Source organism: Promicromonospora sp. NPDC019610 (assembly GCF_044389365.1).
Lineage (GTDB): Bacteria > Actinomycetota > Actinomycetes > Actinomycetales > Cellulomonadaceae > Promicromonospora.
In genome coordinates, this window is record NZ_JBIRXX010000001.1 from 295045 (window position 1) to 352160 (window position 57116).

The 57116-nt window shown below is 72.1% G+C and carries 51 protein-coding genes, 1 pseudogene and 2 riboswitches (1 of these 54 running past the window's edge); of the genes and pseudogenes, 34 read left to right on the forward strand and 18 right to left on the reverse strand.

Annotated features, from left to right (window positions below; all coding sequences use genetic code 11):
- The 3 genes from ACH45N_RS01280 to ACH45N_RS01290 all read left to right on the forward strand — a co-directional run.
- Positions 1-1242 carry the 3' portion of a hypothetical protein gene (locus ACH45N_RS01280; RefSeq protein WP_397390397.1) on the forward strand. The gene continues 312 nt to the left of window position 1, outside the view, so only the last 1242 of its 1554 coding nucleotides appear in the window; its start codon lies beyond the left edge, outside the window; its stop codon occupies positions 1240-1242.
- 235 nt (positions 1243-1477) lie between these two features.
- Positions 1478-2638, forward strand: a complete 1161-nt coding sequence (locus ACH45N_RS01285) for a hypothetical protein (protein ID WP_397390399.1) — start codon at positions 1478-1480, stop codon at positions 2636-2638.
- 306 nt (positions 2639-2944) lie between these two features.
- Positions 2945-4273: a hypothetical protein gene (locus ACH45N_RS01290; RefSeq protein ID WP_397390401.1), complete on the forward strand. Its 1329-nt coding sequence runs from the start codon at positions 2945-2947 to the stop codon at positions 4271-4273.
- A gap of 43 nt (positions 4274-4316) precedes the next feature.
- Here the strand turns inward: ACH45N_RS01290 and ACH45N_RS01295 are convergent, their stop codons facing one another.
- From ACH45N_RS01295 to ACH45N_RS01305, 3 genes are all read right to left on the reverse strand, one after another.
- Positions 4317-5780: a hypothetical protein gene (locus ACH45N_RS01295; RefSeq protein ID WP_397390403.1), complete on the reverse strand. Its 1464-nt coding sequence runs from the start codon at positions 5778-5780 to the stop codon at positions 4317-4319.
- On the reverse strand, positions 5777-6307 hold the full coding sequence (locus ACH45N_RS01300) for a SigE family RNA polymerase sigma factor (protein WP_397390405.1): 531 nt from the start codon (positions 6305-6307) through the stop codon (positions 5777-5779). The genes ACH45N_RS01295 and ACH45N_RS01300 overlap by 4 nt, the downstream gene beginning before the upstream one ends.
- A gap of 137 nt (positions 6308-6444) precedes the next feature.
- Positions 6445-7305 (reverse strand): SDR family oxidoreductase, encoded by an 861-nt coding sequence (locus tag ACH45N_RS01305; RefSeq protein ID WP_397390407.1) that lies wholly within the window; start codon positions 7303-7305, stop codon positions 6445-6447.
- Between the two features lie 140 nt (positions 7306-7445).
- Here ACH45N_RS01305 and ACH45N_RS01310 point away from each other — a divergent pair, with 140 nt between their 5' ends.
- Positions 7446-8132: a PAS and ANTAR domain-containing protein gene (locus ACH45N_RS01310; RefSeq protein WP_397390409.1), complete on the forward strand. Its 687-nt coding sequence runs from the start codon at positions 7446-7448 to the stop codon at positions 8130-8132.
- A gap of 55 nt (positions 8133-8187) precedes the next feature.
- Here the strand turns inward: ACH45N_RS01310 and ACH45N_RS01315 are convergent, their stop codons facing one another.
- Positions 8188-8991: a hypothetical protein gene (locus ACH45N_RS01315; protein ID WP_397390411.1), complete on the reverse strand. Its 804-nt coding sequence runs from the start codon at positions 8989-8991 to the stop codon at positions 8188-8190.
- Between the two features lie 529 nt (positions 8992-9520).
- A pseudogene (locus ACH45N_RS01320) lies at positions 9521-10075 on the reverse strand (SigE family RNA polymerase sigma factor); the annotation flags it as partial.
- 115 nt (positions 10076-10190) lie between these two features.
- Between ACH45N_RS01320 and ACH45N_RS01325 the strand changes: the two are divergent.
- Complete coding sequence (locus ACH45N_RS01325; RefSeq protein WP_397390413.1) at positions 10191-11063, forward strand: endonuclease/exonuclease/phosphatase family protein; 873 nt, start codon at positions 10191-10193, stop codon at positions 11061-11063.
- 51 nt (positions 11064-11114) lie between these two features.
- Here ACH45N_RS01325 and ACH45N_RS01330 read toward each other — a convergent pair whose 3' ends face one another.
- Positions 11115-11525 carry a VOC family protein gene (locus ACH45N_RS01330; RefSeq protein ID WP_397390415.1) on the reverse strand — a complete coding sequence of 137 codons (411 nt, stop codon included), beginning with the start codon at positions 11523-11525 and terminating at the stop codon, positions 11115-11117.
- Between the two features lie 197 nt (positions 11526-11722).
- Positions 11723-12118 carry a hypothetical protein gene (locus ACH45N_RS01335; RefSeq protein WP_397390417.1) on the reverse strand — a complete coding sequence of 132 codons (396 nt, stop codon included), beginning with the start codon at positions 12116-12118 and terminating at the stop codon, positions 11723-11725.
- 187 nt (positions 12119-12305) lie between these two features.
- On the opposite strand from ACH45N_RS01335, the gene ACH45N_RS01340 reads away from it, so the two are divergent.
- From ACH45N_RS01340 to ACH45N_RS01370, 7 genes are all read left to right on the forward strand, one after another.
- Positions 12306-13211, forward strand: a complete 906-nt coding sequence (locus tag ACH45N_RS01340; protein WP_397390419.1) for a LysR family transcriptional regulator — start codon at positions 12306-12308, stop codon at positions 13209-13211.
- A 51-nt stretch (positions 13212-13262) separates the two neighbouring features.
- The gene (locus ACH45N_RS01345; RefSeq protein WP_397390421.1) at positions 13263-14636 is read left to right on the forward strand and encodes a lactate dehydrogenase; all 1374 of its coding nucleotides are present in this window, start codon (positions 13263-13265) and stop codon (positions 14634-14636) included.
- A gap of 145 nt (positions 14637-14781) precedes the next feature.
- A riboswitch (glycine riboswitch) is annotated at positions 14782-14900 on the forward strand.
- A gap of 160 nt (positions 14901-15060) precedes the next feature.
- Positions 15061-18102, forward strand: coding sequence for an aminomethyl-transferring glycine dehydrogenase (gene gcvP / locus ACH45N_RS01350; RefSeq protein ID WP_397390423.1), 3042 nt, complete (start codon positions 15061-15063; stop codon positions 18100-18102).
- Between the two features lie 87 nt (positions 18103-18189).
- Positions 18190-19359, forward strand: a complete 1170-nt coding sequence (gene gcvT / locus ACH45N_RS01355; RefSeq protein WP_397390425.1) for a glycine cleavage system aminomethyltransferase GcvT — start codon at positions 18190-18192, stop codon at positions 19357-19359.
- 20 nt (positions 19360-19379) lie between these two features.
- Positions 19380-19751 carry a glycine cleavage system protein GcvH gene (gene gcvH / locus ACH45N_RS01360; protein ID WP_377229829.1) on the forward strand — a complete coding sequence of 124 codons (372 nt, stop codon included), beginning with the start codon at positions 19380-19382 and terminating at the stop codon, positions 19749-19751.
- Positions 19752-19958: 207 nt separating this feature from the next.
- Positions 19959-20183, forward strand: coding sequence for a helix-turn-helix transcriptional regulator (locus tag ACH45N_RS01365; RefSeq protein WP_285100614.1), 225 nt, complete (start codon positions 19959-19961; stop codon positions 20181-20183).
- Between the two features lie 115 nt (positions 20184-20298).
- Positions 20299-20724: a (deoxy)nucleoside triphosphate pyrophosphohydrolase gene (locus tag ACH45N_RS01370; protein WP_397390427.1), complete on the forward strand. Its 426-nt coding sequence runs from the start codon at positions 20299-20301 to the stop codon at positions 20722-20724.
- Here ACH45N_RS01370 and ACH45N_RS01375 read toward each other — a convergent pair.
- Entirely contained in the window at positions 20721-21542 is an 822-nt protein-coding gene (locus ACH45N_RS01375; RefSeq protein WP_397390429.1) for a 2-phosphosulfolactate phosphatase, read from the reverse strand. The two genes, ACH45N_RS01370 and ACH45N_RS01375, sit on opposite strands and share 4 nt — an antisense overlap.
- A 244-nt stretch (positions 21543-21786) precedes the next feature.
- On the opposite strand from ACH45N_RS01375, the gene ACH45N_RS01380 reads away from it, so the two are divergent.
- The 10 genes from ACH45N_RS01380 to ACH45N_RS01425 all read left to right on the forward strand — a co-directional run bounded on the left by ACH45N_RS01380 (position 21787) and on the right by ACH45N_RS01425 (position 33624).
- Entirely contained in the window at positions 21787-25359 is a 3573-nt protein-coding gene (locus tag ACH45N_RS01380) for a phosphodiester glycosidase family protein (protein WP_397390431.1), read from the forward strand.
- 17 nt (positions 25360-25376) lie between these two features.
- Complete coding sequence (locus ACH45N_RS01385) at positions 25377-25595, forward strand: hypothetical protein (protein ID WP_285100618.1); 219 nt, start codon at positions 25377-25379, stop codon at positions 25593-25595.
- Between the two features lie 183 nt (positions 25596-25778).
- Entirely contained in the window at positions 25779-26318 is a 540-nt protein-coding gene (locus ACH45N_RS01390) for a hypothetical protein (protein ID WP_397390433.1), read from the forward strand.
- Positions 26284-26649: a hypothetical protein gene (locus ACH45N_RS01395; protein WP_397390435.1), complete on the forward strand. Its 366-nt coding sequence runs from the start codon at positions 26284-26286 to the stop codon at positions 26647-26649. The genes ACH45N_RS01390 and ACH45N_RS01395 overlap by 35 nt, the downstream gene beginning before the upstream one ends.
- A gap of 192 nt (positions 26650-26841) precedes the next feature.
- A complete protein-coding gene (locus ACH45N_RS01400; RefSeq protein WP_397390437.1) occupies positions 26842-27702 on the forward strand; it encodes a hypothetical protein in 861 nt (286 codons plus the stop codon).
- Between the two features lie 221 nt (positions 27703-27923).
- Positions 27924-29168, forward strand: a complete 1245-nt coding sequence (locus ACH45N_RS01405; RefSeq protein WP_397390439.1) for an extracellular solute-binding protein — start codon at positions 27924-27926, stop codon at positions 29166-29168.
- A gap of 70 nt (positions 29169-29238) precedes the next feature.
- Positions 29239-30114 (forward strand): carbohydrate ABC transporter permease, encoded by an 876-nt coding sequence (locus ACH45N_RS01410; RefSeq protein ID WP_397390441.1) that lies wholly within the window; start codon positions 29239-29241, stop codon positions 30112-30114.
- Positions 30114-31037, forward strand: coding sequence for a carbohydrate ABC transporter permease (locus tag ACH45N_RS01415; protein WP_397390443.1), 924 nt, complete (start codon positions 30114-30116; stop codon positions 31035-31037). Before ACH45N_RS01410 ends, ACH45N_RS01415 begins: the two co-directional genes overlap by 1 nt.
- Before the next feature lie 94 nt (positions 31038-31131).
- Positions 31132-31248, forward strand: a riboswitch (SAM riboswitch).
- A gap of 4 nt (positions 31249-31252) precedes the next feature.
- Positions 31253-32197, forward strand: a complete 945-nt coding sequence (locus tag ACH45N_RS01420) for a methylenetetrahydrofolate reductase (protein WP_397390445.1) — start codon at positions 31253-31255, stop codon at positions 32195-32197.
- Between the two features lie 452 nt (positions 32198-32649).
- Positions 32650-33624: an N-acetylmuramoyl-L-alanine amidase gene (locus ACH45N_RS01425; protein ID WP_397390447.1), complete on the forward strand. Its 975-nt coding sequence runs from the start codon at positions 32650-32652 to the stop codon at positions 33622-33624.
- A 53-nt stretch (positions 33625-33677) separates the two neighbouring features.
- Here the strand turns inward: ACH45N_RS01425 and ACH45N_RS01430 are convergent, their stop codons facing one another.
- The 4 genes from ACH45N_RS01430 to ACH45N_RS01445 form a co-directional block, all read right to left on the reverse strand.
- Positions 33678-34202 carry a hypothetical protein gene (locus tag ACH45N_RS01430; protein ID WP_397390449.1) on the reverse strand — a complete coding sequence of 175 codons (525 nt, stop codon included), beginning with the start codon at positions 34200-34202 and terminating at the stop codon, positions 33678-33680.
- 7 nt (positions 34203-34209) lie between these two features.
- On the reverse strand, positions 34210-34851 hold the full coding sequence (locus ACH45N_RS01435) for a 1-acyl-sn-glycerol-3-phosphate acyltransferase (protein ID WP_036958689.1): 642 nt from the start codon (positions 34849-34851) through the stop codon (positions 34210-34212).
- A gap of 152 nt (positions 34852-35003) precedes the next feature.
- Positions 35004-36878 carry a glycoside hydrolase family 2 protein gene (locus ACH45N_RS01440; RefSeq protein ID WP_397390451.1) on the reverse strand — a complete coding sequence of 625 codons (1875 nt, stop codon included), beginning with the start codon at positions 36876-36878 and terminating at the stop codon, positions 35004-35006.
- Positions 36879-37064: 186 nt separating this feature from the next.
- Positions 37065-38102: a LacI family DNA-binding transcriptional regulator gene (locus ACH45N_RS01445; protein ID WP_397390453.1), complete on the reverse strand. Its 1038-nt coding sequence runs from the start codon at positions 38100-38102 to the stop codon at positions 37065-37067.
- A 173-nt stretch (positions 38103-38275) separates the two neighbouring features.
- Between ACH45N_RS01445 and ACH45N_RS01450 the strand changes: the two genes are divergently transcribed.
- The 4 genes from ACH45N_RS01450 to ACH45N_RS01465 are packed head-to-tail and all read left to right on the forward strand — an operon-like array spanning position 38276 to position 42654.
- Positions 38276-39607: an extracellular solute-binding protein gene (locus ACH45N_RS01450; RefSeq protein WP_397390455.1), complete on the forward strand. Its 1332-nt coding sequence runs from the start codon at positions 38276-38278 to the stop codon at positions 39605-39607.
- Between the two features lie 14 nt (positions 39608-39621).
- A complete protein-coding gene (locus ACH45N_RS01455) occupies positions 39622-40590 on the forward strand; it encodes a carbohydrate ABC transporter permease (protein WP_397390457.1) in 969 nt (322 codons plus the stop codon).
- 1 nt (position 40591) lies between these two features.
- A complete protein-coding gene (locus ACH45N_RS01460; protein ID WP_397390459.1) occupies positions 40592-41503 on the forward strand; it encodes a carbohydrate ABC transporter permease in 912 nt (303 codons plus the stop codon).
- A 17-nt stretch (positions 41504-41520) separates the two neighbouring features.
- Positions 41521-42654, forward strand: coding sequence for an App1 family protein (locus ACH45N_RS01465; protein WP_397390461.1), 1134 nt, complete (start codon positions 41521-41523; stop codon positions 42652-42654).
- A 280-nt stretch (positions 42655-42934) separates the two neighbouring features.
- Here ACH45N_RS01465 and ACH45N_RS01470 read toward each other — a convergent pair whose 3' ends face one another.
- Positions 42935-44209 (reverse strand): NYN domain-containing protein, encoded by a 1275-nt coding sequence (locus ACH45N_RS01470; protein ID WP_397390463.1) that lies wholly within the window; start codon positions 44207-44209, stop codon positions 42935-42937.
- A 149-nt stretch (positions 44210-44358) separates the two neighbouring features.
- Here ACH45N_RS01470 and ACH45N_RS01475 point away from each other — a divergent pair, with 149 nt between their 5' ends.
- Both ACH45N_RS01475 and ACH45N_RS01480 read left to right on the forward strand, forming a co-directional pair.
- On the forward strand, positions 44359-44979 hold the full coding sequence (locus ACH45N_RS01475; protein WP_397390465.1) for a TetR family transcriptional regulator: 621 nt from the start codon (positions 44359-44361) through the stop codon (positions 44977-44979).
- Positions 44980-45031: 52 nt separating this feature from the next.
- The gene (locus tag ACH45N_RS01480) at positions 45032-45904 is read left to right on the forward strand and encodes an LLM class F420-dependent oxidoreductase (protein ID WP_397390467.1); all 873 of its coding nucleotides are present in this window, start codon (positions 45032-45034) and stop codon (positions 45902-45904) included.
- 3 nt (positions 45905-45907) lie between these two features.
- Here the strand turns inward: ACH45N_RS01480 and ACH45N_RS01485 are convergent, their stop codons facing one another.
- Together ACH45N_RS01485 and ACH45N_RS01490 are read right to left on the reverse strand one after the other, a co-directional pair.
- Positions 45908-46549: a DNA-3-methyladenine glycosylase I gene (locus ACH45N_RS01485; RefSeq protein ID WP_397390469.1), complete on the reverse strand. Its 642-nt coding sequence runs from the start codon at positions 46547-46549 to the stop codon at positions 45908-45910.
- A gap of 120 nt (positions 46550-46669) precedes the next feature.
- On the reverse strand, positions 46670-47518 hold the full coding sequence (locus tag ACH45N_RS01490; RefSeq protein WP_397390471.1) for a TetR/AcrR family transcriptional regulator: 849 nt from the start codon (positions 47516-47518) through the stop codon (positions 46670-46672).
- 120 nt (positions 47519-47638) lie between these two features.
- Between ACH45N_RS01490 and ACH45N_RS01495 the strand changes: the two genes are divergently transcribed.
- The 6 genes from ACH45N_RS01495 to rlmC all read left to right on the forward strand — a co-directional run bounded on the left by ACH45N_RS01495 (position 47639) and on the right by rlmC (position 53376).
- The gene (locus ACH45N_RS01495) at positions 47639-48610 is read left to right on the forward strand and encodes an ATP-binding cassette domain-containing protein (RefSeq protein ID WP_397390472.1); all 972 of its coding nucleotides are present in this window, start codon (positions 47639-47641) and stop codon (positions 48608-48610) included.
- The gene (locus tag ACH45N_RS01500) at positions 48607-49380 is read left to right on the forward strand and encodes an ABC transporter permease (RefSeq protein ID WP_397390474.1); all 774 of its coding nucleotides are present in this window, start codon (positions 48607-48609) and stop codon (positions 49378-49380) included. The genes ACH45N_RS01495 and ACH45N_RS01500 overlap by 4 nt, the downstream gene beginning before the upstream one ends.
- The gene (locus ACH45N_RS01505) at positions 49367-50092 is read left to right on the forward strand and encodes a DUF2306 domain-containing protein (protein WP_397390476.1); all 726 of its coding nucleotides are present in this window, start codon (positions 49367-49369) and stop codon (positions 50090-50092) included. The genes ACH45N_RS01500 and ACH45N_RS01505 overlap by 14 nt, the downstream gene beginning before the upstream one ends.
- 29 nt (positions 50093-50121) lie before the next feature.
- Positions 50122-50730: a DinB family protein gene (locus ACH45N_RS01510; RefSeq protein ID WP_397390478.1), complete on the forward strand. Its 609-nt coding sequence runs from the start codon at positions 50122-50124 to the stop codon at positions 50728-50730.
- A 198-nt stretch (positions 50731-50928) separates the two neighbouring features.
- On the forward strand, positions 50929-52134 hold the full coding sequence (locus ACH45N_RS01515) for a M15 family metallopeptidase (protein ID WP_397390480.1): 1206 nt from the start codon (positions 50929-50931) through the stop codon (positions 52132-52134).
- A gap of 69 nt (positions 52135-52203) precedes the next feature.
- Positions 52204-53376, forward strand: coding sequence for a 23S rRNA (uracil(747)-C(5))-methyltransferase RlmC (rlmC, locus tag ACH45N_RS01520; protein ID WP_397390482.1), 1173 nt, complete (start codon positions 52204-52206; stop codon positions 53374-53376).
- Here the strand turns inward: rlmC and ACH45N_RS01525 are convergent.
- The 3 genes from ACH45N_RS01525 to ACH45N_RS01535 form a co-directional block, all read right to left on the reverse strand.
- Positions 53343-54887 (reverse strand): sigma-70 family RNA polymerase sigma factor, encoded by a 1545-nt coding sequence (locus ACH45N_RS01525; RefSeq protein WP_397390484.1) that lies wholly within the window; start codon positions 54885-54887, stop codon positions 53343-53345. The two genes, rlmC and ACH45N_RS01525, sit on opposite strands and share 34 nt — an antisense overlap.
- A 199-nt stretch (positions 54888-55086) precedes the next feature.
- Positions 55087-56574: an RNA polymerase sigma factor gene (locus ACH45N_RS01530; protein ID WP_397390486.1), complete on the reverse strand. Its 1488-nt coding sequence runs from the start codon at positions 56572-56574 to the stop codon at positions 55087-55089.
- Positions 56575-56770: 196 nt separating this feature from the next.
- Positions 56771-56992, reverse strand: a complete 222-nt coding sequence (locus tag ACH45N_RS01535; protein ID WP_397390488.1) for a hypothetical protein — start codon at positions 56990-56992, stop codon at positions 56771-56773.
- Positions 56993-57116: the final 124 nt, after the last annotated feature.

The following is a 57116-nucleotide window of genomic DNA, read 5'->3' on the forward strand; positions in this document are numbered from 1 at the left end:
CAGTTCGTGGCGTCGGGCACGGCCAACACCTGGACCTCGAAGGTCACGCTGCCGGCCGACGCCGAGCCCGGCGTCTACGAGGTATCGGTGTCCGCGGAGATCGACGTGACCACCACGGACGGCGTGGTCAAGGTGCCGATCCGCACCGCGGACCCGGTGCTGGTGCCCTTCCGGGCCAAGCGGAACATCCCCCTGATCTGGACCTCGCCGTCGAGCGCGCCCGCGGGCTCGACGGTCTCCTTCTCCGGGGCGGCGAACATCCGAAGCCTCGGGACCGGCGACTACGAGCCGGCGACCGGCCAGGAGGTCAAGGTGTACTTCGACCCCACGGGCGACGCGCCGGAGGTCTTCATCGACACCCTGACGACCGACGACCGCGGTTACTTCACGACCCGGCAGCAGCCGGGCGCGTCCGGGAAGTGGCGGGCAGAGATGCCGATGACCGACACCGGCGCGAAGGCGGTGTGGACCCTGACCTCCGCGGAGCGGGCCCGCGACACCACGCTGCGGCAGGGCACGGTCAGCGCCACGCAGAACGGCTTCACCGCGGGCGACCACCTCATGACGCACGACGTCGTCCTGGGCCTCGCCCCCGTGCAGCGGCGTGTCGACGTCGGCAGCCTCGACTTCACCGTGGGTGGCACGTCCGGCTGGGTCAGTGCGCAGAGCCGGCGCGGCGAGGGCAGCTTCCCGGACGGGTACCGGGTGCAGCGGGAGCTGACGCACTCCGGGATCGGCACGAGCCACGTGACGTTCACCTTCAACCCGACGCTGCCGGCCGGCATCTACGACATCGGCATCCGGGACGCCATGAAGGCCTGCTCGGCGCCGGACTGGGACGGGCTCGAGGGTGGCACCAGCAACTGCACGCACGACGTGCTCGTCGAGGACCCCACGGTGACGACCATCGTGGTCAAGCGGGCGACCACGACGACGGTCGCGGCCTCGCAGACGTCGGTGCCCTCGGCCCGGAACATCACGATCAGCGGTGACGTGAAGCGGGTGCAGCTGGTCAGCGGCGGCGGCGCGGCGATCCGGCCGGCGCCGAACACGCCGGTCAAGCTGTACTTCGACCCCACGGGGTCGTCGCCCGCGGTCCTCAAGAAGGAGCTCACCACCGGCGCCGACGGGACCTACTCGGCCACGGTCAGTGCGGCCTCCTCGGGCCGGTGGATCACCAAGTACGCGGGCACGAGCCTGCTGGCCAAGTCGCAGGCGGCCGTGACGGTGACGGTGGGCTGACCCACCGGTGTCGGCCGCGAGGGCCGGAGGTCCGCCTCCGCCGGGTGGTCAGGCATGGGTTCTCACGCGGATCCATGCCTGGTCACCCGGCGGGGGCGGACTTTTGTGCACCCGGCCCGGCCGAAAGTTCACCCTGGTGATTCTCAGCCGACTCGCACCTTTTGTCGCGGTGCCTGACAGGATCAGCGTGTTCCCGGTCGCCGGGCCACACTCCCACCCCACCGCGAGGTATCCCATGGTCATCGGTGTCCGGAAGTCGTTCGGCCAGGTGCTCGGCCTGGCGCTCGTCGGGAGCCTGCTGGGCGGGCCGGCGGCGGCGGGGGCACCGACGGGCGAGGACGAGGCGAGCCCGTCCGCGTACAGCTACAACGACATCGCCCTCGCCCCGAACGTGGCACCGGCCGGCTCGCCCGTCCAGGTGCACGGCTTCGTCGGCCACGGTCAGTCCGCGCCCGCGGCCGGGGAGCTCGTGACGATCTACTTCGATCCGGCCGGGACGGCGCCGCGCGAGGCCGTCGCGACCGCGACGTCCGACGCCAACGGCTGGTTCGCCAAGACCGTGCGGCCCAGCACCTCCGGCACCTACGACATCGTCCGGCCGGGCGAGGACGAGGACACGGTCCTCGGTCCGGGCACCGCGACGTTCACGAGCCGCAAGGTCACGCAGCCCGTCCGGTCGGTCGTGGTGTCGGGGACGAAGAACGGGCACACCGCGAAGGCGCGGGTGATCGTCCAGGACGTCGTGACCCGGATCGAGCCGCAGACGGTCTATGTCGACGCGGGACTCCTGACCGCCGGACGCCCTGGGAACCTCAAGTACTCCGGGCCGTACATGACCAACCGTCGCGCGGAGGGGCGGTTCGGTGCGGGCGACGTCTACTACAGCAGCGGCGAGTTCCCGTGGCGGACGAACTACAGCGCGACCCGGGCCTACCGGCTGTCCGCCGTACATCCGGCCGGCCTGTACGACGTCCGGTTCACGGGCGAGATGGCCGTCTGGACGGACCGCTGGGACGCCGAGGAGGCACGTGTCGAGATGCCGGGGGACGTCGTCACGACCGTGCGGGTCCGGCGGGCGAGCAGTACGACCATCGCGGCGTCGTCGACCTCGTTCACCGGGCCGAAGACGATCACCCTCCGCGGTGCGGTGCGCAAGGTGCAGCTGGTGAGCGACACGAAGGCGGCGATCCGGTTGTCGCCGAACACACCGGTGAAGCTCTACTTTGACCCCGCTGGTGCGACGGGCCCGCAGTACAAGAAGACGGTGCGGACCAACTCGAAGGGCGTCTACACGACCACGTACCGCACGACGCGGTCGGGCGAGTGGATCGCGAAGTACCCGGGCACGGACCTGCAGGCGCCGTCCGAGCGGGCCGTGACGATCACGGTGAGGTAGCGGCGTCGCCGCATCACCGGGCCTCGGCCCGGGACTGGATCTCCGGGCCGAACGGCCTGGCAGGATCCCGAGCACATTCATTTGTAGGTGGAGAGGCTTTTCATGCGCGGGTCGGTACGACGAGTAGTAGGTGTCCTGTCGGCGTTGGTCCTGACGGGCGCAGGGCTGGTGGTCGGCACGGCGCCCGCGAGTGCCGATGTCGGGACGATCACCGGTTCGAACGGAGACGTCCAGGTCACCGCGCACGTCTTTGTACCTGACGGTGCCAAGAGGATGACGGTCCAGATGCAGCACAACGGCACTTCGGTGAGTCTGAGCAGCGCGAACATCCGAGTGACGGATCCGCGGGGCGAGCAGATCTACGCCCGCGAGACAGCGTTCGAGCTCAACGGCTCGGTGTGGACGGCCGTCGGCTTCGACCTTCCGCTCGGCCGAGATCTTGGTCGCTACCTGGTCTCGTTCGACGCCGTCGTCGTCGTGGAGACTGAGACCGGGCCGGTGGACGTTCGCCTCGCGGGCACGGACGTGGTCGAGTTCTTCGAGCGCATGAGTGCCCGGCTCAGTGACCTCCAGGCGAGCCCGCAGAACCTCCCCGCGGGTGAGAAGGTCCTGGTCTCGGGCATCGCCCTGCACGGGACATCCGGGTGGACGCCCTTGGTCGGCGAGCCGGTCCAGATCTGGTTCGACCCGAAGGGCACGGCCCCGCGGGTGTATCGCGGTTCGGCGACACCCGACGCCCGGGGATTCTTCGAGAAGACGCTGGTCGCGCCGTCGGACGGTACCTGGCAGGCCGTGGTCCCGACGTCCGACAGGTACGTGGCGTCGACGCCGGTGAACACCACGCAGGAGACGCGTGTCATCGACCGGACCGTCCGTTCCGGCTCCGCTGTCACGACCGTAGGGGGCTACTCGGGCGGCCTGCGGATCATCGCCACCGACGTCGTCATCGGTGTCGACCCGGTGAACGCACGGTTCGACGTCGGCATCCTCGGCTTCGGTGGGGCGCGGGGCTCGAGCCACATGTCGATCAAGAGCAGGCGTGGCGAAGGCAAGTACCCGAACGGCACGCTTCTCAGCCCGATGCTTGAGTGGCCGGAGACCCTCACGCCCGACGGTGGCTCGATCGAGACAGAGGCTCAGTCGGATCACGCTCTCGTGCGGATCAGTCCACTGATGCCCGCCGGGGTCTACGACGTTGGGGTCGACGAACAGCGCATCGCCATCTGCACGGCGGTCCCATGGATGGATCGCCTGGGCTGCAAGACGAACGCCGTCGTGGCTGACCCCACCATCACCACCATGACGGTCAAGCGTGCCAGCAGCACAACCGTCTCGGCGTCGGCCAAGACGTTCACGGGGCCGAAGACCATCACCCTGAGCGGCGCGGTGCGGAAGGTGCAGCTGGTCAGCAACACGAAGGTCGCGAACCGGCTCTCGCCCAACACCCCGGTGAAACTGTACTTCGACCCTGCGGGTTCGCGTGACCCGGTCTACAGGAAGACCGTGAAGACGAGCTCGGCCGGTACCTACTCCACGAAGGTTGGCACGAGCATCTCCGGTCGCTGGATCGCCGAGTACCCGGGGACAGCGCTCCAGGCGCCGTCCCGGCAGGCCGTGACCATCACGGTCCGATAGGGAACGTCCGACGGGCCCGCGGCCGTCGGACGTTCCCTACGCATCAGTCATAGGTGTGGAAGGCGGCGTCTTCCGGGACCGTGACGGTAGGTGCGACGGGTACTGCCCGAGCTGAGGTCCCGGCGACTTCTGGACCCGGGATCGTGATGCCGGTTTCTCGCAGATCGAGCAAGGTGCCGACGTTGATGCGCACGCCGGCCGGGCCCGTCGTGTTCCAGGCGATTCGGTCACCCGCGAGGCCGACCAACATCCGCTCCCGGAAGCCGCTCTGGCCAAGACGTACGAGATCAGGGCCGCGTCGAACGCTCGTTCCGACGTCCCTCAGCAAGTAGGCGACACGGTCGGCGACCCAGGCAACCGAACTGCCCGCTGCAGAGACACCGTCCACGCTGCTGGGGTCGAGCCGCACGTGCACTGATGCGTCCGTGGCGGGGTCAACTGTTCCGTCCACCCGGGGCAGCGCGAAAAGATCGCCAAGGTCTAGTGCGTACGTGAGCACGTCGTCGCTGACGTCGACGTAGCGGACGACGCCGGGTAGCTCCACATCCAGGACGGTTGTCGTGCTGCCATCGTCCCCGAACGAGGTGAAGGTGGTGCTCCAGCCTTCGGATCCGGACTCGATCGAGGTCGCCACGACGATTTCGTCGTCGTCGCCGCCCACGGCCGAGGCATGGTGGGCCACCGGTTCGGGTGGACCGGACCCGTCGATCGGAGCGATGTACACGGTGGTGCCTTGCCGCCAGGCGACATTCTGGTCGGTCACCGTCGGGCTTGACGTGTTCCGTCGGGGTACCTCGGTGATGGTCACGACACTTCCCCCTGCCGACGTGGCTGTCCGGAGCAGGTAGGGCGCGCTCACCAGATCCTCGGGGGTGGCCCCCTGGAACTCGAACCACGCCGAGTTCCTGCCCTGGGCCACGAGGCTGCTGATGTGGACGTTCGGGCCGGATATCCCCACCCCTGTGCCCGAGGTGCTGCCGAGCACGTGGTAGCTGAGCACGAGTTCGTCCTCCACGCCGGACTCGCTGACACGCCAGAGTGCTCCGTCCTCCGTCAGCGTCTCCGGCCTCTGGGCGGAGTCGGCGAGGACGCCGTCCGTCCGTACGTCGAAGCACGGCGAGAGCGGCCGGGCATCGTTCGGGTCGAAGGTGATCGCTGGTCGCAGGCCAAAGACAGGCTCCGCATCGGCGGTCCGCTGCACGGCCGGCTCCGGTGCCGCACATCCCGCCGACTCCGACGCTTCCGCCAGCCCGAACAGCTCCCGCAGCTCTTCGCTCCCGGGCAGCGCCACGTCGCCGAGCCCTGGCACCGACACCGGCCCGGCCAGGGCCAGAGAGAAGACGACCGCGACCGCCGTCGTGCCGACGCCCGCGGCTTGCCAGGCACGCCGCCGCCGCAAGGCGCGCCGGCTCCCGGCCACGACCTGTCCCGCGTCGAACGCATGCAGCTCGATCTCGTCGGCGCCCGCCCGGAGGCGTGCCACGACGTCCGTGTGGTCGATGCTCATCGCTCACCCTCCTCGAAGATCTCGCGCAGGTGGGTGATCCCGCGTGCGTTGGCGGACTTGACCGTGCCGACTGCGATCCCGAGCTCGCGGGCGGTCTGATGCTCGGTGAGGTCGAACAGGTGCCGCAGCACCACCACGCGGCGCTGCGTCAGCGGGAGCATGGCCAGTGCACGCAGCACCTCGTCGCGCACGGCCACACCCTCGGCCGGACCGGCGACCGACCCGGTGGGAACGACGTCGGACACCACCTCGCCCCTGGTGCGCCGCCAGCCGTCGATGCGCAGGTTGAGCAGGATGCGGCGGGCGTAGGCCCGGGGCTCACCTGCGCGGGCCCGGTGCCAGGACCGGTAGGTGCGCTCGAAGGTCGCCTGGACCAGTTCCTCGGCCCGGTGCTGGTCGCCCGACAGGAGCAGGGCGGTCTTGTAGAGGTACGGGCCGGCAGCTTCGACGAACGCCGTGAACTCCTGGTCCTTGGTGCGCGTGATGTCGACCCGGACCAGCGGGTCGTCGCTCACCTCGGCGGACATGGTCGCGCGCTCTCCCTCGTCATGTCCCCCACCACGCGGGGGACCGGACAAAAGGTTCCATGCCGCAGCAGCATTCCGAATCCGCACACTCGGGCGCCGCGTCACCGCCGCCCGGTCTCAGCCGGGCCGAATGCCGCTCAGAAGACGGGCTTGCCGCCCGTCACGCCGAGCACCGTCCCGGACACGTACGACGCCGTGGTCGGCGAGGCCAGGAAGACGAACGCCGGCGCGACCTCGGCGGGCTGCCCCGCCCGCCCCAGCGGGGTGTCGCTGCCGAACGACTCGATCTTCTCCTCGGGCTGGGTGGCCGGCTGCAGCGGCGTCCAGATCGGCCCGGGCGCCACGGCGTTCACGCGGATGCCGCGCGGCCCCAGCTCGGCGGCGAGATTCACCGTGATGTTGTTGATCGCGGCCTTGGTGGCCGCGTAGTCGAGCAGCGACGTGGACGGCTGGTAGGCCTGGATCGACGAGTTGTTGATGATCGCGCCGCCCTCGCCCATGTGCCCGAGCGCCGCCTGCGTCACCCAGAACAGGGCGTACAGGTTGGTCTTGAGCACGCGGTCGAGCTCCTCGGTCGTCACGTCCGCGACCGACTTGCGGCGCGCCATCTGGTACCCGGCGTTGTTCACCAGCACGTCGATGCCGCCCAGCTCACCGGCTGCCCGGTGCGCGACGCCGCGCGCCGTCGGCTCGTCCCGCAGGTCACCCGGGAGCAGCGCGCACTGCCGTCCCGCCTCCCGCACCCACTCCGCCGTCGCCCGCGCGTCGTGCTCCTCCTCGGGCAGGTAGGACAGCGCGACGTCGGCACCCTCGCGCGCGAACGCGATGGCGACCGCGCGTCCGATGCCCGAGTCGCCGCCGGTCACCAGGGCCTTCCGACCCAGGAGCCGCTCGCTGCCGACGTAGCTGGTCTCGCCGTGATCGGGCGTGGGCTCCATCTGGTCGGTGGCGCCCGGCGGGTTCTGCTGCTGAGGTGGGAACGCCTGTTCATGGCTCATGTAGTCCTCCGTCGTCGTGCGAGGTCCCGGCCGACGCGATCTTCTTCGACCTTTGTTCACGCTAGCCCGTGCCTCGTCAGGCCGCACATCCCGTAATCTCGGACCCACCAGGCCCGGAACATCACCCTGCAAGGAGTTTCGTGAACTCTGCACCGACTCCCGGCGAGCCCACGATCGTGGACGGCGTCGAGCAAGTGCTCGCCGCCGGCACGTCGTCCCCGGTCGGCCGGTACCGACTGGATCTGGCCACGGGTGAATGGGAATGGTCCGACGAGGTGTACGAGATGCACGGCTTCCGGCCGGGTCAGATCGTGCCGACGACGCCGCTGATGCTGTCCCACAAGCACCCCGACGACCGTGATCGCGTGGACGGCGTGCTGCGGGAGGCCGCCGAGACGGGACAGCCCTTCAGCTCGGTGCACCGGATCCTCGACGCCGCGGGGGAGACGCGGACCCTCGCGGTGACCGGCCAGGGCCGGCGCGACCCGGAGACCGGCCAGGTCACCGAGCTGTTCGGGTACTTCATCGACGTCACCGACTCGCAGCGGGAGGCGGCGGCGCGCGACGCGACCGCCTCGATCCGGGCGTCGGCCGAGCGCCGCGCCGTGATCGAGCAGGCCAAGGGCGTGCTCATGGTGGTCTACGGCGTCGACGAGGACGCGGCCTTCGACCTGCTCCGCGAGGCCTCGAACGCGGCGAACATCGCCGTGCGGGAGATCGCCGTCACGCTGGTGCACCTCTTCTCTGGCCCGGGCGTGACGGTGTTCCCCACCCGCGAGGCGATCGACGCGTTCCTGGCCGCCCCTGTCGCTCCCGGCGACCTCTGACCCCGGCGACCGCTGATCCCGTCCGCGTCGGGCCGCGCCCGGACGGGGCGTGCGGTCAGCCGCGGTCGAGCGTCGGGGTGACAGTGCCCTCGACGAGCCACTGGCGCGCGCCCCCGTCCTCGAGCCAGGCGGTCCGGTCGCCGGACAGGCTCGCCGTCACCGACCCGCCCGGGAACCGGGCGAGGTCGGGGCCGTCGTACCCGGAGGCTGACGCCGTCGCGCGGTACAGGTAGGAGAAGTTCGTCGGGTTCTCGGCCGCGGTGTCGGTGCTCGTCCACGTGATCAGGCCGCCCGTCGCACGGAGGTGGTCGACGACGCCGTCGCCGAGCCGCACGACGCTGTCGTCGTCGCCGACCCGGTCGAACACATAGAGGTTGCCCGCGCCCGGCTCGGCGCCGGCCGGCTCGACCGTCCACGCGATGACGTCGTCCGAGACGGCGATGTCGGTGACCTCCGCCGACGAGTCGTGCTCGAACTCCATGAGCAGGTCGCCCGTGAGAACCCCGCCCGACCGGTCGTGGAACAGGCTGATCGACGTCGTGCTGGTTCCCGCGGCGCCAGGGGCCAGGACGGCGGCGACTGCCTCGTCGTCGTCCGCGGCGAGCGCGGTGACCCCGGCCGCGAGCTCCCTCCGCGTGCCGTCGCCGTCCAGTCTCGTGGTGTAGAGACGGGTGTCGTCGTACGTGACCCCGGCTGTCCACAGGGCGTGGTCCTGGGTGGTGGCCAGCAGCCACAGGCGGTCCTGGGTGGTGGTCAGGGAACCTTCCAGGACGCTGATTCCGCCGCCGGCGCGGTGGAGCGTCCGGAGAAAGCTCAGACGCGGCGACGTCTCCGCCGCCGCGTACTCGCTCCAGACCACCCGGTCCCCGGTGACGGCGAGACCGGTCGGGAACGTCCTGTGGTCCTGGTACGTCGAGCGAGCCGGGCATGACCGCCTCGATCTCGACGTCGTAGCAGCTCAGTGGGCGGGCGTCGGCGGCATCGACCACGACGGGCTCGACCACCACGCCGACATCCTCGCCGGCTTCCGGGGCACGCGCCGACGTCGGCCCCGGCAGCTCCTCGGGGCATGCGAGCGGGGTACTGCCCGCAAGATCCGGCCCAAGGTCCGGTCCTGGCTCCGGTCCCGGCCCGTCGGCGCGCTCGACCCGCCCGTCGTCGAACAAGCGCGCGATCAGGTCGCCGCCCGGCAGCACGACCGGACCCACGACGGGCAGCGGCACCGGCCCGCGCGTCACGACCCCGAGCGCCAGCAGGACCGCCACGCACGCGGCCCCCACCGCCTGCCGGGCCCGGCGCCGGCGCAGGGCGGCCCGGCTGCGGTCCAGCACGGTCTGCTCGTCGAAGGCGACCGGCTCGATCGTCTCGGTCTGCGCGACGAGCAGGTCCCGCAGGCGGGCCAGGCCACGGGAGTTCGCCGCCTTGACCGTGCCCACGGCGATCCCGAGCTCTCGGGCGACCTCGGCCTCGGGCAGGTCGAGCAGGTGCCGCAGCACCACGACCCGCCGCTGGCTGACCGGGAGCTGCGCCAGCCCGCGGACCAGCTCGTCGCGCAGCACCACGTGCCCGGCATGGTCCGCCGCCGGCGCGACGGGGATCTTGTCGTCGCCCGGGAACGACTCGCGCCGGGTGTGCCGCCAGCCGTCGATGCGCAGGTTGACCAGGATCTGGCGCGCGTAGGCGCGCTGCGTGCCCGGCCTGACCTTGGCCCAGGTGCGGTAGACCCGCTCGAACGTGGACTGGACCAGCTCCTCCGCGCGGTGCGGGTCCCCGCACAGCAGGTAAGCCGTCCGGTAGAGATACGGGCCGCACTCCCGGACGAACTCGGTGAACTCCGCGTCGCGGGAGCGCACGACCGAGATCCGCACGTCACCCGCCCGGTCGTCGCCCGACGGCTCGCCCGTCCGAAGGTCGCCCACGGTCGCCCCGCTCTCCTGCGTCATACCACCCACTACGGCGGGCCTGGGTCAAAGGTTGCACGGTCGCCGCAGAAAGATCCGGTCAGGGCTCCCGCGAGCCGGGGTGGCGCCCGCCGCACGCCGAGGACAGGATCGACACGTGCGCATCGCCACGTTCAACGTCCAGCACGGCCTCGGCCCGGACGGCCGCGTCGACAACGACCGCCTCGCCCGGGCCGTGGCCGCGCTCGACGCGGACGTCGTGGGACTGCAGGAGGTCGACCAGGGGCAGGTGCGGTCCGGGGGAGTCGACCAGGCGGCGATCTGCGCGGCCGCGATGGACGCCGTCGACCACCGGTTCCGGCCCGCGCTCGCCGGCCCGTTCCGCTACCCCGGCATCCGACGCCGCGCCCGCCGGGCGGAGCGGACCGGAGTGCCTGGCTACGGCATCGCGCTGCTGTCCCGGTTCCCGGTCCTGAGCTGGCACACCGTGCTGCTGCCGCCCGCGACGCCCTGGGTCTGGGGCCGCGTCCAGCTCGGCACCGACGAGCCACGGGTGGCGGTCGCGGCCCGGGTCGACGCGCCGTCGGGCCCGGTCACCGTGGTGTGCACGCACCTGAGCGTGTACCGGTTCTCCGCCGTGAGCTGGGCGGGCGGGATGGCTCGTCGTGTCGCCGGCTACCGCCGGGGCACCCCGGGCGAGCGGCACGCGGAGCGTCAGGTGGACTACCTGCGCCGTCGGCTCGTCGGGCTCCGCCGCCCCCTGATCCTGCTGGGCGACTTCAACCTGCGGGGTTCGGTGCCCGCCGACCGCACCGGCTGGCGTCCTCTCGCGACGGGTGACACCTTCCCGCGGCACGACCCGCGGTTCCAGATCGACCACGTCCTCCTCGACGAGGGCCTGCACCCGGGGCCGGACGCCGACGTCCCGGGCGGGCATGTCGGTCCCGTGGAGGGCCGGGTCGTGGACACCGGGGTCTCGGACCACCGCGCGCTGGTCGTGGACGTGACGTTCACCCGTCCGGCGGTGTAGCGCGAGGTATCCGACCCTGCAGCGCCGCGCGTCCGCGTCGGCCCGCGCCGGTCAGCCCACGAAGACGCAGAACGGGTGGCCCATCGGGTCGCCGAAGACGTAGAGCGGCTCCTCGGGGTCGTCCGACCGGTCGTAGAGCAGTGTCGCGCCGAGCGCGAGGGCGTGGTCGCGTGCCTCGGCGAGCGCGTCGACGTCCGGCACCGTGGTGTCGAGGTGGAGCTGCTGGGGGATGCCGGACTCCGGCCAGGTCGAGCGCGGCAGGTCGTACACCTGCTGGAACGCGAGGTGTGCGCCGTCGTCGTTGCGCAGCACCAGCCAGTCGTTGCCGTTCGGGTCGGGTTCACCCTCCGGCGGTGGCTCGTCGCCGGGACGGTACGCGAGCCCGAACAGCTCCCGGTAGAACTCGGCGAGGGCGCGGGCGTCCGTGGTGTCGAGCACCACCTGTCGGATGCGCGGGGTCATGGTGACAGCGCACCACATCCCGGGCCGTCCGCAACGGGAACGGAGGTCGCCCGGCGCTGCCGCCTCGGCCGAACGTAGAGTTCGTCGCCGTCTGAGCGGGCAGAGGGCGACGAACTCTACGTTCGACGGAAACAGGCGTGCCCCGCGGGATCCGGGGGGAGACACCGGATCCCGCGGGGCGGGCTGACGCGTGTGTGTCAGGCGGCCTCGGCGAACGCGCGGTAGCTGACCGTGGACCGCTGCGCGGGCGCGTGGTCGGCGAGGTGGTCCGGGACGTGGTCGGGCACCACGTCGGCGACGGTGTTCTCGACGACCCGCAGCGCGGCTGCCTCCTTGGCGGCGCGCTTCTTGCCGCGCACCACGGTGAACACCGCGTTCACGCCGATCAGGAGGGCGGCCATGTTCGACGCGGCCGACGGCCAGATGCCATTGGCGGCGGCCACGCTGAGCAGGGTCATGGCGGCCAGCATGTTGGTGCCCTGGAACGCGAGGGAATCGGCGCTCCAGCGCCCGCGGCTGACCATGGCATAGGCCACGAGGCCGGCGATGGCGCCAACCCAGCCGAGGACGGTGACGACCAGCATGAGGGACATGAGAGAACTCCTGGGGAACTGCTCGAAACGATTCGAGAATGTGGCGGAGACCGAGAACCGGTGTCCAGGGGGAGGGGTGGCCGACGGTTCGGGAGTGCTGGGTCCGACCGCTGCCAGGGTCAATCATGAACCCGATCCGGCTTCAGCACAATCGAATGTTTGTGACTCCGGGATGTAGCATCGCTACATGGCCACTGACCCGCGAAGACTCGCTTTCCTCCTGGCCGTGCATCGTGCCGGCGGGGTGCTGGCCGCGGCCGACCTGCTGCACGTCACGCCGTCCGCCGTGTCCCAGCAGATCGCCCGGCTGGAGGCGGAGGAGGGGGTCGACGTACTGGACCGGGGGCCCCGCGGCGTGACGCTCACGCCCGCCGGCCGGGTGCTGGCCGACGCGGCCGAGCGCATCGAGGCGGAGCTCGTCCAGGCGCGGCAGGCCGTGGCCGCCCTGGAGGGTGAGCTCACGGGCCGGATCTCCGTCGGGTCCATCCAGACGGCGATCCGCACCGTCGTCGCGCCGATGCTGGTCTCGCTCGCGGAACGGCACCCGCACATCGAGGTCGACGTGCAGGAGTACGACCCGACCGACTCCGTGCGCCGGCTGCGCGCCGGCGACCTGGACGCGGTGGTGCTGGAGCGCGACGTCGCCGTCGACGCCCCGGCCCCGCGCGGCGCGCACGACGTGCCGCTGCTCGACGAACCGTGGCGCATCGTGGTCCCCACCAGCCTGCCCGAGCCCGAGCGGCTCGACGACCTCGCGACGCTCACCTGGGTGGGCCCGCAGGCCGGGTCGGCGGCCGAGCGTGCCGCGAGCCGGCTCGCCGCGCAGCTCGGCACCACGTTCGAGACGCGCCACGCCTACAACGACTTCGACACCGCGATCTCCCTCGTCGCCGCCGGCCAGGGCGTCGCGATGCTGCCGGCCCTGGCCCTCCAGCAGGAGGTGCCGGACGGCGTCGCCGTGGTCGCTCTCGCCGGGCTCGGCTCGCGGCGGCTCGTGGTGCGGCACCGGCAGAACCGGCACGAGCCCGGTCCGATCGTCCGGGCCGTCGTGGACGAGATGGTCGTGGCGGCCCGGGAGATCGACCTGGGGTAGCGCCCGCCGCCCGGTGACTCCGCGCGCTCCCGCCGACGTAGGCTCCTGCGCATGGACGTCGCCGTACTCGGGGCAACGGGGGACGTGGGCCGCCAGGTCTGCACACAGCTCATCGCGCACGGCGTGCTGTCCCCGACCTCGCGCCTCCAGCTCGTGGGCCGACCGGACGGGCGCAGCGCCAGCGCGGTTCACGGGCTGCGCACCGACCTGATGGATGCGTTCGACGAGCGCGCACCCCTGATCGACGTCGCCCTCGCGCCGACCGACCTGGTGGCGGACATCGTCGTGGTCGCGGCGGGCCTCACCGCCGCCGCTGAGGTCGGGTCCGACACCGACCGCAGAAAGCTGGCTGCCGCGAACAAGCAGGTCTTCGAGCAGCACGCAGCGGCGCTGCGCAAGCACGGTTCGGGCCGCGAGGTCGTGATCGTGGTCTCGAACCCGGTCGAGGTCGGCGTGGCGGTGTTCGCGAACGCACTCGGGCGGCACCGGGTGATCGGCATGGGCGCCTGGCTCGACACCCTGCGGTTCCAGCGGGAGATCGCGCTGTCGCTCGGTGTGCGCCGGGCGCGCGTGTCCGGGTTCGTCGCGGGTCAGCACGGGGAGCGGGCGGTCCCGTTGTGGTCGACCGTGCGGATCGCCGGGCTCGACGTCGCCGAGCGGCAGGCCGCCGTTGCCGACCTGCGCCGAGGCCGCACGCTCGACACCTTCGCGGACGAGCTGGCCGAGGCCAGGGTGCAGCTCGATGCCGTCGCGGCGCGGGACGTCGCCGAGGCGTTCGCCCTGGTCGACACCTGGCCCCCGGACGTGCGCGTCGTCGCCCGGCCCGTGATGACCCACCAGAGCGGGGCCAAGACCCCGGCCGGCACGGCCGCCGCGACGGTCGACATGATCGGCACGCTCCTGGACGGCCGCGAGATCGTGGTCGCCGGTCAGGTCGCCCTGGAGGACGAGGTGCGGATCGCCGGGTCCACCAGCCCGGGCCGCGTGCTCGGCGTCCCTGTGATCCTGGGCCCGGAGGGCTGGAGCCGCGTGGTCCTCGACCCGTTGGCCGACGACGAGGCCGCGGCGCTTGCCGCCTCCGGGCGCATGATCGACGCCATGCTTGACGGCCTCGGCATCCCTCCCGCCGGTGCCGACCCGGTGGTGGGCATGGCCGCCGTGGTGCCGGCCGCGGCCGGCGCCGACGTGCGGACGTGGGAGGTCGACGCCGAGGTGCGGGGCGCCGACGAGGTAGGTGTCGTCGCCACGCTGACCAGCGTGTTCTCCACGCGCGGTGTCACGGTCGACGCCGTGTCGACCGGCCCGGGCAGCGCGAACCACGTGCAGCTCCGGTTCCGTGCGGGCGCGCGCCTGGCGCTCTCGCTGGTCCGCACGCTGGAGCGGCTGTCGATGGTGAGGCGGGTCGCGGTGCACAGCACGACGTGATTCCCGGGTCGGGCGGCTCCGCGCCGTCCGACGGCATTCCCCGGGAAGGTGTCCGCGCCGCTACGATGTCCGCATAACTGAACATCTTCAACGGCCCTGGCTCGATCAGCTCGACCTCGTTCAGCCCGACCAGGACCGTGCCGCCAGAACCGCGGCGGGAGAGTCCGGCCCCGCGCCGTCGTCGTCCAGACGCCGCGCGACCCGGCGCCGAAGGAGCAATTTCCTCCCCGGGAATCTCTCAGGCCCCCGTACCGCCGCGGCGAGGCAACTCTGGAAAGCGAGCCGCCACCGGGCCACCGGTGCGCCGGCTCCACCGACGGTGCAAGCCGGCGCGTCCCGCCCTCCTCCCCGCTGTCCGGGAGGGAACATGACGGACCGGCAAAACTCTCAGGTCGACGCATGCCCGCGAGCGGGCACGGGTCCGATGACAGAGCGGGGAGGGACCGCAGTCGTCCCCACGCCCTCGGACAGCCAGGAGCCCGCCGTGAGCACGCCCCACCATTCCGACGTCTTCGACCCCGACGTCTTTGCCGACCGGCATCTCGGCCCGCGCGGCCGCGAGGTCCGCACCATGCTGGACCAGCTCGGCATCGACACGCTGGACACCCTCGTCGACCGGGCCGTCCCCAAGGCGATCCGGAGCCAGGCGCCGCTGAACCTGCCGGCCGCCCGCACCGAGGCGGAGGTGCTGGCCCACCTCCGCGAGCTCGCGGGCAAGAACCAGGTCAAGACCCAGATGATCGGGCAGGGCTTCTACGGCACGCACACGCCCGCCGTCATCCGCCGCAACGTGCTCGAGTCGCCCGCCTGGTACACGGCCTACACGCCGTACCAGCCGGAGATCAGCCAGGGCCGGCTCGAGGCGCTCCTCAACTTCCAGACCGCGGTCGAGGACCTCACGGGCCTCGAGATCGCGAACGCCTCCCTGCTCGACGAGGCCAGCGCCGTCGCCGAGGCCGTCGCCCTGATGTGGCGCGCCTCGCGGGCCAAGGAGGGGTACGTCGTCCTGGACGCCGACCTGTTCGGGCAGTCGCTCGCCGTGGCCAAGGGCCGCGCCGAGGCCATCGGCCTCCCGGTTGTCGTCGCCGACCTCTCGGCCGGTCTCCAGGCTGGGCTCCCCGCCGAGCTGCCCGCAGGCCAGCTCGTCGGCCTCGTGGTGCAGCAGGCCGGGGCCTCCGGCCGCGTGCTCGACGCCCGCGGCGTGATCGCCGAGGCCAAGGCCGCCGGCGCGCTCGTCACCGTGGCCACCGACCTGCTCGCCCTGACGCTCCTGGCCAGCCCCGGCGAGCTCGGCGCCGACATCTCGGTGGGTTCCGCGCAGCGCTTCGGCGTCCCGCTGTTCTACGGCGGCCCGCACGCCGCCTACATGGCGGTCAAGAAGGGTCTGGAGCGCCAGCTCCCCGGCCGCCTGGTCGGCGTCTCGATCGACGTCGACGGCGCCGCGGGCTACCGCCTCGCGCTGGCCACCCGTGAGCAGCACATCCGCCGCGAGAAGGCCACGAGCAACATCTGCACCGCCCAGGCGCTGCTGGCCATCGTGGCCAGCATGTACGCGGTCTACCACGGCCCGGAGGGCCTCAAGGCGATCGCGACCCGCGTGCACGGGCACGCCGTGTCCCTCGCCGAGGGCCTGCGCGCCGCCGGCGTCGAGGTCGAGCACGACGTCTTCTTCGACACGGTCCGCGCCGTCGTCCCGGGCAAGGCCCAGGAGATCGCCCGAGCAGCAGCCGACGCCGGCTACAACCTCTACGTCCCGGACGCGAACCACGTCCAGATCAGCACGGACGAGACCACAACAGCTCAGGACGTCGCGGCAGTAACCGCCTCCGTCCTCACCACCCTGGGTCTGGCGCCGGACGCAGAGGCGGGGAAGTCGGCGAATGCTCGCGCGGGAGTATCCCTTCCCGAAGTGGAGGGCGCCCTGGCGCCCGTGAACGCTCCCGCGCGAGCGTTCGCCGACTTCCCCGCCGGGCTGAAGCGAACCACCGACTACCTCCAGCACCCGATCTTCCACCAGCACCGCTCCGAGACCAGCATGCTCCGCTACCTGCGCAAGCTCTCCGACAAGGACCTCGCGCTGGACCGCACCATGATCCCGCTGGGCTCCTGCACCATGAAGCTCAACGCGACCGCCGAGATGGAGGCCATCTCCTGGCCCGGCTTCGCGGACATCCACCCGTACGCCCCGGTCGACCAGACGCAGGGCTACACCGAGCTCGTCACCGCGCTGGAGAGCCAGCTCGCCGAGATCACCGGCTACGCCGCCGTCTCCGTGCAGCCCAACGCCGGCAGCCAGGGCGAGTTCGCCGGCCTGCTCGCGATCAAGGGCTACCACGCGTCGCGCGGCGAGGAGCACCGTGACATCGTGCTCATCCCGGCGTCCGCGCACGGCACCAACGCGGCCTCGGCGGCGCTCGCGGGCCTGCGGGTCGTGGTGGTCACGACGGCGGACAACGGCGAGATCATGCTGGACGACCTGCGTGCCAAGCTTGACCAGCACGGCCCGCAGGTCGCCGGGATCATGATCACCTACCCGTCCACGCATGGCGTGTACGAGGAGCACGTGCGCGAGGTCTGCGACCTGGTGCACGAGGCCGGCGGCCAGGTGTACATCGACGGCGCCAACCTGAATGCCCTGGTGGGCCTGGCCCGGCCGGGCGAGTTCGGCGGCGACGTCTCGCACCTGAACCTGCACAAGACGTTCTGCATCCCGCACGGCGGCGGCGGCCCCGGCGTCGGCCCGGTCGCGGTGGCCGAGCACCTCGTGCCCTTCCTCCCGGGCGACCCGACGCCGGGTCTCGGGCAGGGCGAGGCGGGGGCAGCGGGCATCCCCGTGGCCTCGACGCGCTACGGCTCCGCCGGCATCCTGCCGATCTCGTACGCCTACGTGGCCCTGATGGGGCCGGACGGGCTGACCGAGGCGACCAAGGCCGCCGTCCTCACCGCCAACTACGTGGCGAGCCGCCTCGACCCGCACTTCCCCGTGCTGTACACGGGCCCGAACGGCCTGGTGGCGCACGAGTGCATCCTCGACCTGCGCAAGATCACCGCCGAGACCGGCGTGACCGCGGAGGACGTCTCCAAGCGGCTCATGGACTACGGCTTCCACGCCCCCACGCTGGCGTTCCCGGTGCCGGGCACGCTCATGGTGGAGCCCACGGAGTCGGAGGACCTGGCCGAGCTCGACCGGTTCGTCGATGCGATGATCGCCATCCGCGGCGAGATCGACGCCGTCGCGGCCGGCCGCTGGACCGCCGAGGACTCGCCGCTGCGCGGTGCGCCGCACACCGCGGCGTCCGTCATGACGGACGAGTGGACCAAGCCGTACTCCCGCGAGCTGGCCGCGTTCCCCGTCGCCTCGCTCCGCGGCAACAAGTACTGGCCGCCGGTGCGCCGCATCGACGGCGCCAAGGGCGACCGCAACCTGGTGTGCGCGTGCCCGCCGGTCGAGGCCTTCGCCGAGTGACCTGCCAGACCGAGCCGGAGCTGTCAGACGGACAGGTCGCCCGGGTGACCTGTCCGTCTGACACGACGCCGACGAGAGGATTGATCGATGGGTGAGGACCGTAGGACTCCGCTGTACGACGAGCACGTGGCGCTCGGCGCCTCGATGACGCCGTTCGGCGGCTGGCTGATGCCGCTGCGCTACACGTCCGACCTGGCCGAGCACCGGGCGGTGCGCGAGGCCGCCGGGCTGTTCGACCTGTCGCACATGGGCAACATCAACGTGACGGGTCCGGACGCCGCGGCGTTCCTCGACCACGCCCTCGTCGGCTACATCTCGAAGGTCCGCGAGATGGGCGCGCGCTACTCGATGATCTGCGCCGAGGACGGCAGCGTGCTGGACGACCTGATCGTCTACCACGACGCCCCCGGCGCGTACTCCGTCATCGCGAACGCCGCCAACGCCGAGCTCGTGCTGGGCAAGCTGCAGGAGCGCACCGCCGGGTTCGACGTGGTGCTCAAGGACGTCCAGCCGGGTCAGGCGCTGATCGCGGTGCAGGGTCCGCGGGCCGTCGAGATCATGCTCGCCACCGAGGGCCTCGTGGAGGACGCCGAGATCTCGGGCGGCACCGCGTTCGCCGACCTCAAGTACTACGCGTGCATGGGCATGCGGTTCCAGGGCGAGCCCCTGCTCGTGGGCCGCACCGGCTACACGGGCGAGGACGGGTTCGAGCTCTGGGTCTCCGCCGAGAAGGCCGTCGCGCTCTGGCGCGCGCTGCTCGCCGCGGGCGAGCCCCTCGGTCTGGTCCCGGCCGGCCTCTCGGCCCGCGACTCGCTGCGGCTCGAGGCCGGCATGCCGCTGTACGGCCACGAGCTCGACACCACGACCACGCCGTTCGAGGCCGGGATGGGCCGCGTGGTACGGCTCGACAAGGCGACCGAGGACGGCACGCCGATCCCGTTCGTCGGCCGCGACGCGCTGGCCGCGCGCAAGGAGTCGGCGCCGGCACGGGTGCTCGTCGGGCTGCGCGGCGAGGGGCGTCGCCCCGCGCGGGCGGACTACGACGTGGTGCAGCGCGGCGTCGGCACCGAGGTGGGTGCCGTCGTCGGCCGCGTGACGTCGGGCGCGCCGTCACCCACGCTCGGCTACCCGATCGCGATGGCCTACGTGACGCCCGAGGTGTCGGCCGAGGGCACCGAGCTCGCCGTCGACGTGCGCGGCCGGGCCGAACCGTTCGTGGTGGTGCCCATGCCGTTCTACCGTCGTCCCCAGAACTGACCTACACGCAAGGAGCTGTCATGGCTGACTTCCCCGAGAACCTGAAGTACACCACCGAGCACGAGTGGCTGGACCAGTCCACCCCCGCCGTCATCGGCGTGACCGACGTCGCGGCCGAGGCGCTCGGCGACGTGGTCTACCTGGAGCTGCCCGAGGTGGGCGCCACCATCGAGGCGGGTTCCGTGGTGGGCGAGATCGAGTCCACCAAGTCGGTGTCCGAGCTCTACTCCCCGGTGAGCGGCACCGTGACCGAGGTGAACACCGAGGCCGTGGACAACCCGGAGATCGTCAACCAGGACCCGTACGGCAAGGGCTGGCTCTTCAAGGTCGAGGTGTCCGGCGCGGGTGAGCTCCTCACCGCGGCCCAGTACGCGGAGCACACCGGGGCCTGACCGGTCCCAGGGCTGGCCGGACCGCGGGCGAAACCGCCCCCCGACATGCACTTTCGTGCGCTCGGGGGGCGGTTTTGATCTCGGAAAGGTAACAGTCAAGAAGTTCTTTCAGAACCGCGTCATGAAGTTGCGGCGGCTGAGTCCTTCTCATAGCAGCAACCGTAGGCCGGAACCCCAGAACCGGCCGCTGTGTGGAGGAAAACGACCATGACCGCGATGACCCTTGACCACCGTCTCCCCAGCCTCACTCGTCGTGAGCGGGTGATCCTGGCGAACCTCACCGAGGACGCCACACTCGAGCAGATCGCTCGACGGCTCTACGTCACCCGCAACACGGTGAAGACGCAGGTACGCAGTGTGTACCGCAAGCTCGGCGTGTCCTCACGCGCGGAGGCGATCGCCAAGGCGAACGAGTTCGACATCGTCGCCTGACACGCAGCAGTTCCCCGACGACGGCGCCCATCCCCAGAGGCGCCGTCGTCGTGCTGTGTCCGGCCGCGGTGGCTCGTCCCTCCGGCCGGACGGACCGGGTGGGAGACTGCTCGGCATGCAGCAGACCCTCATCGACGTGGTCGCCGCCGCGATCGTGGACGACCTGGACCGGCCCACCCGGCTGCTCGCCGCCCGGCGCTCGGCGCCGCCGGCGCTCGCCGGCCGCTGGGAGCTCCCCGGCGGCAAGGTGGAACCCGGTGAGGCGCACGTCGACGCGCTGCGCCGCGAGCTCGTCGAGGAGCTCGGGGTGCGGGTCGACGTGGGCGCCGAGGTGCCCGGACCCGACGACGGCGCCTGGCCGATCACCGAACGGCACCGCATGCGGGTGTGGTTCGTGCTGCCGACGGACGGCACGCCCGAGCCGCTCCAGGACCACGACGAGCTGCGCTGGCTCACGGCGGCCGAGCTGGACGACGTGCCCTGGCTCGACGGCGACGTCCGGATCGTGGCGGCCCTCGCGGGCCGGCTCGCGACGGACTAGCGCGCGCTCGCGCCCACGTTCCGGCGGCTGCGGGCCGCGGCGACGCGGTGCCCGAGCGGCACGAACGCGCCGTCCATCAGTACCGGCACCACGTCGGTGGCGTCGACCTCGGTGGCGATCATGACGTCGTCGGCGAACCCCGAGTCGAGCAGCTCGCGGCCGCTCGCCGTGCCGCCCACGGAGTCGACGATGTCCTGCGTGCCCTTCCAGAGCGTGACCGTTGCCTCGGTCTCGGGGGAGATGCTCACGTCGGGCAGCATCGCGGTGAGCCGCGCGGCGATGGAGCCGACCGCCAGGTAGTCCTCCAGGGCAGGACGCAGCGTGTCGTCGGGCCAGCGTTCGCCCACGGGGACCAGCACGACGTCGTGCCGCTCGGACGCGGCGAGGTGCGCGGCGGCCAGGCCGGCCACGGCCTTCGCGTTGCGCAGGCTGCCGGCGACGATCAGGGCGCCGCGGTTGGCGATGGTGTGGCAGATCTGCGCGGCGCTCGGGGACGGGATCACGAGGCGCTCGGCGTCGAGGTCCTGCAGTGACGCGGGCGAGATGCTGATGCCGTCCTCCCACCGCGGGCCCGCGAGGGCCGCGCGCATCGTGCGCGCGAGCCGGGCCGCCCCGGCGGGATCGTGGTACGGGAACGGGTACACGCCGGCGCCCTGCTCACAGGCGACGGTGACCGTGGTCGAGAAGGAGAGCACGTCCACCACGACCACGAGCGACGAGCGCGCGTCGGTGGCGGTGAGGGCGAGCGCACCGGAGATGCCCCAGTCCGTGCGCACACGGGCAGGACGTTGGTCGAAGGCCGGGGACGTGTTTGCCACGAACGCATCGTAGTGTCACCCGAACTCGCCCATGTTTCGCGTTCAGTGAACAACGTTGCGATTCGGGTGATATTCACACTTTGGTCGTTGGGCCATAACCTCGCCGCGCAACCCTGCCGCAGAACGCTCCCCCGACTCCCCAGAAGGAACGAGCATGCGACGAGTCCTGTCCGGCGCGCGGCCGGAGATGCCGCGAGGAATACTCACCAAAGCGCTGACCTGCACAGTTGCCACCGCATTTCTCGTGGCCTCCCCGACCGGCGCCTGTGCGGCGACGCTCCCCGCACCCGAGGACGTACCGCGTGCCGACACCGCGCTGACCGCTCCGACGCCCTTCGTGAGCGCTCCGTGGCCGTCCGGCGGATCAGTGGAAACTTCCGGGGAAGTCACCCCGCTCCGGCTCGACGACGACGGCGACGCCATCGTCACCCGCCGCGAGGAGCGGCGGATCGCGCCCGGCCTGGAGCTCACGCGGTTCGCGCGACTCGGTGAGGACGGCTGGCTCAGCGGCGAGGTGCTCGTCGCCGACCTCGGCGCGGCGGGCGCGGACGGGCAGGTGCCCCGGGGCACGGTGCGCGTCGGCTACGTGGGCCCGGAGCGCATCGCCGACACGGCGCCGGTCTCCGAGATGGCCTCCTCCCGCGGCGCGATCGCCGCGATCAACGGCGACTACTTCGACATCAACAACTCGGGTGCCGCGCTCGGCGCGAGCATCGACGACGGCATGCTGGTCAAGTCCGCGTCCCCCGGGCGGGAGCGCGCCGTCGCGTTCGGGTCGGACGGAGTGGGGCGGCTCGCCCAGATCTTCCTGGAGGGTTCGGTGAGCTGGGCCTCGACCTCCGAGGGAGGAGCCCGCACCGAGGTCCCGGTCGGCGGCCTGAACGTCACGGCCCTGCCCCAGGGCGGCGTGGCCGTGTTCGACGCCGGGTGGGGCGCCTTCACACGCGCCCGTCCCCTGGCGGCCGGCGAGCAGGGGGTCGAGGTGACGGTCGACGCCGACGGCACCGTGACCGCCGTCGGGCGGCCCGGGGACGGGCAGCTCCCGGACGGGACGCGCGCCGTCGTGGCGCGGCCCGGTGCCGCGGCCGACGCGCTGGCCGCGCTGCGGCCCGGCGACCACGTCGACCTGGCCTACGGCGTCCGCGCGGACGCGGGCGACGTCGCCGTCGCGATCGGCGGCGGGCCCGAGGACCCGCTGCTGGAGGACGGCGACGTCACCTCCGCCACCGGCGACCATGTGGAGCTGCGGCACCCGCGGACGGCGGTCGGCTTCGACGCGTCCGGCACGCGCGCGTACTTCGTGGTGGTCGACGGCCGCCAGACCCACAGCATCGGGATGAACCTCTACGAGCTGGGCGAGCTCATGGCCCAGCTCGGCGCCGACGACGCGATCAACCTCGACGGCGGCGGCTCCTCCGAGATGGTCGCCCGGCTGCCCGGTGACGCCGCCACCACGATCCTGAACAGTCCGTCCGACGGCTACGAGCGGTCCGACGCGAACGGCCTCGGCCTGTACGTGCCGGCCGGCTCGGGCCGTGTCGCGGCCTACGACGTGCGCACCACGGTCCCGGCGGACGACGCCGACCGTGTCTTCCCCGGCCTGCACCGCACCCTGACGGGCAAGGGGTACGACGACACGATGGGCCCGGTCGCCACCGAACCGTCCTCGTGGCGCGCCCGCGACGGGCGGGTCGCGTCCGTGCGGGACGGCGTGGTGACCGGCCGCCGGACCGGCAGCACCACGGTGACCGCGGCGTCCCTGAGTCGCTTCGGTCTCGCCACCGGCACCACCGAGGTGGAGGTGCTGGGCGACCTCGTCCGGACGGGCGTGGACACGCCGGTGGTCGGGCTGGAGGACGCCGACGCGACCGCGCCGCTCGTGCTGACCGGCTACGACGCGCAGGGGTTCTCCGCGCCGATCGAGGCGCGGGACGTCACCGTGACGGCGATCGAGCCCGGCGAGCCCCGGCTCGCCGGGGTGCGCGCGACCCGCGAACCGGTCGCCGAGCTCGTCCCCCAGGCCGACGGGTCCTTCGAGGTCCGCGCGCTCGCGGCCGTGGGCGGCACCACGTTCGAGCTGTCCGCGCCCGGCCCGGACGGGACGGACCTGACCACCGAGGTGGCCGTGACGGTCAGCCTGGAGGAGGACGTCGTGGCCGACTTCACGGACGCGACCTCCTGGACCTCGGCGAACGACCGGGCGCCGGGCGGTTCGCTCGCCCCGGCCGCGGGCCACGACGGCGCCGCGGGCCTGCGGATGACGTACGACTTCACGGGGTCGACGGCCACGCGTGGCCAGTACGCGGTGCTCCCGGAGGCCGCCGCGGGCGGGCGCGAGCTGCCCGGCGCGCCCCGCGCGGTGACGATGTGGGTGGACGGCGACGGCCACGGCGCCTGGCTGCGGCTCCAGGTGCGGCAGGGCGACGGGGTGGTCACGCAGCTCGACGGCCCCGAGGTCACCTGGACCGGCTGGCGGCAGGTCACCTTCCCCGTGCCGGACGGCGTCGCGTTCCCGCTCAGGCTGCAGCGCGTGCGCGCGCTGGAGACGACGGCCGGTGAGCAGTACACGGGTGCGCTGACGCTGTCGGCGATCGCCGCGCAGGTGCCCCCCGCGGTGGACGCCCCCGAGGCGCCTCGCGTCGAGGACCCGGTCGTGGCCGCCGACGGCGCCACGGACGACGCGCCGCTGCGGGTGGCCGTCCTGTCCGACGCACAGTTCGTGGCGCGGGACCCCGGGTCGGGCGCCGTGGCCGGTGCCCGCGACGCGCTCCGCGAGATCGTCGCGGACGACCCGGACCTGCTGGTCGTCAACGGCGACCTGGTGGACGAGGCGGCCCCCGAGGACTTCGACCTCGCCCGGCGCGTCCTCAGCGAGGAGCTCGCCGACGCGGACTTCCCCTGGTACTACCTGCCCGGCAACCACGAGGTGATGGGCGGCTCGATCGCCAACTTCGAGGAGGAGTTCGGCGAGCGGACCCGTGTGCTGGACGTCCCGACACCGGGGCGGCCCGGTCACCCGGGCGGCGCCGGCACCACGCGGCTCGTGATGCTCGACTCGTCGTCGGGCCGCCTGGGCACGGACTTCGCGCAGGTGCGGCTGCTGCGCGCGGCACTGGACGACGCCGCGACCGACCGGGCCGTCACCGGCGTGCTGGTGTTCGCGCACCACCCCCTCGACGACCCGCTGCCGACCAAGGCCAGCCAGCTCACCGACCGGCTGGAGGCGGACACGCTGCGCGGGTGGTTCGAGGACTTCGAGGAGACGACCGGCAAGTCGATCGCCTCGGTGGGCTCACACGTCGGCGTCTTCCACGCGAGCATGCAGGACGGCGTGCCGTACCTGGTCAACGGCAACTCCGGGAAGGGCCCGGCGAGCACCCCGGCCGACGGCGGCTTCACCGGCTGGTCCATGCTGGGCGTCCACCCGGCGTCGGGCCGGGTGGCTGGGGCGGCGGGCGGCGACCGGCCCGCCGACCCCTGGCTGGCCTGGGAGGTCAACACTCGCGCCGAGCAGGTGACGGTCTCCGGGCCGGAGACGCTGGAGGTGGGCGGTTCCGCGGTGGTGAGCGCCGTCGTCGTGCAGGACGGGAGCCGGGAGGTGCCGGTGGCCTGGCCCGTCTCGGCGCGCTGGGGCGGTGCCGGCGTGTGCGTCACGGACGAGCGGGGTCGCTCGGCCCTGCGGGACTGCTCCCGCCACGCGGTCGTCGCGCTCGACCCGGCGACGCACGAGCTGACGGCCCTGCGCGCGGGCCGGGCCACGGTGACCGTCACGGTCAACGGGGCGCGGGGCGAGCTGACCGTCGGCACGAGCCGGTAGGGCGGTAGATTTGCCCCATGAGCAACTTCGAGGTGGCACGCAGGCAGAAGCAGGAGCCCACGGCGGCGCTGGTGGTTCGCTTCATCGTGTGCTTCGCCCTGTTCCTGGGCGGGTTCGCGCTGATGGCCGTCGGCTCCATCGGTGACGCGGCGTCGTCGCCGTACGTGTTCGTGGGCGGCATCCTGGCCGTCGGGCTGTCGTTCGGTCTGCCGATGATCGGCGCCACCGAGAGATGAGCACCGCGCGGTAGGCAGCACCAGCGACGCAGAGCGCCCGTCCGGTCCCGACCGGGCGGGCGCTCTCGTGTTTTTCTTCACCCACAACGTTCTGGTGCGCCCGTCCGTGGAGGGGGGGTGGAGCCTGGCGCTGAGCGGTGTGCGCAGCGGGACAGGCACCGTCGAACGGACAGGAAGATCGCGATGTCTCTGCACCACATGTCCCGTACCCCGCTCCTCCGCCGCGGGCTGGTGGCGCTGGCCACCTCCGCGGCCCTGCTCGCCGGTGGCCTCGTCGTGGCCCCGTCGGCGCAGTCCTCGTCGCTGCCGGTGGTCGACGTCCACAGGTCCCAGGGCACCACGGTCACCACCTCGATGTACGCGTCGGGCTCAGTGATCACCGGCGACGTGGAGCGGCAGAAGCTCTACCCCGCGGAGGTGGGCTACACGGTCTCCCTCGCGGCGTCCGGCGGCACGATGCTGGGCGCCGAGGTCGAGGTGACGGTCCAGAAGGTCAACAGCCGGCAGGTGCGCAAGCGCACCATCGAGATGAAGCGCACCACCACGGGCTACCACCACGGGCTTCCGGAGCAGGGGGACCCTGGAGTTCAACGGGGCGGTCATCCAGCCCGGGACGTACCGCGTGGGCGTCGAGGTGTTCACGGTGGTGCGCAAGCCGGACGGCACGCGGGTGCGGCACCTCGTCGACGTGAGCAACGGCAAGTCGGTGCAGCTCCGCCGTGACACGTGGACAAAGGGGACCATCAGCACGCAGGCGACGGACGGCCGCCCCGCGCGGATCAACGCCACCACGCAGATCCTGTCCATCGACCGCGGGACCCTCTCGTGGGCGCCGAACCACTTCGGCACCGCCGTCCTCTCCTTCGACGCCGACGGCCCGAACGAGCCGAAGAAGCCCGTGTTCGTGCAGGACCTGAAGATCGGCACCGACGGCCGGATCTCGACGGTCGTCGAGTCCCGCAAGGGCTGGTGGAAGGTCACCTACCAGGGGACGTCGAGCCGCGGCACCTCCGTGGCGTGGATCGGGCAGGACGTCGTCGGCTGCGGTTGCTGACCGGGCCGGGCCGGCGGCGGGGTCCCGTCGTCGGCCGGAGGGAAGCGGGGGAAGGGTCGCGGCCGCAGGCCGCGGCCCTTCGCCGTCTTCACCCACAACGTTTCCGGGCGGCTCTCCGTACTTGTGGGTACAAGGCCCGGCGGCGAGCGACGTGCTCGGGGCGGGCATCCACCGAAAGACGGGAACAGCACGATGTCTCTGCACAGCACGTCTCGTAGCTCTCTCCTCCGCCGTGGCCTGGTGGCCCTGGCCTCCGCCACGGCCCTGCTCGCTGGGGGCCTCGTCGTCGCCCCGGCGGCACAGGCAAAGCCGTTGCCGGTCGTCGACGTCCACGAGCGCCAGGGCACCAAGGTCACCACGTCGATGTACGCGTCGAACGCCCTGATCTATGCCGACGTGAAGCGCCAGGAGCTCTACCCGGCCGAGTTCCGGTACTCCGTCGGCCTGAAGGCGACGGGTGGAACCATGCTGGGCGCGGAGGTCGAGGTCACGCTCCAGAAGATCGACCGTGAGCCGATCCGCAAGCGCACGGTCGTCATGAAGCGCACCAGCAGCACCAGCATGTTCAAGCGCGGTGTCATCAACTTCACCGGGACCATCGCCCCCGGGACCTACCGCGTAGGCGTGGAGGTGTTCACCGTGATCCGCAAGGCGGACGGCACCCGGGTGCGCCACCTCATCGACGTGAACGAGGCCCAGCGGGTGCGGTTCCAGCGGATGACGCAGGTCGACGGCACCATCTCGTCACAGGCCACCGACGGGCGTCCCGCACGGATCAACGCCACCGCGAAGGTGCTGCGGGTCGCCGATGACGGCTCCGTCTCGTGGCTGCGGCTTCGTTCGACCCCGGCGATCCTCTCCTTCGACCCCGACGGTCCGAACGAGCCCGAGCGGCCCGTCTTCGTGCGGGACCTGAAGTTCGGGTCCGACGGCCGCCTCTCCACCGTCGTCGAGTCGCGCAAGGGCTGGTGGAAGGTCACGTACCCGGGAACGTCCAAGTACGCGGACACCGTGGGCTGGATCGGGCAGGGCGACGTCGGCTGCGGCTGCTGACCGCACGTGGCCGACGGCGGGAGGTCCCGCGTCGGCTCGAAAGACCGCCAGGAGAAGGGCCGCAGCCGCACGCTGCGGCCCTTCTTGCTGCCCCTCGGTTGCCCCAGGGGCAGGTCTGGAAACGCTGTGTCACCCGTGTGTCACAGGTTTGTTAGAACCATTGACAGATTCCGACCCGAGTGAAAACGTGACCTGCACCACCACGAAGGAGAGGGACGGCAATGGCGCAGTACAAGAGGCTTGGCGGGATCATGGCGATCACGCTCGCCGCTACGACCGGACTGACGGCCTGCGGGTTCGGCGGGTCCAGCGGGGAGGCGACCGGCGACGGGACGACTCTCGACCTGCTCGTGCCCAGCTACTCCGACGCCACCCAGGGAAACTGGGACGACGTGATCGCCGGGTTCGAGGAGGCCAACCCCGACATCGACGTCAAGCTGCAGGTCGAGTCCTGGGACAACCTCGAGTCCGTCATCGCCACCAAGATCCAGGGCGGCGACGCACCCGACATCTACAACGGCGGCCCCTTCGCCGGCTTCGCCGCGGACGAGCTGCTGTACCCGGTCGAGGAGGTCACCTCCGAGGAGACCTACGCCGACTTCCAGCCCACGTTCCTGGAGAACGCCCAGGTCGACGGCACCACCTACGGCCTCCCGTTCATCGCCTCCGCCCGCGCGCTGTTCGTCAACGACGCGCTCCTGGAGGAGGCCGGCGCCGAGGTCCCCACCACCTGGGACGAGCTGCTCGAGTCCGCCAAGAAGGTCTCGGAGCTCGGCGGCGGCGTGGCCGGCTACGGCATGCCGCTCGGTTCGGAGGAGGCACAGGCCGAGGCGGCGGTGTGGCTGTGGGGCGGCGGCGGCACCTTCGGCGACGCCGAGGCCATCACGATCGACACCCCCGAGAACCTCCCGGGTGCCGAGTTCGCCAAGAAGATGATCGACGAGGGCGCCACGCAGGCCGACGCCGGCGCGACGGACCGCAGCCCGCTGTTCGACATCTTCGTCCAGGGCAAGATCGGCATGCAGATCGGTCTGCCGCCGAGCGTCGGGCAGATCGAGTCCGACAACCCGGACCTGGAGTACTCCATCCACCCCATCCCCACCGAGGACGGCTCGCCGTTCACGCTGGGTGTGGCGGACCACCTCATGGCGTTCCAGAACGACGGCGACAAGCAGGAGGCCATCACCGCGTTCTTCGACTACTTCTACTCCGCCGACGTCTACGTGCCGTGGGTCCAGGCCGAGGGCTTCCTGCCCACCACCCTCTCGGGCTCCGAGCAGCTCGCCGGCGAGGAGGCGCTCGCGCCGTTCCTCGAGGTGCTGCCCGACGCGCAGTTCTACCCGAGCACCAACCCCGACTGGCAGGCCGCGGACTCCGCGTTCAAGGCGCTCTTCGGCCAGCTCGACGGGAAGAAGTCGGCCCAGGACGTCCTGACCGAGATCCAGGCACAGGTCGACGCGGGCTGACGCCCCACCGACCGCCGTGCCCGGCACGGCTGACCACACGCAACGCCGAACCGAAAGCACGGGGAACTTGGTGAAGGACCTGATGAAGGCCCTGCCGTGGATCGGGCCCGCGGTCGCACTCATTGCGGCCGTGGTCCTGTTCCCGGTCGGCCTGATGTTCTGGAACTCGACACGCGACATCAGCCAGAGCGGCCTGGACGACGGGGGAGTGGGCCTCGCGAACTTCGCGACGGTCATCGGCTTCCAGTACTTCTGGCCGATCCTCGGCCGCACGGTCGTGTGGGTGGTCGTCGTCGTCGCCTGCACCCTCATCGGGTCGCTGGCGCTCGCGGCACTGCTGAACAAGGCGTTCCCCGGCCGCCGGCTGGTGCGGATGGCCGTCATCGTGCCGTGGGCCTCCAGCGTCGTCATGACGACGCTGGTGGTGCACTACGGCCTGGAGCCGTACTTCGGCATCATCAACTCGTTCCTGGTGGACGTCGGCCTGATCAGCACGCCGGAGGGCTACGGCTGGACCCGACACCCCGGCACCGCGTTCGCGTGGGCCATGGCGGTCGCCGTGTTCGTGTCGCTGCCGTTCACCACCTACACGGTGCTCGCCGGGCTCCAGACGGTGCCCGGCGAGACCGTGGAGGCCGCGCGGATCGACGGCGCCAGCGGGGCGCGCACCTACTTCAGCGTGGTGCTGCCGCAGCTGCGGGGTGCCATCTCGGTGGCGGTGCTGATCAACATCATCAACGTGTTCAACTCGCTGCCGATCCTGCGCGTCATGACGGGGTCCATCCCCGGCTACGACGCCGACACCGTCATGACGATGATCTTCAAGTACATGCAGAACCAGCGGCAGATCGACCTGGCCAGCGCGTTGTCCGTCATCGCGTTCCTGGTGGTCATCGCCATCGTCGCCGTCTACGTGCGGGTCGTCCGCCCCCTGGAGGAGGTCTGATGACCGCGATCACCGACCCGGGGACCACCGCGCGCGACGCGGCCCGGCCGCCGTCGGACAACCGGCGGCGGGTGCGGAAGTACACGACGGATCAGGTGCCGCTCGGGTCGCTGCTGCTCCGGCTGCTCGCCGGGCTCGTGGTGCTGGTGGTCTTCCTGCTGCCGTACCTGATCATGTTCTTCGGCTCCGTGAAGACCAAGGCCGAGATCAGGTCGGTCGACCCCACCTACTTCCCCACGGAGTGGCACTGGGACAACTACGTCACCATGTGGTCCACGCCCGAGACGCCGCTGGCGCAGAACCTGATCTCCACCCTGGTGATCTCGTTGTGCGCCACGCTGCTCGTGCTGGCCGTGGCGCTGCCCGCCGCCTACTACACGGCGCGGTTCCGGTTCACGGGCCGGCTCTTCTTCCTGTTCCTCGTGATCGTGACCCAGATGGTGCAGCCCGCCGTGCTGACGTCGGGCCTGTTCCGGCAGTTCATCGCCATCGGCATCCTCGACACGTGGGTCGCGATGATCCTGGTCAACGCCGCGTTCAACCTGTCGTTCGCGGTCTGGATCATGCACAGCTTCTTCGCGGGCATCCCGAAGGAGGTCGACGAGGCGGCGCAGCTCGACGGCGCCGGCACGTTCGCCGTCCTGACGAAGATCAACCTGCCGCTCGTCTGGCCGGGCATCGTGACGGCGGTCGTGTTCACGTTCGTCGCCTCCTGGAACGAGTTCGCGGCCTCGCTGGTGCTGCTGACGACGGCGGGCAACCAGCCGCTCTCCGTGGCGCTCACCAAGTTCGTGGGCCAGTACGAGACGTCCTGGCAGTACGTGTTCGGGGTGTCCGTCGTGGCGATCGTGCCTGTGGTGATCCTGTTCATGATCATCGAGAAGCGCCTGGTGGGCGGCCTGGTGGCCGGGTCGGTGAAGTAGCCGGCGGGCCCGGTCCACACACCGTGGACCGGGCCGTCTCGACCCCCGGACGAATTCTGTCCCAGTGCTGGACGGTCGCTTAGCATGGTGGCGAACCCCATCCAGAGCGGTCGAGAGTCCTGGCTCCCTGACACCGCAGCAACCTGCCGACCTTCCGCCGCGTCGCCGCGGCACGAGGGACGCAAGGTGCTCACGCCAGGTTCGATGGAGCAGCCATGGTCGCCGAGGTACACCCGCACCGCCCCACGGTGTCGTTCGAGTTGATGCCCCCGCGTCGGCCCGACGCCGCGCCCAACTTCTGGGAGACGGCGCAGCGGCTCGTGGCGGCCCGCCCGGACTTCGTCTCGGTGACGTACGGGGCGGCCGGCGGCGACCGGGCGACCGCGCGCGAGGTGCTCGCCACGCTGCTGCGCGGTACGCCCGTGCTGCCGGTGGCCCACCTGACCTGTGTGGGCGCGTCCCGCGAGGACGTGTCCGCGGTGATCGAGGAGTTCCTCGAGGCCGGGGTGCGGTCCTTCCTCGCCCTGCGCGGCGACCCGCCGCGCGACGAGCCGGACTGGCGCCCGCCGTCCGACGGCGTGCGCTCCAGCGTGGACCTCGTGCGGCTGCTGCGGCAGGTGGAGGAGCGGCGGTGCGCCGCCGACGTCAGCACCGCGCTGCGCTCGGCCGCCCGGCCGCTGGCCATCGCCGTCGCGACGTTCCCGGACGGCAACCCCGGGGCCGGCACCACGCGCGAGCAGGAGGTGCGCCGGCTGCTGGAGAAGCAGGAGGCGGGCGCGAGCTTCGCGATCACCCAGTTCTTCTACCGCGCGGACTCGTACACCGGGTTCGTCGAGGCGGCCCGCACCGCGGGCGTGACCATCCCGATCCTGGCCGGCATCCTGCCGACGACGGAGGCGCGCCGGCTGCGCCGCGTCGAGGAGCTCACCGGGGTGGCGGCGCCCGCCGACCTCCTGCGCGACCTCGACCGGCTCACCGCACCCGACGGCGCCGTCGACGCCGAGGCCCAGCACGCGCACGGCATCGAGTACTCCGCGGCGCTCGCGCGCGAGGTGCTCGACGCCGGCGCGCCCGGCGTGCACGTGTACACGTTCAACAAGCACCGCCCGGCCCTGGACCTCCTGGACCGCGTCGGCCTGACGGGCCGCGCCGCCGCCTAACCCCTCCCCCTTCGTTGAGTGCTGGCTATTTGTTGCTTTTCGCGCCCGAAACCAACAAATAGCCAGCACTCAACGGGTCGGGGTGGGGCATCTTGGGTCTGGGATGGGGCGGATGTGATGTACCCGGTGGGCAGGGTGGCGGCCGATACTACGGATGAAAATCGGCACGTCACAGCGCGACCGAACCGTGGAGGCCCCACCGTGCACGAACACGACCACAGCTCCACCGACTGCAGCCCCGACAGCCACGCCGCGTTCGGGCGGCGTGACCTCCTGCGCGGCGCCGTCGTCCTCGGCATCGGTGCCGCGGGCGCGACGATCGCCGCGCCCGCCGTCGCCGCGCCCACTCCGGCCGGGAGCGCGCCTGCCGGGAACGCGCCCGGCGCCGCCCCGACGCCCCGCCGTCCCTGGCCCCCGACCCCGAGGCGCCCGCGGACGCGCCGCCCGGCGCCGTGGCCGGGGTCGAGGTGGCCGCGCCGGCCATCGCGAGCTGCGCCACCTGGGGCGCCGCGGCGGCTCGCGGGACCATCGACACCGTCTCGGCCAACCCGAACAAGATCCTGATCCATCACACCGCGTCGGCCAACGTCACCGACTACTCGCAGGCCGCCGGGTACCAGATCGCCCGCGACATCCAGCAGTGGCACTTCGCCAACGGCTGGGTGGACACCGGGCAGCACCTCACGGTGAGCCGCGGCGGGTACGTCATGGAGGGCCGCCACGGCTCGTTGTCGCGGCTGCAGAACGGCAGCGGCACGGTCGTGGGCGCGCACGCCCCCGGGCAGAACAGCCAGGCGATCGGTATCGAGAACCAGGGCACCTACACGAGCGCCACGCCGCCCGCGCAGCTCTGGAGCCGGCTGGTCGAGCTGTGCGCCTACATCTGCGACCAGTACGGCATCGCGCCCACCCAGATCTACGGGCACCGGGACTACACGGCGACGGCCTGCCCGGGCGACGTCCTGTACTCGATGCTGCCGCAGCTGCGGTCCGAGGTCGCGGCGGCACTGGCGGGCACGAGCTGGTCGGTGATCGTCGACAACACCTCGGCGGGCTTCTCCGCCGGCTCCTCGTGGCTGACGTCGTCCTTCTCGGCCGAGCGGTACGGCGCCGACTACCGCTACGCCACGCCGGCCGAGGTCAGCGACCTGGCGACGTACACGGCCACGATCCCGTCGAGCGGCTCGTACCGGGTGGAGGCGTGGTTCCCGGGGATCGCCGGCTACAACACGTCGACGCCGTTCATCGTCTACACCGGTACGGGCTCGTCGACGATCCGCGTGGACCAGTCCGCGGCGGGCGGGGCGTGGCTCTCGCTCGGCACCTACGCGATGACGGCGGGCACCCGCACCGTGGTCGCCGTCAGCCGCTGGACCCAGGGCACGGCGTACGTCGTGGCCGACGCGATCCGGATCACCCGGCTCTAGCGCCGTGACAGACGTACAGGTCCCCCGAGGGACCTGTACGTCTGACACGTGCCTCAGGCGGGCGTGGGGGTCAGCGCCCGGAGCAGGTCGTCCGGTTCCGCGACGCCCACGAGCACCGACGTCGCCCGGACGGCGCGCAGCACCTGCACCCGCGCCGCGACCGGGCGGGACAGCTCGATCAGGACGGCGGGTGCCGCCGTCGTACGCACCAGCGAGACCCGGCCGATGTCCTCGTCGAACCCGACACCGAGCTCCAGGGGGCGGACCGCGGTGGGCCGGTGGACGGTCGCGGAGAGGACGTCGCCCGGTGCGACGTCGACCGCGCCCAGCCAGCCCAGCCGGAACCGGGCCACGCCGTCGGACACGCGGTGGCGCGCCCACAGGGGTGAGACGAAGAGAACCACCAGGGCGACCGTGAGCACCCCGACGACGAGGTCGACGGCGAGTGCCACGGGCGCGGGGAGCAGCGCGCCCGCGACGAGGTGCAGCACGAGCACCTCGACCGCGCCCAGCGCCACCACGCCGGCGACCATCGCCAGCCAGGAGCCCCGCCCGCCCAGGCCGAACGTCGTCCTCACGCCGGCCTCAGTCCGCACGCTCCTGGCCGCTCATCGCCTGGATCGACTGCATGACCTGCTCGGTCAGCTCGCGCCGCGCCTGTGCGGGCTTCGTGCCGGCCGCGATCTGCCGGGACGGGTCGATCGGCGTACCGAAATGCAGCTCGACCCGGGCGAACCGCGGCATCTTGCCGATGGGCTTCACCTTGTCCGTACCGAGCAGCGCCACCGGGACCACGGGGGCCTTGCCGGTCAGGGCGAGCCACGCGACGCCGGTGTGCCCCTTGTGCAGCTTGCCGTCCCGGGAACGGGTGCCCTCGGGGTAGATGCCGAACGCACCGCCGCGCTGCAGCACCGCGAGGGCGTCCTCCAGGGACCGCTGGCCGGCGCGCGGGTCGTCCCGCTGCACCGGGATGTCGCCCATCTTGGTGAAGAACCAGCGGGACAAGCGGCCCTTGATGCCCTTGCCGGTCCAGTACTCGGCCTTGGCGAGGAACGCGACGTGCCGCGGAGCCATGATCGGGATCAGCAGCGAGTCGATGAACGACAGGTGGTTGCTCGCGAGGATCACGGCGCCACGCTTCGGGATGTTCTGCAGCCCAGTCACGCGCGGGCGCAGGAGCACGAGCACGAGGATCGAGAGGATGAGCTTGAGGAACCGGTACGTCACCGGCCTATTGTGCACCCCCCAAGCACCGCTGTGGGCTGGGTGTTATGTGGTGAAAAAGACTAAAGAGACCTACAAGGTGCACGGTCCGGCAGACGTGTCAGGCGTACAGGTCACCCGGGTGACCTGTACGTCTGACACGTCGGCTCGCGAGGTCAGGAGGCCTCGTCGCCGCCCTTCTCGAAGGCGGCGGGACGCACCTGCACGGCACGCACGCGGTCGACGTCGAGCTTGACGCTCCGGTCGAACCGGTAGATGCCGTTCTCCTCCTGGAACACGTCCGTGAGCTGCGTGTAGCAGTAGCCGAACATCAGCGGGTCGTCGAGCAGCGGGTCCGTCAGCCCGGCGAACCGGGTGTGGAACTCCTCCTCGTCCACGACGCGCTGGCCGTAGCCCCACGAGTCGGGCGAGCTGCCCGACGCGCTGGCAGCGGTCTCCGGGTTCCACCAGATGCCGCCGTACTCGCTGACGAAGTAGGGCTGTCCGTTGTACGGCTGCGAGATCGGCGTGCCGTTGTCCCGCTCGTTGCCGTAGGGCTTGCCGTCGGCCAGGCCGCCGACCAGCTCCGAGAACTTCGCCGGGTCCTGCTCGTACAGGTGCGAGTCCCAGACGTCCGTCTCGGGCACGCGGTGCGAGTAGCCGCTGGCGTCCAGCACCGGCCGCGACGGGTCCGCCACCTTGGTGGCGAGCCACATGGCGCGCGTCACGTCGTCGAGCTGCGTGATTCGGTCGTGCAGGTCCTGGTGCGTCTCGTTGAGCGGGCACCAGCCGATGATCGACGGGTGGTTGTGGTCGCGCTGCAGCGCCTCCAGCCACTCGGCGACGAACGACGTCGTCTGCCGCTGGCCGTCCTGCGGGGTGCCGTAGCCGCTGACGCCCCAGTCGCCGAACTCGCCCCACACCAGGTAGCCCAGCCGGTCCGCGTGGAACAGGTAGCGCTCCTCGAAGACCTTCTGGTGCAGGCGGGCGCCGTTGAACCCGGCCGCCAGGCCCAGCTCGATGTCGCGCACCAACGCGGCGTCGGACGGCGCCGTCATGAGCGACTCCGGCCAGTACCCCTGGTCCAGCACGAGTCGCTGGAAGACGTGCTCGCCGTTGATCTTGATCGCCTGGCCGTCGATCGAGACCGACCGCAGGCCCGCGTACGAGCGCACCGTGTCCACGACGGCGCCGGCGGCGTCGCGCAGCTCGATGTCCACCCCGTACAGGTGCGGGTCCTCCGTGCCCCAGGTGCGCACGCGGTCCGCCGGGACGACGACGCGTAGCGCGGGCGCCAGGTCGAGGTCGGCGCGCGCGGTGGCGTTCGCGACCTCGCCGTCGGCGTCGGTCACCGTGACGGAGACCGTGTGGCCCCGACGGTTCGCGGACAGCGGCACGACGACGTCGAACGCGGAGCTCGACAGGTCGGGCGTGATCCGCGGGCGGCGCACGTGCACGGCCGGCACGGGCTCCAGCCATACCGTCTGCCAGATCCCCGTGGTGCGCGTGTAGTTGCACTCGAAGTTGGCGTACCGGTTGGACTGCTTGCCGCGGGCCTGCGGCCCGTGGCGCGTGTCCCGCGCCCGGACGACGACGGTGACCGTGTCGCCGGGGGCGGCGACGCCGTGCAGGTCGGCCACGAACGGGGTGAACCCGCCGCGGTGCCGCACGACCTCGGTGCCGTCGACCCAGACGGTCGTGTCGTGGTCCACGGCCCCGAAGTGCAGCAGCACGTGGGGGTCGTCGCCGACGGCGGACCAGTCCGCGGGCACGGTGATCTCGCGGCGGTACCAGACCGCCTCGAGGAAGTCGGTGTTCTCGATCCCGGAGAGCTCGGACTCCGGGGCGAAGGGCACGGTGATCTCGCCCTGGAGCGGCCGCTCGACAAGACCCCGCTCGAGCCCGGAGTCGCCCGGGTCGATCTCGAACTGCCAGGATCCGTTGAGGTTGAGCCAGTGGTCCCGGACCATCTGGGGCCGCGGGTACTCGGGGCGCGGGACGGCGGTCGCCGTCGGCGCCCCCTCGGGCGAGAAGCGGTCGAGGAAAGTCATCAGCTGCTCCATTGCGTCTACGACAGGTGCGCGGCGATTCAACACGTCTTCCGACAGAAATGCAACGTTGTATCAACCGTCGCACCCGCCGACCGCCGCCGGGCGGGCCCGTCAGCGGGTTGCCGACAGGCCCGCGTACCGCCCGCGCCGGGGCCGTGGACCACCCGCGCCGGGGCCGTCACCTGGTCAGACGCGGCTGCTCTCGCGGACCAGCAGCCGGTATGGCACGACCTCGTCGACCGGTTCGACACCGGGCTTCTCGAGCTGGGCGAGGATGCGGTCCACCGCGGTCTCCGCGATCGCCCGCAGGTCCGGCGCCACGGTCGTCAGTGTCGGGTTCGAGAACCGGCCGTCCTCGGTGTTGTCCCAGCCGGTCACCGCCACGTCGTCGGGCACCCGCACGCCGTTGAGGCGCAGCGCGTGCAGCGCGCCGAGGGCGAGCTCGTCGTTGGCGCACACGATCCCGTCGATCTGGTCGATCCGGGGCAGCACCGACTCGATCGTGGCGGCGCCGGACGGCCGGGAGAACTGCGGGCACTGGAGCACCCAGCGCTCGTCGACCTCCAGCCCGGCCGCCGCGTGGGCGTCGAAGTAGCCCTGCACGCGCTGTGCCCCGGTCCGGCCCGCGCCGCGCGGCTCGGCGCCGAGGAAGGCCAGCCGGCGCCGCCCCGTGTCGAGCAGGTGCTGGGTGACCTGCGCCGCGGCGTCGACGTTGTCGATGCTCACGTGGTCCGTGCGGCGCTCGCGCGTGGGGTCCGGGTCGGCCCGCTCGCCCAGCAGCACGAGGGGCACGGGGCCGCGGACCTCGTCGATCTCGGCCGGGGTCAGCTCCAGCGGCGAGAAGATGATGCCGTCGATCGCCTGGACGTCGAAGCCGCGCGCCACCTCCAGCTCGGTGTCGCGCGAGGACCTCGTCTCCTCGATGAGCACGCGGTAGCCGCGGGCGCTCCCCACGTCGATCACCTCGTGCGCCAGCACCGAGAAGTACGGCGCGTGCACCCAGGGCACCGCGAGGGCGAGCGTGTTGGTGCGGCCCCGCCGGAGCTGCCGGCCGGCCAGGTTGGGCCGGTAGCCCAGCTCGGCGATCACCGCCTCCACCCGGGCCCGCGTGACGTCCCCCACCCGACCCGTGTCGTTGACGACGTTGGAGACGGTCTTCCACGAGACGCCCGCCGCCGCGGCCACCTCCTTGATCCCTACCCGTCGACCCGCTTGCTCGGCCAAGCCGTCACTTCCTTCCACCCTGTGCCCTCTTGACTGGACGCCCGTCCTAGTCCATCGTGATCCAACGTTGGAGCGCAACGTTGCACCATTGGAGGTCGATGATGACCGTAGTACGAGGACGTGGCATCCCGGGCCAAGGAAGCCCCCTGGCTGCGTCGAGAGCCCGCAGTCTCGTGGGTAGTTCCGGAGGGCTGAGCAGGCGAGATCTGCTCCGCGCGGCCCTGATCGGGGCCGGCGGGGTCGCGCTCGGTGGCGCGCTCGCGGGCTGCGCCACCCCCAGCGCCGCCGGCGCGGGCAAGACCTCCGTGATGGTCTGGGACCTGTTCTCCGGCGGTGACGGCGCCCTCATGCAGGAGATGGCGGGCGTGGTCGCCGCGGCCAACCCGGACATCGCCGTCGAGACCACGACCCTCGCCTGGGGGCCGCCGTACTACACGAAGCTGGCGATGGCCTCGTCCGGCGGGCGACCGCCGGAGGCCGCCGTCATGCACATGTCCCGGCTGGCCGGGTATGCGCCGGGCGGGCTCCTGGAGCCGTTCGACCTCGACGCGCTCGCCGACCTGGGGATCACCGAGGCCGACTTCGCCCCGGCGGTGTGGCAGAAGGCCCAGTTCGAGGGCCAGCTCTACGCCCTCCCGCTGGACACGCACCCGTACATCGCGTTCCACAACCCCGACATCGTCCAGCAGGCGGGCCTCGCCGGGCCGGACGGCAAGCTGGACCTGGCGGCCGTCGCCGGCGCCGACCGCTTCCTGGAGGCCGGCCGGGCCATGGCCGAGGTGACGGGCGAGACCGGGGTGAGCTGGGGCTACCAGCGCGACCCTGCCGGCTGCTGGCGCATGTTCTGGGGCCTGTACTCGCAGAACGGCGGCGACTACGAGCTCACGCCGGGCCGCCCCGCGGCGCTCGACGAGGAGGCCGCCACCGAGGTCTTCGAGTTCCTCCAGGCGATGGTCGACGGCAAGGTCGCCGCGAAGAACCAGGACGGCAACGCGGCGTCCGGACGCTTCATGTCGAACCGCACCGGGCTGATGTTCGCCGGCGAGTGGGACCTGCCGATGTTCCAGGGTGCGAACCCCGACGTCGGGGCCACGCAGTTCCCGGCGATCTTCGACACCCCGGCCAACTACGCCGACTCGCACGCGTTCGTCCTGCCCAAGCAGGGCACGCCGGACCCGGCCAGGCGTGAGGCGACGTACCGGGTGCTCGCGGGCCTCCTCAAGGAGGGCCTGACCTGGGCCTCGGCCGGACACATCCCGGCCTACCAGCCCATCGTGCAGGAGCCCGCGTACCAGGAGCTCACCCCGCAGCGCGACTACGCGCCCGCGGCCGAGGTCGCCGTCTTCGACCCCGACGCCTGGTTCACCGGCGGCGGCAGCGACTTCCAGACGCGCATGGCCGACGCCATGACGGACACCCTGGCCGGCAAGGCCCCGGCGCGCACCGCCGTGACCCGCATGCTGAGCGAGATGGACCGGTTCCTCTCCCAGCCCAACCCCGCCTGATCGAGAGGACGACGATGACTGTCTCGAACGCCGGCGTCACGGCGCCCCCCGGGCGGGCCCTGCCCGACTCGCGGAAACCCTCCGGCCGGACCGGCACGCGCACCGCCGCGACCGGCAAGTCCCTGCGTGAACGGGACAAGTCCGGCTACCTGTTCGTCGCGCCGTTCGCGGTGGCGACCGGTCTGTTCCTGCTGCTGCCGACGCTGTACGGCCTGTGGATGAGCTTCACGAACCAGAGCCTCACGGGCACCGGCTCCGAGTTCATCGGCTTCGCCAACTACGCCGAGGCCTTCAGCGACCCCCAGGTCTGGCAGACGTTGTGGCACACCGTCTGGTTCACGGTGCTCAGCACCGTCCCGCTGGTCGTCGTCGCCCTGGTGATGGCGCTCCTCGTGCACACCGGCCTGCCCGGCCAGTGGGTGTGGCGCATGTCGTTCTTCGCGCCCTACCTGCTGACCAGCGCCGTCGTGTCCGCACTGAGCAGCTGGCTGTTCCAGCCCGACATCGGCCTGCTCGACACGTGGTTCACCGCGCTCGGGCTCCAGCCCGTGGGCTGGCTCACCGACGAGAACGTGGCGATGTTCTCCATCGCCGCCGTCACCGTCTGGTGGACCGTCGGGTTCAACTTCCTGCTCTACCTGGCCGCCCTGCAGGGGATCCCCCAGCAGCAGTACGAGGCCGCGACGATCGACGGCGCGGGCGGCTGGCGCCGGCTCTTCTCCATCACCCTGCCGCAGCTGCGCAACATCACCGGCGTCATCGTGGTGCTGCAGCTCCTTGCGTCGCTCAAGGTGTTCGACCAGATCTACCTGCTCACCGCGGGCGGCCCGAACGGGAGCACGCGGCCGATCCTGGAGTACGTCTACGACACCGGCTTCACCAACTACCGGCTCGGGTACGCCTCCGCGATCTCGTACGTGTTCTTCGCCCTGATTCTCGTGTTCGCGCTGGTGCGGCTCCTGCCGTCCAGGAAGGAGGCCTGACGTGTCCGTCGCCGAACTGGTCGCCGACCGCCGGACCAAGGCGCAGCTGGAGCGCGCCGAGAACCGGGCCCTCACCAAGCTGACGATCGGGCCCTCGCCCTGGGTGCGCGTCGCATCCCTGGCCGCACTCGTCGTCCTCGCCGCCCTCTGGCTGCTCCCCGTGGCCTGGGGTGCGGTCACCAGCTTCAAGCACGAGGCCGAGGCCGCGCTGCCGGCGTCCTGGTGGCCCACCATGGGCTGGACGCTCGACGCCTACCAGCAGGTGCTCAGCAACAGCGACCTGCTGATCTGGATGTGGAACAGCCTCGTGGTCGCCGGCCTGGTCACGATCCTGACCGTGCTGATCTCCGCGATGGCCGCCTTCGCGTTCTCGCAGACGATCTTCAAGGGCCGGAGACTGCTCCAGTGGCTCACGATCGCGTCGATCATGATGCCCGGCCAGATCCTCATCGTGCCGCTGTTCCGGCAGATGCAGGTCATGGGCCTTGTCGACACGTTCGCGGGCATCGTGCTGCCGCAGGTCGTGGCGCCCGTGATGGTGTTCATCCTCAAGCGGTTCTTCGACGCCATCCCCAGCGAGCTGCTCGACGCCGCCCGCATCGACGGGGCCGGCACCTGGCGGCTGTTCTGGACCATCGTGCTGCCGCTCTCGCGGTCGATCCTCGTGGCCGTGGCGATCTTCGTGTTCATCGGCGCGTGGAACAACTTCCTGTGGCCGTTCATCGTCACCACCGACCCGCAGTTCATGACGCTGCCCGTCGGCCTGTCCACCGTGAAGAACGCCTACGGCGTGCAGTACGCGCAGAACATGGCCTCCGCGATGATCGCGGCGCTGCCCCTGCTCGTGGTGTTCATGCTGTTCCAGCGCCGCATCGTCCAGGGTGTCGCGACCACGGGCATGGGCGGTCAGTAGTAGGCAACAATCGGGTGATGGCCACTCCGACCCCGCACCCGTCGCAGCGCCCGCACCTCGCCGCGGTCGTGGAGGACCACCTCTATGCCGCGGCGGGGTGGGTGCTCGTCCGCGCGGGCTGGCGTCCCCGCCTGGAGGCCTACGCCGGGTACGGCACGCCGGACCGGGTCCGGGTGCTCGCGCGCGTGGTGCTCTCGCCGCGGCGGCCCGGCATCCCGAACCGCGACGCCCTCCGGGCCGGGCGGCGCGGGTTCCGGCACTTCCTCACCGTGCCGGCGCCCCACCGCCGGGTGCGGGTCCAGGTGGGCGACGGCTCCTCCGAGGTGACGAGCGACCGGGCCGGCTACGTCGACGTCGAGCACCCCACGGACGCGCCGCTGTCCGACGGCTGGCACACGGCCCTGCTGACCTGCCTCGACGGGCCGGAACCGGCCGAGGCCGAGGCCCCGCTCCGGGTGCTCGACGAGCGTCCGCGGACCGGCGTGGTCAGCGACATCGACGACACGACGATGGTCACCGCCGTGCCCCGGCCGCTGCTCGCGGCGTGGAACACGTTCGTGCGGCACTCCAGCGCGCGGCGCGCCGTGCCGGGCATGCCCGAGCTGTACCGGACCCTCCAGCAGGCCCACCCCGACGCGCCCTTCTTCTACCTGTCGACCGGCGCCTGGAACACCGCGGGCACCCTGCGCGCGTTCCTCTCGCGGCACGCCTACCCGCCGGGCCCGCTGCTCCTCACCGACTGGGGGCCGACCCTGACCGGGTGGTTCCGCAGCGGGCAGGCCCACAAGCGCGCCAGCCTCGACCTGCTCATGTCGTGGTTCCCGCACGTGCGGTGGGTGCTCATCGGCGACGACGGCCAGCACGACGTCGAGATCTACGAGGATGTCGCGCACCGTCGTCCCGACCGGGTGCGGGTCGTCGCGATCCGGCAGCTCACCGGCGGGCAGCAGGTGCTCGCCGGGAACGCCCCGCGCGTCGGGAACGGTTCGTACACGGGGAACGGGTCGCACGCGGGCCCGACGACGGCGCCCGGCGACGGGCCGGGGCCGACCGCCGAGCGTGTGCCGACCGTCGCGGGCCGGGACGGCGACGAGCTCGGCCGCCGCCTGGAGACCGTGCCGGGCGTGCTCGACGACCGGGCCGGGGCCTAGGTACGGCTCAGGCTCTGCTTGTCTGGCGTCTGAGCCTGCGGTTCCGTTCCGGGCGGGTGCCTCGTTCCTCGGCCCCCACCCTGCGCTGCACCTCCGGCTCAGGCTCTGCCTGTCTGTCGCCCGAGCCTGCGGTTCCGCTCCGGGCGGGTGCCTCGTTCCTCGGCCCCCACCCTGCGCTGCACCTCCGGCTCAGGCTCTGCCTGTCTGTCGCCCGAGCCTGCGGTTCCGCTTCGGGCGGGTGCCTCGTTCCTCGGCCCCCACCCTGCGCTGCACCTCCGGCTCAGGCGGTGACCAGGTAGTCGTCCGCGTCGTCGTCCCAGGCCAGGGACACCGTGCCCGCCGCCTCCGCCGCCTTCGCGAACTGGAGGAACCCGCGGAAGCCGAGCGCCTTCTCGGAGAAGTCCGGGCGCCGCTTGCGCACGGCGTTCTTCAGCCCCGACAGGGCCGCCGAGCCGTTCGACTCCTGCACCACGTCGCGCAGCAGAGCGAACGCCGCGTCGGTGTCGCCCTGCTCCGGCAGCGACACCTCGGGGTCGCCCGCGGACGGGCCCGGCGCCAGCTCGACGAACCCTCGGTCCGCGAGGAACCGCAGGAACTCGCCGAACGTGCGGAAGCCGTAGTCCGACTCGCTGAACGTGGCGTCCTTGCGCAGCAGCGTCCGCTTCAGGGCGGACGCCGTGACAGGCCCGCTGGTCGAGGACTGGAGGTCGCCGAGGGTCTGCGCGACACGCACCTCCATGGGCACGTCGTCCGACGCCGGGGCGTCGTCCTGCTCGGTGACGTCGACGTCCGGCTCGGCCTCGGGTGCGACGTCGACGGGGGCCGGCGCGGGCTCCGCCTTCTTGCGCCGGCGGGTCGTCGCGGGCTTCGCCTCGGGCTCGGCCGGAGCCTCGGGTTCGGTCGAGGCCGCGGCCTCGGGCGACGTCGTTCCGGCGACGGCCTCCGCGACCGCCTCGGCGGCCTTGGCACGGCGCGAGGCGGCGGGCGCCTTCTGCGCGGCGGCGCGCTCCGTCGTGCCCGTCTTGCGGGTGCGCGAGCCGCGCTTCGGGGCCGGGGCGCCCTGGTCCTCGTCGGGCACCTCGACGCCCTCGAGGCGGTCGTAGAAGAGGAACTCGTCGCACGCGGCCGGCAGCAGGCGCGACGTCGACTTCTCGACGCCCACGCCGATGACGCGCTTGTTCAGCTCGCGCAGCTTGTGGACGAGCGGCGAGAAGTCGCTGTCGCCCGTGCACATGACGAACGTGGAGATGTAGTCGCGCTCGAAGGCCATCTCGATGGCGTCGACCACCATCTTGATGTCGGCGGCGTTCTTGCGGGAGGCCCCCATGCGCTGCGTCATCTCGATGAGCTCGACCTGGTGGCGCGTCAGCATGCGCCGGTCCTCGTCGAAGTACGACCAGTCGGCGTACGCCCGGCGCGCGACCACCCGGCCACGCACGGCGAGCGCGTCGGCGATCGGGCCGAAGTCGAACTGCATCCCGCCCAGGTGCTCCCGGGCGCCGAGCGCCAGGTTCTCGTAGTCGATGAAGACTGCCAGGCGTTCCTCTTGGTCCATGCCCGCCACTCTAGGGGGTTGCCGGCGCTGGAGGTGGCGGAGCCGCACCGCGACGCCGCTCCGCAGGGCGAAATGAGGAGCGGGTGAAATATGTCGTGTCGGGGACGCCCGATCGGCCCGGAAGTTCACCCGTTGCCTAGGATCGGGCCATGGCCGAGGCGACCGCCGGGAACGACGACGACCCGATCTCCAACCGGAATCGGATCATCGGCGCTGCCACGCGTCTGACCTGTGTCGACGGCTGGTCCAAGGTGACCATGGGCCGTCTCGCGACGGAGGCCGGCGTGAGCCGCCAGACGGTCTACAACGCCGTCGGCAGCCGCGACGACCTGGCCGAGGCGATGGTGCTCACCGAGTCGGCGCAGTTCATCTTCCGGATCGCCGAGGCCTTCGACCGGCACCCCGACGACCTGCTGCCCGCGATCCGCGACGCGGTGGAGAGCACGCTCACGTTCGCCGAGGGGAACGCGCTGCTGCGCGCGGTGGTCTCGGCGACCCACGGGGCCGACACCGAGCTGCTGCCGCTGCTCACCACGCACTCGGAGGCGCTGCTGGGCACGGTGAAGGTGGTCGTCCAGGACCGGGTGGACCAGTACGAGATCGATCTGGCTCCGGAGCGGATCGCCGCGGTCATCGACATCGTGGTGCGGTCTGCGCTGAGCCACGTCATGCAGCCGACGGCGTCCCCACGGGAGACGGCCGAGTCGATCACCTGGCTGGTGGCGTGCGTCCTCGGCCGGGCGGAGGAGCTGGCCCCCACCGGCGTCTGACGGCTCCACGCCCCGCGCTTGACGCCCCGCGTCGGCGGAGGAGGATCGAGGCATGCGAATCGGCACCCACTTCATGCGTTTCGACTCGATGGAGCCCGCCCGGATGCGGACCGAGCTGGCGGACGCCGCCCGGTACGCCGACGACGGCGGCGTCTCGTGGATCTCCGTGATGGACCACTACTTCCAGATGGAGCACCAGGGGTTCCCGGCGTCGGACCCGATGCTGGAGGCGTACACGACGCTGGGCTACCTGGCCGGCGTCACCGAGCGGGCGCAGCTCGGCGCCCTGGTCACCGGCGTGACGTACCGGTACCCGGGGCTGCTGGCCAAGATCGTGGCGTCGCTCGACGTGGTCTCGGGCGGGCGCGCGACCTACGGCATCGGCGCCGCCTGGTACGACAAGGAGCACGCGGGGCTCGGCGTGCCGTTCCCGCCGGTCAAGGAGCGGTTCGAGATGCTCGAGGAGACCGTCCGGATCGCGCGGCAGATGTACGACCCGGAGAACAACGGCCCGTTCGAGGGCAAGCACTTCCAGCTCGCCGAGACGCTGTGCTCGCCGCCGCCGCTGTCGGGTCCGGAGATCATGATCGGCGGCTCCGGCGAGCGGAAGACCCTCCGGCTCGTGGCGCAGTACGCGGACGCGTGCAACCTGTTCGCCGAGACGCCGGAGCGGCTGAGCCACCTGCTCGACGTGCTGCACCGGCACTGCGACGACGTCGGGCGCGACCCCGCAGGCATCCGCATCACGATGCTGCACCGTGGGCGCCCGATCGGCCCGGACGACACCGCCGCGTTCGTCGAGGAGATGCGCGGCTTCGCCGGCCACGGCGTCGACACCGTGATCCTGCGGCCGCCGGGCACGTCGCTCGCCGCGTGGGTGCGCGACGCCGTGCTTCCCGTCGTGGAACCCTGCGCCGATCTCTGACTCTCAGCCGGCCGACCCGGCGCCCTCGGCACGTGCCCGGCCGAGCACCACCGGGCACGTCGCCAGGTGGTCGTCCACCAGGCCGCACGCCTGCATGGCCGCGTACGCCGTGGTGGGACCGACGAACCGGAAGCCCTCCTTCTTGAGGGCCTTGCTCAGGGCCTTGGACTCCGCCGTCCACGCCGGGACGTCGCCGAACGTGGCGTGCCGCACCTGAAGGGCCGGGTCCGGGGCGAACGACCAGATCAGCTCGTCGAGCGTGCGCCCGGAGTCGTGCAGCGCGACCACCGCGCGCGCGTTGTCGACGGTGGCCTCGATCTTCATGCGGTTCCGGATGATGCGGGCGTCGCCGAGCAGGCGCTCGACGTCGTCCGGCCCGAACGCCGCGACGCGCTCCGGGTCGAAGCCGTCGAACACCTCGCGGAAGGCCGGGCGCTTGCGCAGCACGGTGATCCAGGAGAGCCCGGACTGGAAGCCCTCCAGGGCGATGCGCTCCAGCAGGGCCGGCTCGCCGTGCACCGGCACGCCCCACTCGTCGTCGTGGTAGGCGGAGTAGAGCGGGTCGCCGTCACCGAAGCAGCGCGCGGCCGGGGCAGCGTCGCCGTCCGCCGCCGTCCTGATCTCTGTCACGTGGTCACTGGTCACGGCACCACTCTGACTCACGGCACCGACACTCCGCGCCGGTCGGCCGCCTGACTGTGCACGACGTCCGAAATCCGCTGCCTGTGGTCGCGCCAGGACCGTTGCCGTTCCGTGCCGAGGGTCTCAGGAGGTGGCGTCGCCGATCGCGCCCCGGCGTCGGAGGTAGGCCTCGATCCCGTCGAGCACCACGGTGATGCCGAACGAGATGTCGTCGTCACCGGGCGAGCCGACCGCCGGACCCGTCCAGGCCGCGAACGACGCGAACAGGTGCGGGTACTCCGTCGGGCCGGCGTACCGGCCGAGCACCGTCTCGAAGTCCGCATAGGGGTCGGCCGCCTCGACCGCGGCCGGGTCGAGCTCCGTCTCGGGTGTGCTGTCCGGCAGCCCGGCGTCGTGCCGCACCTTCTGCACCGCCGCACGGTGGGTCTCCACGTGCACCCGGGCCTCGCCCAGCACGTGCTGGGCGAGCAGGCCGACGATGGCGAGCTTCTCGTCCGCCGGCAGGTGCACGTCGCGCAGCACGCCGAACGCCTGGTCGATCCAGCGCACCCGGTTCGGCCCGGGTGGAACGGCCGAGATCGGGAGCTCGAGCATCCACCGCCGGGTCAGGGCCAGGTCGATCTGGGCCCGGGTCCAGGCCTCGAGCCCGGCGCGCCAGCCGGCGTCCGCCGGGACGTCGGGCAGGTCGGCCGCGACGGCGTCCGACATGAGGATCAGCAGCTCGTCCTTGCCGGACACGTGCCGGTAGAGGGCCATCGGGGTGTAGCCCACGGCCTCCGCGACCCGCGCCATCGAGACGGCGGCGAGGCCCTCGGTGTCGGCCAGGGTCATGGCGGCGTCCACGATCTGCGCGACGGACAGCGCGGGCTTGGGCCCGCGGCGCCGCGGCGTCGCGTCACCCCACAGGCGCTGCACGACGACGGGCAGCTCCCGGGCCTGCCCGGCGGCTTCGGACGTGTTGTCGGTGTGCATCGGCTCCATCCTCCCCTGCCGCGTCGCGAGATCCGACCCGAAACTCTCTTGACCACATACTGTTTACGCCCCACACTAAAACGCGTAGGCCATAAACAGTAACCGGATCGGAGAGGGACCATGACTGCGATCGTCACGGCCGAGGGACTGGGCAAGTCCTTCGCGAGAAAGGGCTCGACGAGCCCGCCCGTCCTGGACGGGCTCGACCTGGAGCTCCAGGAGGGCGCGGTGCTCGCGCTGCTGGGCCCCAACGGGGCGGGCAAGACCACCACCGTCCGCATCCTGTCCACGCTGCTGAAGCCGGACGCGGGCCGCGCCACCGTCGGCGGGTTCGACGTGGTGCGGGACGCGCGGCGCGTGCGCGAGATCATCAGCCTCACGGGGCAGCAGGTCGCCGTCGACGACAAGCTGTCGGGCGCCGAGAACCTCACGATGATGGGCCGGCTCGCCCACCTGCCCCGCCGCGTCGTGCGGGACCGGGTGGCCGAGCTGCTCACCGCGTTCGACCTGGCCGACGCCGCGAGCCGGCACGTGGGCACCTGGTCGGGCGGCATGCGACGTCGGCTCGACCTCGCCGCGGGCCTGCTCACCCGGCCTCGGGTCATGTTCCTCGACGAGCCCACCACGGGGCTCGACCCCCGGTCCCGGCAGGCGCTGTGGGACGTCGTCCGGAGCGTGGTCGCCGGCGGCACCAGCGTGCTGCTGACCACCCAGTACCTGGAGGAGGCTGACCGCCTCGCGCAGCGGGTCGCGCTCGTGGACGGCGGCCGGATCGTCGCCGACGGCACGCCGGCCCAGCTCAAGCGCCAGGTGGGCGAGGCGGGCGTCGAGCTCACCTTCGCCGCCACGGCCGACGTCGAACGGCTGGCCCCCGTGCTCGCGGGCGCCACGGTCGACGGCGCCCGGGTGCGCGTACCCACCGACGGCTCGGTCGCGCACGTGCGCTCCGTGCTGTCCGTGGTGGACGACGCCGGCGTGTCGCCCGAGCACTGGGAGGTGCGCGCGCCGAGCCTCGACGACGTCTTCCTCACCCTGACCGGCCACTCCGGCCACGCCGAGCGGCCGGCCCGGACGACGGGGGTGGCGGCATGAGCCACGTGCTGAGCGACGTCTCGACCATGACCACCCGCGGCCTGCGCCTCGTCTCGCGGGACGTGGACGCCATGATCACCGCGGTGGTGCTGCCCGTCATCATCCTGCTGATGTTCGTCCTCGTGTTCGGCGGGGCCCTCGAGACCGGCACGGAGTACATCAACTACGTGACCCCCGGCGTGATCCTGCTCGCCGCCGGCTTCGGCGCGGCGAACACGGCCATGGCGGTCGAGCGGGACATGTCCGGCGGCATGGTCGACCGGCTCCGGTCGATGCCCGTGAGCTCCTGGACCGTGCTGTCCGGGCACGTGGCGGCGAGCCTGGTGAAGAACCTGGCCACCACCGCGGTCGTCTTCGGCGTCGCGATCCTGCTCGGGTTCCGGCCCGAGGCCACGGCCCTGGAATGGCTCGCCGCCGTGGGGATGATCCTGCTGTGGGTGGGCTGGATCACGTGGCTCGCCGCGCTCGTGGGCGTCCTGGTCCGTTCGCCCGACGCCGCGGGCGGCTTCTCGTTCTTCGTGATGTTCCTGCCCTACGTGTCCAGCGCGTTCGTGCCTGTCGACACCCTGCCGGGCTGGCTGCGCGGGTTCGCGGAGCACCAGCCGGTCACGCCGGTGATCGAGACGGTGCGCGGGCTGCTCGCGGGCGGCGCCGCCGGCTCCGGGGTCACCGACCTGGGCGGCGTCGCCGCGCTGGCGATCACCTGGTGCGTGGGCCTCGGGCTCGTGTGCGCGGTGGCGGCGGGGGTGGCGTTCCGTGCCCGGCGCTGAGCGGACCCGGACGGTCCGCTGGTGGCGCCGGCCCTGGATCGCGCCCCTCGCCGTGGTCACCGCGGTGCTCCTGGTGACGGCCCTGCCGCGGTACGTGGGCCTGGACCCCGCGAAGTCGCTGGTCCCGACCGACCGCGGCCCGGCGTTCTACCCGGCCCTGGTGACGCACATCTTCGCGGGGTCGGTCATGCTGAGCGCCGCCGTGCTGCAGCTCTGGCCGTGGCTGCGCGCCCACCACCCGCGCGTGCACCGGTGGAGCGGCCGCGTCTACGTGGTCACCGCGCTCGTGACCGGTGTCGCCGCGCTGGTCACCGCACAGTTCCCGAGCGCGGGCGTGGGCCAGCAGGTGGCGAACACCATGCTGGGCGTGCTGTTCCTGACCTCCACCCTGCTCGGCTACCGCGCCGTCCGGCAGCGCCGGTTCGGCGACCACCGGGAGTGGATGGTCCGCAGCACGGCGCTCGCCTTCTCGATCGTGACCAACCGGATCTGGGCGCCCGTGCTCATCGCGATCTACGTCCCCGGGGCGCTCGGTGACCCGGACATCGGGTTCGGCGCCCCGGAGATCGAGGGCGCCGCCATCGCGTCCGCGTGGGTGTCGTGGATCGTCAACCTGCTGCTCGCGGAGTGGTGGCTCCGTCGCAGGCCGCAGGGACGCGTGCGGGCGCACCGGGCCCGCGTACCGGCCGCCCAGGTGCAAAGCGTTCGGTGAATGTCAGTGGCGGGGGACACACTGTCCCCATGTCACAGACCCCGGACGACGTCGAGCTCGAGCAGAAGCAGATCCTGAAGAAGTACCTCCAGGAGACCCGTGAGGCCCTCGTGTGGAAGCTCGAGGGCCTCACGGAGAAGCAGGCGCGCTGGCCCCTGGTGCCCTCCGGCAACAACCTGCTCGGCATCGTGAAGCACTGCGCCAACATCGAGATCGGCTACCTCGGGGAGTGCTTCGGGCGGCCCTGGCCGCACCCGGCGGAGATCGTCTCCCAGGAGGACTGGGAGAAGGACCCGCAGGCCGACTGGTACGCGACCGAGGACGAGTCCGTCGCCTCCGTCGTGGATCTCTACCGCCGGGCCTGGGTGTTCTGCGACGAGACCGTCGACGCCCTCCCGCTGGGCACCGTCGGCCGCGTTCCGTGGTGGAAGAACGGCGAGGTCACGCTGTTCCGGATCATCGTGCACGTCACGGACGAGATCGCCCGGCACGCCGGTCACGCGGACATCCTGCGCGAGCTCACCGACCGGTCCGTCGGGCTCTACGCCGGCAACACCAACATCCCCGACTGGCAGGGCGACCAGATGGCCGCGTACGTCGACAAGCTGAAGAATCTCGCCGAGCGGGCGGGCAACTAGCGCCCGCGTCCGAGATTCGCCAAACTGCGGGCCATGCCCCTCAACGTGGAGCCGTCCACATCCTCCGGGCCCTCGCCCGAACCAGCCCTCGCGGAAGCGCCGAAGCCCGCACGGTCCGCGCCGACGCCCGACATGTCATCGGGTAGATCGGACATCGTCCCGCCGCGCGGCGCGGGTGGGCGGCCCGACGGCGGCTCCATGCGACCGCTGTTCGTCTTCCTGATCGCCGCCGCGGCCGCGCTGATCGGCAGCATCGCCTTCGCGCTCGTCCACGTCAGCGGCGAGCGTGATCAGGAGCAGCTCAGCACCGCGCGCGCCGACGTCGTGCAGGAGGTCGACGAGGGTCGCGCGGCGCAGGAGGGGCTGGCCGAGCAGGTCGCGGCGGCGGAGAAGACGCTCGCGGCCTCCGAGGGCCGCGTGGCCGACGACGCCGTGCGCACCGCCCTGGCCGCACACGTCACACAGGCCAAGGAGCTCGGCGCGCAGGAGGCGCCGTCCATCCCCGAGGCCGGCGCCCCCGGCCTCGACACGCCCGAGGACCTCGACGCCCTGGAGGCCGCGGCGACCGAGTGGTCGATGTCCATGCGCACCGCCTCGACCACGCTCACGGCGGCGATCAAGGACGTGCAGGCCTCCTACCGCCAGTGGCAGCAGGACCGCAAGGACGCCCAGGCGCAGGCCCAGTCGGAGGCCGACCAGGCCGAGAGCATGGCCCAGCAGCTCGAGGAGGCCAAGGCGTCGCTCGCCACGGTCACGGACCAGCTCAAGATCTCCGTGCGGGACTCCGGGTACACGCTCGACTGGACGGCCGAGGTGGGCGCGCCCGACGGCGTCCGCTCGGCCCTGGCCACCCGCCGCGCCGAGGGCGAGGCGGCGCTCGCGGCCGGCGTGAACACGAGCAAGCTGAACTCCGTGAAGGCGCTCGGCCAGCAGCGCGAGACGGCGCGCGTCGCGCTCGAGGACGCCGCGTGGGCCGCCCGCGCGGCGGTCGCCGACGACTCCAACGGCCGGCTCGCGCAGTCCGACCTCTGCCTGGTGGGCGTGGGCCCCGAAGGGCAGGACCAGTACCTCCGGTGCGACGCGGCCGAGGCCTGGGGCAAGCTCGGCGCGGCGTTCGAGGAGGAGCTCGGCAAGCCGCTGCGCATCGAGTACGGCTACCGCCCCTACGACTGGCAGCTCCAGGCGCTCGACGAGTTCGGCAGCGGGCAGGTCGCGGCGCCCGGTACCTCCAACCACGGTTGGGCGCTCGCCGTGGACGTACCTGTGGACGACGGCTTCCGCTTCGGCCAGCCCGAGTACGAGTGGCTCGCCGCCAACGGGCCGAAGTTCGGCTGGGTGCACCCGGAGTGGGCCCGCCAGGGCGCCGGGCGCGAGGAGCCCTGGCACTTCGAGTACGAGGGCTGACCGGCCCTTCCGGTGCCACCGCGCGCCGCCGCCGACCGTGGCGGTGCGCGGGCACTGGATAATGGGGGAGTGCAGTGCCCTCACTACGACGCCGGACGCTGCCGCTCGTGCACCCTCCTGGAGATCGACTACCCGACCCAGGTGCTCGACAAGGAGCGGCACGTCGCCGACCTCCTCGACCCGGTCTCCGACGGGACCACCTGGCTCCCGGCGGTCCGCAGCGTCGAGTCCGCCTTCCGGAACAAGGCGAAGATGGTCGTCAGCGGCACGGTTGCCGAGCCGGTGCTGGGCATCCTCGACCGGGCCGGGCACGGCGTCGACCTGACCGACTGCGGCCTCTACCCCGAGGCGCTCCAGGCGTCCTTCGGCCCCCTCGCGGCGTTCGTCACGCGCGCGAACCTGGAGCCGTACCAGGTCGCGGGCACGGGAAAGCGCGCCCAGCAGCGCGGTGAGCTGAAGTACCTGCTGGTCACCCTGTCGCCCGACGGCGAGCTCATGGTCCGGTTCGTGCTGCGCTCCCAGGAGGCCATCGCGCGGATCCGCAAGCACCTGGCCTGGTTGCAGGCCGAGCTCCCGGCTCTGGCCGTGGCGTCGGCCAACATCCAGCCCGCGCACGCCGCGGTGCTGGAGGGCGACCTCGAGATCCCGCTCACCGAGCGCGGCACCCTCCCGATGCGGATCGACGACATCACGCTGGACCTGCGGCCGCAGAGCTTCTTCCAGACCAACACGGTGGTCGCCACCGAGCTGTACCGGCAGGCGCGGTCGTGGGTCGACGAGGTGGGCCCGGGCAGCCTCTGGGACCTCTACTGCGGGGTGGGGGGCTTCGCCCTGCACTGCGCCGCGCCGGGTCGCACCGTCACCGGCATCGAGATCAGCGCCGAGGCGGTCGTGGCGGCGTCCGGCACCGTGGAGCGGCTGCGCGACGGCGGCCAGGCGGACCGCTTCCGGGACGTCACCTTCGCCGCGGGGGACGCGACGGCGTTCGCCGTCGGGCCGCAGGGTCCCGACCTGCCCGAGATGGTGATCGTGAACCCGCCCCGGCGGGGCATCGGCGCGGACCTGGCGCACTGGCTGGAGACCTCGGGGATCGACCACGTCCTGTACTCGAGCTGCAACGCGACCACGCTCGCCAAGGACCTCGCCGCGATGCCGTCGCTCCGGCCCGTGCGGGCGCGGCTGCTCGACATGTTCCCGCAGACCTCGCACTACGAGGTGCTGGTGCTCCTCGAGCGCGCCTGACCGGTCGCCTGACCGGGCGGTCCCGCCTTCTTGTCCTGCTTCTTCTCCCGCTTCGCCGCGTCGGGAGGCGTCTCCTTCTTCTCCTGCCCCGGCGGTGTGCCCTGCTCGGCCTGGCCGGAGTCGTCCTGCTTCTTCGCCTGACCAGGCGGCGTCGCGTCGGCCTTCTTGGCCTGGCCTGGGGGAACCTTGTCCTCCTTGGCGAGGCCGGGCGGGACGCCGTCCTTCTTGGCGAGGCCGGGCGGGACGCCGTCCTTCTTGGCGAGGCCGGGCGGGACGCCGTCCTTCTTGGCGAGGCCGGGCGGGACGCCGTCCTTCTTGGCGAGGCCGGGCGGGACGCCGTTCTCCTTGGCGAGGCCGGGCGGGACGTCGTCCTCCGTGCGCGCCGGATCCGACGGCGTGATCCCGGTCGGGGTCACGTCGGTCAGGTCGGGGACATTCGCCGGATCTGCGTGCGGGGAGAGCTGCGCGGCCTGTCGGACGGCGGTTCCCCGGTCGTCCGGCGCGAAGACCGACACCATGCCGGTCTCCGGGAACGACGCCGCGGCGTCGATGCCGCCCGCGACCCCGGTGGTGACGGCCGTGGTGACGAACAGGCCGCCGGCGACGGTCGCGGTCAGGCTCATCGGGTCGGTCAGCACGCTCCGGGCGGTCACGACGGCCCGGGTCCCCACGGTGCTGAGCCAGCCGGCGGCGCCGGCACCAGCGGCGCCGGCACCCGCGACCCCGACTCCCGCGACCCCAGCTCCTGCCGCACCGGCAGGACCAGCTGCGCCGCCCGCCCCGGCGACCGCCCCGGCGACCGCGCCGGCCGCCGTCGCACCCGGACCCGCCGCCGCCCCGGCGCCGAGCAGGAGGACCGGGGCCGCGGCGCGCAACATCCAGTAGGACTCCCGGACGTCGACGAACGCCCGCGTGCAGCCGGCGCACCCGACCATGTGGTCCTCGACCTGCTGCCGCCGGCGGGGCAGCAGGCGGTTCCGGACGAAGTCGTGCAGCGCGGCGCGGGTGGCCCGGCACTCGAGGTCGGGGGCCGTGCCGGTGTGCGTCTCGGCGAAGGTGCTCGCGAGCCGGTTCTCGGCCCGGCGCAGCCGGCGCTTGGCGGCGTAGGGGAGCACGCCAATCTCGTCGGCGATCGCCGCCACGGGCCGGGACCCTACGTGGTGGTCCCAGAGGAGCTGCTGCTCGCCGGCCGGCAGCCGTTCCATCGCGAGGTTCAGCACCTCCAGGTCGAGGGCGTGCCGCGGCGGTGCGACGTCGGCGGCGCCGTCCGACCCCTCGGCGGCCGGTTCCTGCTCCCGGGCCATCCGCTGCGCCACCTCGATCGACGCGGCGCTCCAGAACGCGAGGGGATCGGCGAGGTCGCGGGTCTTGAGGAGCTCGACGCAGAGCAGCTCCAGGCCGCAGCTCGTCGCAAGCTCGGGGTCGATGCCCGGCACCCGCCGGGACACCGTGAACACCACGGCGCGGCGGTGTTCGGCCCACAGGCCGAGGTCGGCGCTCGTGACGGTCACGCGGCCCCCCTCCTGCACGCGACGTGGCACCCTGCGGCACCGCGACGCGTGCGCCCCCGGGCGTGCATGGTCGCAAAGAATGCATGCGCATGGAAGGGTCCCCCGTGATGGCGGGACGATCTTGGGCCGGCGCCCAGATCACCTGTGCCTCGGCACAGCATCGAGGAGACGCGGGCCTCATGGGAGGCCCGCACGACCATCAGTCCCCGGTCGCCGATTCTGTGTCGTCGGCCACGTCGTCGGCCGCGCCCGAGAACGTGCCGAAGAGCAGCTGCCAGATCTCGTCCAGCGTGGTCGTCGCGAGATCGATGCCCGGCAGGTCGGAGAGCCCGAGGCTGGCCAGCAGGTCGTCCAGGGCGGTGCCGAGTCCCGGCGTCTCCTCCTCCGGCTCCTCCGGCTCCTCCGGCGGTTCGGCCGGCGGCTCCGTCTCGGTCGGCGGCTCCTCGGGCTCCGTGGGCTCCTCGGGCGGGTCGGGCTCGTCCGAGCCGCCGTCCGGGCTCGACCCGGAGCCGGGGTCCGACCCGGAGTCCGCGGGCGGGTTCGGAGCGTCGGCGGGGGCGCCGTCGGAGTCCGGCTCCGGCGCCGGATCGGCCAGCACGGGCGCGTCGGCGGGCGCGGCTGCGCCGTCCTCCTTGGGCGTGGTCGCGGGGCGCGGCTGCGGGTCCGTCGGCGGGATCGACGGGGGCTTCTCGTCCGTCGACGGCTTCTCCGGGGTGTCGGACGAGTCCGTGCCGTCGCCGCCGCCACCCCCGCCCGCATCGCCACCGGCGCCGCCCGCGCCGCCGCCCTCACCGGCTGCCCCGGCGTCGTCGGTGGCCTGGACGGGCGGGTCGCCGAGCTGGTGGGCGATCAGCGCCGCGGCGCTGCCGCCGATGGCGAGCGCGGCGAGCACGCTCGCCGCGACCGCTGCTTCCTTCTTGCCGAACCGGGGCTTGGTCGTACCGCCGGCGCCCGCCGCGCCCGCAGCGGCGGTGCCGGTGAGCAGTCCGCCGGCGATGAGGTGCTGGCCGAGGTCGCGGAGCATCCAGGAGACCTCGCGCACGTCGATGAACGCGCGGGTGCATTCGCCGCAGCCGTCCATGTGGACTTCCAGGCGGCGTTGCCTGCGGGGCAGGAGGCGGCCCTTGAGGTAGTCGTGCATGGCGGCGCGGGTGGTGCGGCACTCGGGTTCGTTGACGGTCTGGGCGTGTGCGGCGGCGAACGCGCCGGCGAGGCGTTCCTCGGCGCGGCGTAGTCGCATGGTCACGGCGTGGGGGCGTACGCCGAGGCCGGTGGCGATGTCGGTGACGGCCATGTCGTGGACGTGGCGGTCCAGGAGGATCTTGCGGTCCTCGTCGGCCAGGTCGGACAGGGCGGTGCGGAGCATGGAGGCGTCGGCCTCGCGTTCGGCGTCCAGCTCGGCCCCGGCGACGGGGGGTGTCAGGCCGTCGAGGGTGTCGTCCTCGACGGGGCGGGCGCGGCCGGCCTCGCGGGTCATGGAGATGGCTTCGTTGACCGCGGCTCGGCGCCAATAGGGGGCGGGGTCGTCGATGGTGGCGCCGGTGGAGACGAGGCGGACCATCTTCTCGAGGGCGCGGCTGGTGGCTTCCTCGGCGTCGATGCCGGGTACGCGTGCTGCGACGGAGCGTACGACGTTGGGGCGATGCACGACCCAGTCGTCAATCTGCAGGTCACCTGTGGTCGTCACGCGAACCTGCTCCCCTCTGCGCATAGTGTCCGGTTTCGACTCGCTCGGCAATGATCGCACCACAGATGCACGTTTGTGCAACTTTCCGGCGTGATCGGACGATGTGACGGCGCCGCTGGGGGGCGCGGCCGGCACAGCCTCCGACGTGGTCCCGGGCCTGGGCTCGGGCGCGGGTCTGGTCGTCTCCATCAGGCATTCACCTCCGGGTGGTCGCGAACGTGGTCGATACTGCGTCGAGGCCCTGCGGTCCGGACGTCGCGTGGATGATCGCGAGCGCGACCTCGCAGGTGGCGGCGATCAGGTCGCTCGCCCCCCACGCGTCGGCGAGGCGATAGAGGTTGACGGCATCGCCCTCCGCGTACGCGCGCAGGTACTGGGCGCCCAGACGAACGAGTTCGGGGTGCTCGGTGTGTTCCATGCAGCCCAGACGCGCGGGCGGCCCGGATGTCACAGCACTTCTGGAAATTTCTTCGGATTGTTCTGGGACGTCCGGTTCGGGCTGATACGGAGTCCGAAATGGGTGCCCAGGGCACCGTTCGGCG

What these genes read in the sequence shown, in the direction of transcription:
- ACH45N_RS01390 (WP_397390433.1), top strand. Translation starts at nt 25,779, where the DNA reads ATGTCTCTGCACCACATGTCCCGTACCCCGCTCCTCCGCCGCGGGCTG.
- ACH45N_RS01535 (WP_397390488.1), bottom strand. Translation starts at nt 56,992, where the DNA reads ATGGAACACACCGAGCACCCCGAACTCGTTCGTCTGGGCGCCCAGTAC.
- ACH45N_RS01305 (WP_397390407.1), bottom strand. Translation starts at nt 7,305, where the DNA reads ATGAGCCATGAACAGGCGTTCCCACCTCAGCAGCAGAACCCGCCGGGC.
- ACH45N_RS01515 (WP_397390480.1), top strand. Translation starts at nt 50,929, where the DNA reads ATGCGACCGCTGTTCGTCTTCCTGATCGCCGCCGCGGCCGCGCTGATC.
- ACH45N_RS01405 (WP_397390439.1), top strand. Translation starts at nt 27,924, where the DNA reads ATGGCGCAGTACAAGAGGCTTGGCGGGATCATGGCGATCACGCTCGCC.
- ACH45N_RS01345 (WP_397390421.1), top strand. Translation starts at nt 13,263, where the DNA reads ATGGACGTCGCCGTACTCGGGGCAACGGGGGACGTGGGCCGCCAGGTC.
- ACH45N_RS01440 (WP_397390451.1), bottom strand. Translation starts at nt 36,878, where the DNA reads ATGACTTTCCTCGACCGCTTCTCGCCCGAGGGGGCGCCGACGGCGACC.
- ACH45N_RS01455 (WP_397390457.1), top strand. Translation starts at nt 39,622, where the DNA reads ATGACTGTCTCGAACGCCGGCGTCACGGCGCCCCCCGGGCGGGCCCTG.
- ACH45N_RS01335 (WP_397390417.1), bottom strand. Translation starts at nt 12,118, where the DNA reads ATGTCCCTCATGCTGGTCGTCACCGTCCTCGGCTGGGTTGGCGCCATC.
- ACH45N_RS01400 (WP_397390437.1), top strand. Translation starts at nt 26,842, where the DNA reads ATGTCTCTGCACAGCACGTCTCGTAGCTCTCTCCTCCGCCGTGGCCTG.
- ACH45N_RS01510 (WP_397390478.1), top strand. Translation starts at nt 50,122, where the DNA reads ATGTCACAGACCCCGGACGACGTCGAGCTCGAGCAGAAGCAGATCCTG.
- ACH45N_RS01415 (WP_397390443.1), top strand. Translation starts at nt 30,114, where the DNA reads ATGACCGCGATCACCGACCCGGGGACCACCGCGCGCGACGCGGCCCGG.
- ACH45N_RS01500 (WP_397390474.1), top strand. Translation starts at nt 48,607, where the DNA reads ATGAGCCACGTGCTGAGCGACGTCTCGACCATGACCACCCGCGGCCTG.
- ACH45N_RS01300 (WP_397390405.1), bottom strand. Translation starts at nt 6,307, where the DNA reads ATGTCCGCCGAGGTGAGCGACGACCCGCTGGTCCGGGTCGACATCACG.
- ACH45N_RS01285 (WP_397390399.1), top strand. Translation starts at nt 1,478, where the DNA reads ATGGTCATCGGTGTCCGGAAGTCGTTCGGCCAGGTGCTCGGCCTGGCG.
- ACH45N_RS01475 (WP_397390465.1), top strand. Translation starts at nt 44,359, where the DNA reads ATGGCCGAGGCGACCGCCGGGAACGACGACGACCCGATCTCCAACCGG.
- ACH45N_RS01370 (WP_397390427.1), top strand. Translation starts at nt 20,299, where the DNA reads ATGCAGCAGACCCTCATCGACGTGGTCGCCGCCGCGATCGTGGACGAC.
- ACH45N_RS01365 (WP_285100614.1), top strand. Translation starts at nt 19,959, where the DNA reads ATGACCGCGATGACCCTTGACCACCGTCTCCCCAGCCTCACTCGTCGT.
- ACH45N_RS01340 (WP_397390419.1), top strand. Translation starts at nt 12,306, where the DNA reads ATGGCCACTGACCCGCGAAGACTCGCTTTCCTCCTGGCCGTGCATCGT.
- ACH45N_RS01330 (WP_397390415.1), bottom strand. Translation starts at nt 11,525, where the DNA reads ATGACCCCGCGCATCCGACAGGTGGTGCTCGACACCACGGACGCCCGC.
- ACH45N_RS01490 (WP_397390471.1), bottom strand. Translation starts at nt 47,518, where the DNA reads ATGCACACCGACAACACGTCCGAAGCCGCCGGGCAGGCCCGGGAGCTG.
- gcvT (WP_397390425.1), top strand. Translation starts at nt 18,190, where the DNA reads ATGGGTGAGGACCGTAGGACTCCGCTGTACGACGAGCACGTGGCGCTC.
- gcvH (WP_377229829.1), top strand. Translation starts at nt 19,380, where the DNA reads ATGGCTGACTTCCCCGAGAACCTGAAGTACACCACCGAGCACGAGTGG.
- ACH45N_RS01420 (WP_397390445.1), top strand. Translation starts at nt 31,253, where the DNA reads ATGGTCGCCGAGGTACACCCGCACCGCCCCACGGTGTCGTTCGAGTTG.
- gcvP (WP_397390423.1), top strand. Translation starts at nt 15,061, where the DNA reads ATGACAGAGCGGGGAGGGACCGCAGTCGTCCCCACGCCCTCGGACAGC.
- ACH45N_RS01480 (WP_397390467.1), top strand. Translation starts at nt 45,032, where the DNA reads ATGCGAATCGGCACCCACTTCATGCGTTTCGACTCGATGGAGCCCGCC.
- ACH45N_RS01470 (WP_397390463.1), bottom strand. Translation starts at nt 44,209, where the DNA reads ATGGACCAAGAGGAACGCCTGGCAGTCTTCATCGACTACGAGAACCTG.
- ACH45N_RS01295 (WP_397390403.1), bottom strand. Translation starts at nt 5,780, where the DNA reads ATGAGCATCGACCACACGGACGTCGTGGCACGCCTCCGGGCGGGCGCC.
- ACH45N_RS01385 (WP_285100618.1), top strand. Translation starts at nt 25,377, where the DNA reads ATGAGCAACTTCGAGGTGGCACGCAGGCAGAAGCAGGAGCCCACGGCG.
- ACH45N_RS01495 (WP_397390472.1), top strand. Translation starts at nt 47,639, where the DNA reads ATGACTGCGATCGTCACGGCCGAGGGACTGGGCAAGTCCTTCGCGAGA.
- ACH45N_RS01465 (WP_397390461.1), top strand. Translation starts at nt 41,521, where the DNA reads ATGGCCACTCCGACCCCGCACCCGTCGCAGCGCCCGCACCTCGCCGCG.